Origin of the sequence: Tenacibaculum sp. (assembly GCF_050290165.1) — a bacterium.
Taxonomy (GTDB): Bacteria; Bacteroidota; Bacteroidia; order Flavobacteriales; family Flavobacteriaceae; genus Polaribacter.
The window spans coordinates 403,700-461,370 of sequence record NZ_JBNKHD010000002.1; the positions used below are offsets into that span (position 1 = coordinate 403,700).

Consider the following 57,671-nt stretch of genomic DNA (forward strand, 5'->3'; position numbering starts at 1 on the left):
TCCTGAAACAACTACTCAAACAGAACAAACAACTGATGCTACTACTGAGGTTCAAAACACTTTAACAGAGAACACCGTAGCAAACGATTCTCTTCAACAAATTGCTTTACAAAATAAATTTGGTGCTTTTGCTTATGGAGCTTCAACAAGTAAAGAAGGGAGTACTTCTATTGAAAATGATCTTGTTAAATTAACTATCGATAATAAAGGTGGTCAAATTATTGAGGCATTAGTAAAAAATTATAAAACGTACGATTCGTTACCTTTATACTTAGTAAAAGATAAGAATGCTTCGTTCAACATTAACTTTGGTACAACAGATAACAGAATCTTAAATACTAAAGACTTATTATTTACTCCTTCTTTAACTAAAAATGGAGATACTCAGGTACTTTCTATGAAGTTAAAGGTTTCTGAAACTCAGTTTTTAGAGTACCGTTATGAAATAAAAAAAGGTGATTATCGAGTAGGATTTGCAGTTCGTTCTCAAGGCTTAAATAATGTTATAAACGGTTCTCAAGAAATAAATTTAGACTGGAACTTAAAAGGATTTAGACATGAAAAAAGTTTAAAGACTGAAAACATGTACTCTCATTATTATTATAAAGCTGATGATGAAGTAGATTACTTACAAATGAATGATGATGAAGTTGCTAGCGATGTTAATTGGATTGCTTACAAGCAACACTTTTTCTCTTCAATTTTAATGTCTGACACTCCTTTAAACAATGCTACTTTAAAATCTGTTGATTTTGCTGGTGAGGAAAAAGATAGTGTTTATACAAAAACATATGGATTAAAAGCTCCTTTAGCGTTAACCAATGGTGAGTTAAACTACAATATGCAATGGTTTTATGGACCAACAGACTATAACTTATTAAAAACATACGAAGGAACAAACCTTAATAAAATTTCAGATTTAGGTTGGGGTATTTTTGGTTTCTTAAACCGTACCGTTTTCTACCCTGTATTTAATATGTTAAAAGGATTTATAGGTAACTATGGGTTAATCATTATTTTGATGACAATTGTAGTACGTATTATAATGTCACCTGTATTATATAAATCATACCTGTCAAGTGCTAAAATGAAGGTGATTCGTCCAGAAATGGAAGAAATCAATAAAAAGTACCCTGGTAAAGAAAATGCGATGAAGCGTCAACAAGAAATTATGGCTGTACAGCGAAAAGCTGGAGTTAGCATGATGTCAGGTTGTATCCCAGCATTAATGCAAATGCCTGTATTCTTCGCGCTATTTAAATTCTTCCCTACGAATATTGACTTCCGTCAAAAAAGTTTCTTATGGGCTAATGATTTATCTTCGTATGACACAATTTTTAACCTTCCTTTTAAAATTCCATTTTATGGAGATCACGTAAGTTTATTCCCAATTTTAGCATCAATTGCTATCTTCTTTTACATGAAGATGAACCAAAGTCAACAAGCAAATATGCAAGCACCTACTCAAGAAGGAATGCCAGACATGAGTAAAATGATGAAATGGATGATTTACTTCTCTCCTATCATGATGTTATTCTTCTTTAACAACTATGCTAGTGGATTAAGTTTATACTACTTCATTTCTAACTTACTAACAATCACTATTATGTTTGTTATCAAAAACTATGTGATTGATGAAGCAAAAATTCATGCTAAAATTGAAGAAAACAAAAAGAAACCTGTTAAAAAAAGCAAGTTCCGTGAGCGTTTAGATGCTGCAATGAAGCAAGCTCAAGAGCAACAAGCTGCACAACAACGTGCTAAGAAGAAATAACTGGTTAAAAATTTTTAACTATACAATAAAAGGGTGCTGAAAAGCACCTTTTTTATTTAACATTCTTTTAACTAAACCCCATTAAACCTTTAAGGAAATTTGCTATCTAAAAGTTTTTATAAATCATCATTAATGAAAAAATTAACACTACTTATTCTTCTTCTAATAAGCTTTACCGTCAAGGCTCAAAACAAAATGCCTAAAATTGTATTAACTGGTAAAGTTTTAGAAACAAACTCAAAACAACCTTTAGAGTATGCTACATTAGTACTAACCAATACAAATACGCAACAAGTTGTTGGAGGGGTAACAGATGCTAGTGGAGGTTTTTCTATAAATGCCTCATCAGGTGTTTATAATATAAAAGTTGAGTTTATAGGCTTTAAATCAAAAAACTTAGGAAATCATAATTTAACTGAAAGTAAAAATTTAGGTACAATCTTCCTTTCAGAGGATACAGAAACTTTAGAGGAAGTTGAAGTTATCGCTGAAAAATCGACGGTAGAAATTCGTTTAGACAAAAAAATATACAATGTTGGTAAAGACATGACTATTAAAGGAGGAAATGCTTCTGATGTCTTAGACAACGTACCATCGGTTAATGTAGATGCTGAAGGAGCAGTAAGTTTACGTGGAAATGAAAATGTTCGTATTTTAATTGATGGAAAACCATCTGCTTTAGTTGGATTAAGCGGTACAGATGCCTTGCGAAACTTACCTGCAGATGCTATTGAAAAAGTAGAAGTTATCACCTCTCCTTCTGCTCGTTATGATGCAGAGGGTACTGCTGGGATTTTAAACATTATCCTTAGAAAAGGAAAAATCACTGGGTTTAACGGATCCGTAAATTTATCGGTTGGTAATCCAGATTTGTATCAAGCTAGTAGTAATGTTAATTATCGTACAAAAAAAATCAACCTATTTTCTAATCTAGGATATTCATATAGAAAAGGGCCTGGAAATTCGTTCAGTGATTTCACTTATTTAACAGACGGAAATATTGATAGTTTAAGTATTGAAAATAGAAAATATGACAGAAAAAGCAAAAATTTTAATGGTTCTTTAGGATTAGAATATTACTTAAATGACAAAAGTTCTATCACTGGTACATTTTTTTATAGAAATAATGATGGAAACGATATAGTAACAAACAATACGAATGTTTTCAATCCAGATAACACCCCTAAACGTGATGTTAACAGAGTAGAAAATGAAATAGAAGATGGTATAGACACCCAATACTCTATCAATTATACTAATAACATTGATGATAAAGGGCAAAAACTGACCATTGATTTACAGTATGGAGAAAGTGATGACGATAACAATTCTACAATCACTAACAATGGAATAATTTCTGAAATAAACAGTCAATTAACTAAATCTAAAAACAGATTATTACAAGTAGACTATGTACTTCCTTTAGGGGAAAAAAGTCAATTAGAATTAGGTCATAAAGCTGATTTACAAGATTTAACTTCCGATTTTAGAGTACGTGATGCTAATGGACAACCTTTCGATTTTGATCCTTCTAATGCCATTGATTTTAAACAGTATATCTACGCATACTATGCTCAATACGGAAGTAAAATAGATAAGTTCTCATATCTTTTAGGACTACGTGCAGAATATACAGATGTTGATTTAACAGTATTAAATACAGGTGAGTTTTCTGATAAAAACTATACAAAGTGGTTCCCTACTGTAAACTTAGGCTACGAATTTAGTGAAACAGACAACTTAACTTTAGGATATGCTCGTAGACTACGTAGACCACGTCACTGGTTTTTAAATCCTTTTGAAACAAGAAGTTCTGATACTTATGTGTTTAAAGGTAACCCTGACTTGAATCCAACATATACCAATTCTTTTGATTTAGGCTACACTACAAGAATTAGTAAAGTGACACTTAACTCATCACTGTACTATCAATATTCAACAGATTTAATACGACCAGTATCAAGAATTGAAACTAGAGATAACGGAAACGTTTTTGTTCGTCAATTTTTAAATTTAAATAACGAAAACCGTTATGGATTTGAATTAACAACAAACTACAATCCAGTAAAATGGGCTCGTTTATCAGCAACCTTTAACTATTTTCAGTTTAAAACAGATGCTTTCGATTATACCTATTCATATACTAACCCTGATGATGGAAGTATTGTTACTGAAACCGAATTTTTACCTGAAGTAAATAGTGATAGTTGGTTTGCTCGTTTTAATTCAAGAATTACCTTACCTGCAAAAATTGATTGGCAAACACGTATTATGTATAGAGGACCGCAAGATGATGCCCAAGGAAGCAGAGAAGGTATGTTTGTAACCAATTTAGCTTTTAGTAAAGATTTATTTAAAGACAAAGCTTCCTTGGTTTTAAATGTTAGCGATTTATTTAATGATCGCAAAAGGAAAAGCTATACCAATACTTCTAAAGTAGTTTCTTACCAAGAATTTCAATGGAGAGAGCGTCAAATTACATTGAGCTTTACGTATCGTTTCAATCAAAAGAAGAAAAAAGAGCGTGAACGTAATGGTGATTTTGATGGAGGTGGTGAAGGATTTAATCCATAATCAAAAATATACGTATTTATAAAAGAGGAGGCTTAAAGCCTCCTCTTTTATTTTAACATCATTTTATCAAACAACTGCTAAACCTTTTAAATTTTATACTGTCCTAAAGCAAACTAAATAATCATTTATGAAAAAATCCATCTTAGCTAGTTTGCTTTTCCTTTTGTTAATCGGAAAGTCTTTTGCACAACAACAAAATGCTGACGAAGTAATTAATCAACAGTTAGCAAAAGTGCAAGAAGAGCTTAAACTAGACAATTTACAAATAGCTATTATTAAAGAAATTATCTTAAAGTACAATCAAGAAAAAGAAAACGTAAGAACCAAAGACATCCCTATTGATGAAAAGAGAATTCAATTTCAAGAAATCAATATAAAACAAGAAAAAGAGCTTGGTAAATTTTTAACTGAAGAGCAGATTACTGTATTTAAAAAAATTATGAAGGAGCATAAAAGTAACTTCCGAAAAAATACATCGTCAGATAAAAAGCGAGATGGTTTTGGAAAAGTAAGACACAGATAAGTTTACTCTAAACTAAAAAACCACGCAACATGCGTGGTTTAATTATATATTGTGTAAAAAGCTTACTTACCTTCCTCAGCAGCTCTTTTAGCTTCTCTTTTTAATTTCATGTTTTCCCAGATAGTTCCACCAATCCAATAAGGAACTACAAATGTTAATAAGAAAATTAACAGCCAAAATCCAGCTGTAAAAATAAACATGAATAATACCAATCCTGAGAATTCTGAAAAATCTAACATTTGTTTCTTATTAATAATTGTTATGCGACAAAATTATAACTATTTTTCTTTTCATCCAATAAAATCTAATAAAAATCGTCACTAAAAACTATTAGAATTTGTAATTTTGGACATCATTAATTTTAAGCATTTTAAATCATTTCAAATGACAAAATATAGAATTGAGAAAGACACTATGGGACAGGTAGAAGTGCCTGCTGATAAATATTGGGGAGCACAAACTGAGCGTTCTCGTAACAATTTCAAAATCGGTCCTGCGGCTTCTATGCCTTTAGAAGTAGTACACGGATTTGCTTATTTAAAAAAAGCAGCTGCTTATACCAACTGTGAACTAGGTGTTTTAGCTCAAGAAAAGCGTGATTTAATCGCACAAGTATGTGATGAAATTTTAGCTGGAAAACACGATGATCAATTTCCGTTAGTAATCTGGCAAACAGGTTCTGGTACACAAAGTAACATGAACGTTAATGAAGTAATTGCTAACCGTGCTCATGAAATTGCAGGAAAAGTAATTGGTGAAGGTGAAAAAACCATTCAACCAAACGACGATGTAAACAAATCACAATCATCTAACGATACCTTCCCTACTGGTATGCACATTGCTGCCTACAAAAAGGTGGTAGAAGTAACTATCCCAGGGGTTGAGCAATTACGTGATACGTTACAAGCAAAAGCAGAAGCTTTTAAAGACGTAGTAAAAATTGGTCGTACACACTTAATGGATGCTACTCCTCTAACCTTAGGTCAAGAGTTTTCTGGTTATGTAGCTCAATTAAACTTCGGATTAAAAGCCTTAAAAAATACGTTGGCACATTTAGCTCAATTAGCTTTAGGAGGAACTGCGGTTGGAACTGGGTTAAACACACCAGCTGGTTATGATGTATTGGTTGCTAAGTACATTGCAGAATTTACTGGATTACCATTTGTAACTGCTGAAAATAAATTTGAAGCTTTAGCAGCGCACGATGCTTTAGTGGAAACTCACGGAGCACTAAAACAATTAGCTGTTTCTTTAAATAAAATAGCTAACGATATTCGTTTAATGGCATCAGGACCACGTTCAGGAATTGGAGAAATCATCATTCCTGCTAACGAACCAGGATCTTCTATCATGCCAGGAAAAGTAAACCCAACACAAGCAGAAGCTATGACTATGGTTTGTGCACAAGTAATGGGTAATGATGTTGCGGTAACTGTAGGTGGTACACAGGGGCACTACGAGTTAAACGTTTTCAAACCTATGATGGCTGCTAACGTATTACAATCGGCTGAATTAATTGGAGATGCTTGTGTATCATTTGATGTAAATTGTGCTGCTGGTATTGAGCCTAACCAAACAAGAATTACTGAGTTATTAAACAACTCGTTAATGTTGGTTACAGCATTAAATACTAAAATTGGATACTACAAAGCTGCTGAAATTGCCAATACAGCACACGCTAACGGAACTACTTTAAAAGAAGAAGCAGTACGCTTAGGATATGTAACTCCAGAACAATATGACGAATGGGTAAAACCAGAAGACATGATTGGAAGTTTAAAATAAGCTAAACTTACTTATAGATATTAAAAAAAACCACAACAAAATGTTGTGGTTTTTACATAACGAACTTAAAAAGATTATATATTCTTATAGGTCTCTGCCACTTCTTTAATTCTTTCTAGTGTCACAATACCTTTTTGAACCTCATAATCTTCAGCCATCTTTCTTGGAATACAAATTGCTCCGTTAGATAACTTTACTGTATATGCAAAATATTCGTTTATAAAATGCTCTTTATAAGAACCTATTTTTTTATCTATTAAACTTGCTTCATGAGTAATACCCATTACTCCTTTTATATCCCTATCTGTCTTTGTCATAATTATTTATTTAATTTTTAATAGTTTATTTTTTTGTATAAGACGTGTTAAAAAACATATAAATTACGATAATACACCATTACGCCTATACGTAGTGTATTCTTAGTTCAATCAAAAAAATAAAAGGAATATAGTAAGGATTGCTTTTGCTTTTTCAAAGTTTGAAGATACAAATAACTAATAGCAATACAAAAAGATATGTGTTATTATATAAAAAGATTTTTATTTCATATAACCATACTACTCTATTAGAGCTTTTAATAGTAAGCTACAGCTGTTTTTTATAGTTTTATTATACCTCTTGATTTTTATCAAGAAAAAGAAAAAATATAGTGTGCTCTTTTTTATAAGCTTTCCTATCTAACTTCATCTAAATGACAATAGAACACTCCCTTCGGTAAAACTTCTTGAAAAACAAGAAGAGTAAGAGGTTATTACACATAGTATTACGAGCAATAGGTATACTTTTTCATTTTAGAGATAATATAAACCTTTGAATGAGATTTTATACGACTATTTAAACCTACTCATGTCTATAAAAAGGGTATCGTTTCTTCCATTAATAAAACGATAATTCAATTTTTCACCGCGATTTGAGAATATGGTATGTATGGTATCAAGTACCTTATTTTTTTCTGTGTAAACAACTAAATTACCTCCGAAGCTATTTAATTCTGGTATCTCGAAGTATCCCTTTTCATCTGTTAAACTAAAAGTTTTAAGGTTATCATCTTCTTCTACTTTTAAATTTCTTAAAGGTCTTTTTTCTTTACTATATATATAACCGTGATAATAATCTATCTTTTTCTTACAAGAAAGTAAAGACAACAAGAGAATAAATAAAAATAACTTTTTCATTATAACTTTAATCTTCTAAGGGAGATATTACTTTTTTTTGTAGAGTTACAGTATCTACTTTTTTATTTAGAAATGTGTACCCTACTACTTCACCACTGTGAGTCCAAACTGTTCTTACTATTTTAGTTTTATAGCTCTTTTTAGAAAAGGATAATTTAGATATAAAGTTGATATCTTTTTTAATTTGAAATACCCTTTTGAATCAGATAATGTTGAATTATTAAAGTCTAATTCTTTTACTTTTACATTTGATAAAGGTTTATTATTTTCATCTAAAATGACTCCATGATAAAAAAGTATTTTTTCTTTACAGGATAGTAATAAAGCTATAAAAAATATAAATAGAAGTTTTCTCATTTTAATCTAGTTAACCAAGTTTAACCTTATAATTTACACCATTACTTTTCAATTGGTTTTAGGAAGATTGAATCATACAATATTGTCTCTTCTCCAAAACTCCCTCTTGTTCCTTTCTCTATTTTGATACTCTTATATTTTGGATGTTTTAATTCCATCGAATAAAATAAGGGAACATGTCCACCTTCAAAATTAAATATCATTCTTTTTTTACTCTCTCTATAGTACACTTTCTTTGATTATCGGATATTATTTGTTTACCATCAATATTTATTAATACACCTTTAATTGGTTTGTATGTTAATGAATCATATAGTGTCCCTTTAATTTCAGGTCTTTCTATTCTCGATGAACAAGAGTTTAAAATAAACGTTATTAATAATAAAAAAACAGAATCTCATTTTATTTCTAATTTAGTTAACCAAATAAAACCTAAAAATTTATACCATTACTTTTCAATTGGTTTTAGAAAAATTGAATCTAGTTTAGCAACCGTATCATGTGTTTTCCAGTATTTTTCTATCTGTATAGTGTCTTTTTGACAACCTCTTTTTACTAAGATATTTACTTTAGTTCATTTAAATATACTTTTCTGCTTTTCATTTTAACTACATTTATAGTGTCTGGAATATAACCTCCAGCCTGAAACACTACCAAGTTTTCTCTATACTCATATAGGTTTACAGTACCATCAACATCAGATATAATTGTATCTGCTTGTTTTCTTAAATTAATTACTTGAACATTTTTTATAGGCATCTCTGAGTTATTTAAAACCTGGATATTCCAAGATTCCATAACATGCTTTCTTTGATTATAATCATCACCAGAATTCCATAAATATATAATCGTTATAAAGAATATAAAAACTGATATAATAGTAAAAGAGAGATAAATAAGTACTTTTGAATACAATGTTTGTTTTCTAAATCGAGAACTAAGAATTAATATCAAAGAACAAAGAGCAAATATTATTAAGAAAATTTTTATCATCTTATATTTAATTTAGTTAACCATAATAAACCAAATACATCTTTTACAGAAGCAATAGTTCTTGTTTGCAAAAAACTGTTAAAAGTAATAGTGTTAGTAATAATACATTTTTCATTTTAGCTACATGGCATGCATAGAATACACTTACTTTTCAAGTGGTTTTAGGAAGATTGAGTCTAATCTTATAGTGTCTTTTGTAAAACCGTACTTACCTCTTCTCTCAATACTTCTTTTTTCATATCCTTTTTTTATTAAACTAAATTTAAAAAAGCCCATGGGAGCTTCACCTCCTATAGCCATTTTATCGTAGTAAGTTTTCACCCTTAAAAAGAAACTTCCGTTTACATCGCTACTGGTTTCAGTAGAATAATCTTTTTTTGCTGAATCCCAAGTTACCACATCAACACTATCTATTCTTTGTAATGTTTCAGGGTTATATATACAACCTATAATAGGAGGTCTACTAACTCTTTTAACAAAACAACTTGTTAATGTTACTATTATAAATATGAATACTACTTTTTTCATTTTATTCTTTCCTCTTCATAAATAAAGTATCTGACTTTTTAGTTATAAAGATTATTTTATCACCCCCTCTAAACTCTATATAAGGGCTTATAGTATCTATTTCAAATCCTTCTTTTTTAAAAATTAAATCTGCTATAAAAGAATCTCTATCTAGTTTAAAATATCCTTCTTTATCTGTATATGTAGAGTTCGACTTCGCAGCTTCTTCATAAACTTTTACATTATATATTGGTTTTTTATTTTCATCAAATACATAACCGTGATAACAATCACATAGTTCTTGTTTGCAAGAAACTGTTAAAAATAATAGTGTTATTAGTAATATGTTTTTCATTTTAACTACATAGCATATCTATAATACACTTACTTTTCAAGTGGTTTTAGGAAGATTGAATCCAATTTAACTATTGTGTCATTTCGTTTCCAGTGTTTTTCTATTTGTATAGTGTCTTTTTTACAACCTCTTTTTTCAAGTATTAAAAAACTCGTATACCTCCCATCGAAAAGAGAAGATTCTTCTCTTCCATCTCCTGTATACAATATATGATCTGAGTTTAATGAGAAAAAACCATCGTTGTTAGATAAAGTCTCCCTTCGTGAAACTACTTTTAAAGTAATTTTCTCTAATAAATTTATTGATAGCTTCACACTATATATTGGCTTCTTAGATTTAGCATTATAAATATTTCCTTGAATAAAAGGTGATAAATAATATTTATGTTTAGAACAAGATACAGCGAGTAAAAGGATACATACATAAACTATTCTTCTCATTTTCATACCACATTAATATTATTCTTTTAATTTTAGAAGAACTGTACCTAAATCAATTTCTTTCTCTTTTCTTATATCTACAAACTTATATTCCGTTTCATATCCTTCCTCTTTAAATATAATAGCAAAATTACTGTCTCCTTTCATTTCCTTTCTTTGAATTTCAAATTCAAAATAACCATCCTTTGTTAACTTTAAATCTAGTATTTTTGAATAACTGGAACTCATTGGAGAGTGTACTATTTTTTGACCAACTTCAATTTTTTTTATTTTATAGTCATTACTCGTAGTAACATGTCCTTTAATCTTCACATTTACATGATTAGTACAACTTACTAAAAAAATTAGACTGAAGAGAATAATTAGTTTTTTCATTTTATTTCTAGTTTTGTTAACCAAAGTAATCCTAAAATATCTTTTTCATTTGCCATAATCCTACTGTAATCATACCTATAAGGATCATTATTATAATATTTCATTAAATCAATTTCTTTATTCTTATCGAATGGATAGTTCTCTCCTTTGGACTCCTTCATATAATCTATATTGATATATTTTTCTTTAAAGGATTCTTTCCCTACTGGTTTAGTATCTTGAGGTAAATAATAAGAACTTCCTTTATGTTGCCAAGAATTAATTGTATTAGAAAAAGCTTGAAGTATTTCATGACCTAATTCATGTGCTGATGTATACATAAACTCTTGCTCTTCTTTGTTTTCGTCATAATATTGCCATCCTTTTAATTTATACAATGAATGAGACTCATTCAAATCTTTCCAATCACTATATTGAATATACCCTACATTAAAAGAAATCCTCTGTACAAGACCGTCAGGTAATAACCCCATGAATTCATCATCAAAATTATTATCATCGTAACTACCCCCTGTATTTCCAGAACGAGACCAAGGGTTATTTGTATTATAAATTAAAGGAACATCATCAAGGCTTAACCTTGGGTTAGTCTCATTTATGGAGTTTACATAAAGTTCATAAAATTCTCCATTTATATTTACACCTTTCCCTATGTTATTACTGTGTCTACTCCAATACTTATTAATACCTTCTAAAGCCATTTTTTTTAGTTCTTTAAAGCTAAATCTCTCTGATCTACTCTTAATAGGAGACTTACCATAATATGATAATGCTTCTTCTGGTATTTTATCCCACGGACACACTTCCATAGGAACTCTAAGTTTTGGGTCGGGGTCAATATCCTTTTCATAACACTCTACCCCTTTTGCTCCTCCATCTTTTAGGTTAACACGTAATGTAACATCTATTCTTTTAGAGTTTTTATCAACCTTTACATCTACCCACTTTACCTCATCGTAACGCATACTAAAATCTAACTTTTTTCTGCTGTAGTTATTTGAGTTATCTACTCCAATAGTATATAGGTTTAAATTCTCGTATTGTGTTAGTTTAGCAGTATCTAAAATTCCTCCACTATCAAATCCATCCCATTTCCAAATATGCTCTCCTTGCTTTAACTTATCAGCATCGGTTATTTTTTCTTCGTAAATAACATTACTTCCATCTCGAATTTGCATGGTTAGCTCTTTAGCGTTATTGTCAGCTACTTGGTAAGTAAACTGTACAAAACCTCTTTCTTTATTTCCGCCATAATCAGCAATTCCTAAAGGTACAAAACTTGGCATATTATGATAATTTAGGAGTTACACTAAAGTTTGTACTGCTATTTGAAGTTGTCTTATTATTAGACTTATCCCCAGAAGTATTAGAAGATGTTTTTCTCCAATAAGAGGAGTATTCAAGAGATGAATTAGGCATTTTTACCCCTGCACATTTAATAGTTAACCGATCTAACATAGACTTATTGTCATTGGCTGAAAATATGGTTTCAAATTTTGTTAAATAACAATCAAAGAAAGTCATTGTTTTTGAACCTCCTTTTAAGTACGGATAGTATATTTTTAACTCTATTTGTTTTATTGAGTTCTCCCTACTCGCCCATTCTTCTAAGTCTGTATTTTGTGTAGATTCAATGTCAATATCAAGACCTGTAAACTCAGTGGAATTAGTTGGTTTTCCTGAAGTATCAATATTTTTGTTAAAATCAAAGTCGTAAGCCAATACTTCAATCTCCCTATTATTGATTAATAAAAAAGTTTTCCCTTTTTCTTTCATAGCTTTATAATTTATAATTATTATTAAATTTTTACCTTCTTAATTGTTTTAATATCCTTCTGTAAAAAATAAGAGGAATTAGGTAAAAATTACTTTTTCTTTTTTTTCTGGAGTTGAATATACAAATAACTTACAGATATACAAGAGTTATCATTTTTTAATGATTGGATTCTTCTCTACACCTCATTCAGAATTACAATTCATATACTTTATTTTATACCAAGATAAACAGTATGTACTAACTTATAAATACTTGAATTCTTCACTACTTTGTCTACTGAACATTATTCCGCTTTTATACTCAAAAACAAAACGTTCATGATTTTTTAAAAATCACTTTACTTTTTATTTCATATTTTTAAAGGAATTCAACTACATATTAAACAAAAATTGTCAAACCCTAACTAACCAAACAATGACAAAACCCTTACAAGATCAATCTTCATCATGCTGGAACTGCGATGGAGACATTACCCAAGTTACGCAACGTTTAAAAGAAATGTTTGTAGAAATGGGGCAAAAAACACGCATTGAAAACGGGCAACAGCCTGCAGAAAGAGCGGTATTTAGAAAACAACATGGTATCGCCTACGGTCGTTTAGTTGTAAACAAAGACATAGAAGAAAAATTCAAAATTGGAATTTTTGCTGGTGATACTTACGAATGTGCCGTTCGTTTTTCAAGTGATACCACCCCTGCTTCACCCGATTTACATTCTACCTTAGGAGTAGGCTTAAAACTCTTTGGTGTAAATGGACCTAAATTATTAGGAGATGGTACCAATGCTGATTTTATTTTTCAAAACATCGATCGTTTTTTTGCACGTGATGCACAACAGATGTGTAGTTTTACGACTGCTGGTGTTATTGACCACGATTATGATTCATACATAGCAAAGCACCCAGAATTAGCTAGTATTTTAAAGGCAATGACCAAAGAAGAAGCTAGTGTACTAAGTGCCAGCTACTGGGCAATTCTTCCTTTTAAGTTAGGCAATTCTCAAATTGTAAAATATCGTTTAGTTCCTGAAGACACCTATAAAGGAACTCTTTTTAATGATAACAATTACTTAGGTATCGACTTACAGCAACGTTTGTTAACCAAAGAGGCTACTTTCCGTTTCGAAATACAACTACGTACCAATGATGCTACCATGCCGTTAGATGATGCACAGGTAGTTTGGAGTACGGAAGAAAGTCCGTATATCTGTATTGCTAAATTACATTTACCTCAACAAGACGTAGCTAGCATTGGGCAAGCAGAGTTTGGAAGTAATTTAGCTTTCAATATTTGGAGAACCTTACCTCAACATGAGCCTTTAGGTTCTATTGCGCAAGCTAGAAAAGTGGTATATGCGGCAAGTGCTGAAGCGCGACACCAAGCAAACGGACAGCAGTTACAAGAACCTAAAGAAATCAATCCTCAGTTTGAAGGAAACACCGATGAAAATAGCGACTGTATTGTAAAAGCGGGTATCTACCCTCCTATTGGTGTCATGCGTGTAGGAAATAGTGAATACGAATATTTCATTGGTCCGCTAGTCGACAATCCTGAACCACAAACCGACCCGTATGCATATCGCGATAAAACAGGTGCCTTAAAAAGGCAGGCAGCACAGTTTAGAATTTACGGATTTAATGCTGCAGGAAAAGCAGTAAAGGAATTAACGGCTGAAAATGCAAAAATCACGTGGCATAGTCATTTAGCCAATCAAAAATCGTCTTGGTATCAATTCAACATTGCTTTAGATATTCCTGAAGCTGCTGATATGCCTCCTTCTATGCTACGAAATATTGATGTAAAAGATCGTAACTCTTTATTAATAGACGGTGGTGCAAAATCCATTACTGGAACCAATGTTACCGAAGGCCCTTTCTTTGAAGGAGAGTTTCTTTCAAAAAAAGTGTACTTAGGAGAAATGCGTACCGATGAAAAAGGACGTTTAATCATGTTAGGCGGTCACGGAAAATCGGAAAACATCAATGGTGATATCGCTATTACATTTGCAAATAACGAAGGTTGGTACGATGACATTTCTGACGGTCCTGTAACCGCAGAAGTTGAATACAATGGAACAAAATTAAAAGTAGACCCAGCTTGGGTTATTTGTGCTCCACCAGACTATGCACCGATGCAAAAATCGGTACGTACTATGTGGGATTTAATGCGTGATGTTGCTGTAAAATCTAAAATGTTGGTACGTCCTGTAAGACCATCTTTTACCAAAGATATTTTACCAATCTTCCAACGTATGACTGATTTACAATGGGTAAATGCTGGTTTTGCTGGAGCTTTTGGTTTTGGTGGACAGTTTAATTATACCACCAATGAATGGATTAAACGATTAGGAAATCCATCTCCTGCTTATATGGAAATGCGAAGAACTATTTCAAACAATTTCCGTCGCTTAGAAGTTTCAGGAGCAGAAGCACCTCAATTATGGCCTTGGTTGTATGGGGATGCGATTAGTATTCCTACTACGGGTTCTGTACGTCAACATGCTACTTTATCTGGTTTGCAATTAGAATTTTTAGACCAATGGGTACGAGGAGATTTTGAAACTGATTATGTAGATATGGCTGGATGCCCTCACATTCCAAAACCACCTACAATAGATGAACTTCCTATTGCTGAACAACCTGATATGCTAACTAAAGCTGCCATGGAGTTTTGTTTGGCTGATGCTTTTCACCCTGGTTGTGAAATGACATGGCCTATGCGTTCATCAGGAATGTACATGGCTCCTTTTAGAATTAAACATGCACCTAAAACACCGCCTGTTAATACCACGTATTATGGGCCAATAATGAATAACGATGTATTACCATTGGCAAAGGGTCCTATTTTAGGAGGACAAGTCGCTGGAAGTATCACTCGTTGGATGGCTATTCCTTGGCAAACGGATACAGCAAGTTGTAGAGATGGATATACAAGTGAATACGATCCGTATTTACCAACGTTTTGGCCTGCAAGAGTGCCTAACAATATCTTAAATGAGGAACGTTACAAAGAAACTATGGATCCTAATTTATCAGAGGAAACCCGTATTCAAGCCTTTAATTTCCGTTCTGATTGGTTAGACAATCTTCCCTTGGATGGTGAAGCTGCTACCTATACCAATCAAATTAATAGTATGATTAAGTATTTTGATAAGTTAGCTGTAGTTCAAAAACGTCCTGGAGTTCCCCACGACCCTAATTTCCCTGAAGAAATGCAAGTGGGAATCACTCCAACTCCAGAGCAAGAAGCTACATTATTAAAAGCTACTATACAAGAGTTGCAAGGTGTTTTAACTGCTAAACATACATTGAAGAAAGGAGTTCAAAACACAATAGACATAGCTGTAGAAAAACTATCACACGATAATTTATTAACTGAACAATTTATATTGGAAGATGCTAAACGTAGTTTATTAACCTTAACAGAAGATGAATTAGTAAAAGATTTTAAAGCAACACCAAATGTTATTAAAACTATACATTTAATTGCTTCTAAACTACATGCTATGAAAAAATCCGATTCACATCAAGAAGCAGCTCCTAAAAGAGTGGAAGTTGGTATTCCAGAAAAGGTGACTCGTTTTTCAAGGTACATTCCTAAATAATTCATAAGTATTGAAAGAATATAATAGTACTACTGACATACTAATTTTAGGTGGTGGCATTGCAGGTTGCATTGCCGCCATTTCTTTGGTAAAAGACTACAACGTTACACTCCTAGATAAACAACTAGAGCCTGTTGATAGAATTGGAGAATCGCTAGCGCCTGCTGCGCAACGTATTTTAAAAGAGTTGAACCTATTAGAAAATGAATCGGATGCCGTAAAACAAAGCATATTTCGTAATAATTTAGGAATGCAATCTTACTGGGGAAGCAATCAACTTCAAATTGTTGACCATATGAGGAACCCCGATGGCTTTTCTAAGAACCTAAACAGGAAAAACTTTGAACATTATTTAAGAACTGTTGCCACAGAAAGAGGTGTTAACTGCATTTGGGGAACACGACTTTTTACTAGCTCTTATGAAGATAATTACTGGAAAATAATTACAAAATCCGATAATGTAAAAAACAGAATTACACATACTATTTATACAAAGTTTGTAATTGATGCAACTGGTAAACAGTCTCATTTTGCAAAAAGCTTAGGCATTAAACGGTTACAGTACGACAACCTTATATCTTGCTGGATGAGTTTACCAAATACACAAGAAAATACTATGAGTACTATTATTTCTGATGAATTAGGTTGGTGGTATAGTTCAGTTACACCTAACAATCAAAGAATTGTTGCTTTTCAAACAGATACCGATTTAGTGAATAGAAATACATTTAAACATTTAGATACTTTTTTACCCTTTGCCAAAGAATACAAACTTATTCAGCCTTTAATTGAAAGTAACAAAGCAAATATCAAATTCCACGGAACCACAAGTGCAAATTCAACTCGTTTAGAGCAAGTAGCTGGTAAACAGTGGATCGCTTTAGGTGATGCTGCGCTTAGCTTCGATCCTCTTTCTTCACAAGGAATGTTCAATGCCATGGCAAATGCTATGCAAGTTCAAAAGTTACTTCGCAATTTTAATTTTATCGAAGATTTAGACTCTGAAAAATTAGAGCAATTCAATGCAGTATATAATCATCAAATAAACCAGGTTTGGAATCACTACATCCAACATAAAAACTTTTTTTATACCACAGAAACCAGATGGAAAGATGCTCCTTTTTGGAAAAGACGACAAAACAATATTTAATACTTCAAAAAGGCTTTCAAAAGAAAGAAATCTCTTAATTTTGCCTTCCCGTTTTATTTAAAAGTACGAAAATGAAGAAACACGAAGAATATATGAGTGAAGCTGTTAAAGCAGCTTTAAGAGGAATGCAAAACAACGAAGGTGGTCCTTTTGGTTGTATTATTGTTAAAGATGGAGAGATTATTGGTAGAGGTAATAATAAAGTAACTTCAACTAATGACCCAACGGCACATGCAGAAGTAACAGCTATTCGTGATGCCTGTAAAAATCTAGAATCGTTTCAATTAGAAGGATGTATCATATATACTTCTTGCGAACCGTGTCCTATGTGCTTGGGAGCTATTTATTGGGCTCGTCCAGACAAAGTATTTTATGGAAGCAACCAACAAGATGCCGCAGATATAGGTTTTGATGATGAGTTTATTTACAAGGAAATACCATTGCCTTACGAGGAAAGAAGTATTCCGTTTGAACAAATTGGAAGAGATATTGCTTTAGAGCCTTTTCAAAAATGGTCTGATAAAGAAGATAAAATTGAATATTAAAAAAATCCCTTGTAATAATTACAAGGGATTTTTTATTCAATAGATGATTGTTTTTATTGAAGCTGTTTTTTCATAAACTGTTCTACTTCTTGTTTCGCTTTCATCAATTCAACTTCGTTTTTCGTTCTTCCTTTTGACACATTCACAAACGCATCAAAAATATGACTTATGTAAATAGGCGATTTGTCTCCACTATAACTAATTGCATTGTGGCAACTAAAACAATTTGCCAAATTGTTTACATTTATTTCTGATATATCACTCTGAAACGTCTGTGTAAAAGTTTCCATAGTAACATTGGCATTATTTAAAGATCCTCTTGCCACAGAACCTGGAGTAGCCTTATCTATATTTCCTCCTTCATCTACAAGTAATGTTGCTTGCTCTTCTGGTGTTAAACCATCTGTATCAATCCAGAGAGAACCGTTATAAAAATAATGTCTAAAAACATCTTTTAAATTCTCTTTTACACAAGCATTAATATCTCTCACATTATCATAATTAAGAGGTTCTTGCTGGCAGGTAGCCATAAACCCTCCAATACTGTCTCTAGGTACTCCATATTGAAATAAATCAAAAGCTTTGTTAGGTAGTTTAGCACTGTTGGTACTTGTATTCCAAACAATCCCGTCAATTCCTGTAGTACTTCCTTCAGCAAATACTAATTTATTTGCAGTAGACGAAGCTTCGTTCTTTTTCCAATCATAGTTTGGTGCTAAATCTTCGTGTTCAAAAGTAGCCCAAATAAATTCTGGATGATTTTCAACAACACCTACCACATGCATTCCAAGTAAAGCTACTTCAGTATTCGTATAATTTTTCCCATCTCTACTCACAGCAGCTGTAGTGGTAAAATAATTCGCTACCTTATCACTTGCTATAGCACTTGTAGCTACCCAAGAGACTTTTAACTCTAACGAACCTACTGGGAAAGACGATAAATTGTTTTTATCTAACATTCCTGCAAGAATTGAATCTTTAAACTTATCGGCTGCTTTTTTCATAATATCACTCGTGTGTATCGAATAAAACACCGTTTCAGAAGTATTGTTAGCATTGTATGCTGGATTGGTTGTTAATACCGCCGAATCACGTCCTGCTTGTGCGGTATCGATTAATACCACAGCAGCTCCTTCTTGTTGTTTAACCAATTCCATTTCTGAAGTAACCTGGTGGATTGATCTGTTGCTCAAAAACAACGGTAACTTGGTTTCCTTAATAGGCTTAGTTACCCATAAAAATTTTTGCCATGACCATTGATGAAAAATCGCATTGGTTGTACTTGTGGTATCAAACGGACTCCCTACTCCTTCTTTAGGAGGTGGAGTTTGACTATGCGGAAACCAGGAACTAGAACATAAAGTATCGTTAACAGCAATATTATATTCTGCTACTTTTCCTTTTTCTTCATTTGATTTTTCTTTGTTTTTACACGAGTAAAAAACACTTATACTAAGTACAATTAGTACGAGGGGCTTAAGTGTTAGTTTCATTATTTTAAAGTTTTTAAGTTGGTACTACCAATTTATTGTTTTTTTGGCACTTATCCTTAAAAAAGTTATAAGTGTCCTTTTTTTGAGAATAAAAAAAGAAATATGAGGATTAAAAGATTCTCTTATTTTCTTTGATTTTATTGGATATTCTTTAACTAAAAATCTCTATAAATAAATTTCCTCTTAGATTAAAAAGCACATAAAAACCAAGAGTTTTAGCCCAAACATCTTATAGATTATTTACCTCCTCTTTATTCAGACAAAATAAAACACTACAAAACAACACTTTACAACCTAAACATGTACTTGTGTGTTTAATTTTTTTGTACCTTGTTGTGTCTAAATCCCTTCAATTAATTTTTGGGGAAGCCGAAAACCAGCTAGAGTAGGCATTAATTAATTATCTCACCATGAAAAAGCTAGCTAACTTTTCAATAAAACTTACTTTAACCTTATTCCTTGTTCTTTTTATTACAAGCTGTAACAATAAACCAGCAAAAGACACAGAAAGCACAAATGACAAACCTGCCTTTGATTTGAATACAGCCAAAACTGAAATAGAAGCTGCTAACAAAGCTTATTCTGATTTTTTTGCTGCTAAAGATTCTGTAGGACTAGCCAACTTATATTCAGAAGAAGGTAAATTTATGATGAATGGCGCTCCAGCTATAATTGGACGACCAAGTATACAATCAACTTTTTATGGATTCATGAATTCAGATTTTACTAACCTTGACCTTACCACTATTGATGTTTGGGGAGTCAAAAATCTAGTTACTGAAGAAGGCACATATACCTTATACTCAGGCGATAAAGTGGCTGATGAAGGAAAATATCTTGTACTATGGGTGAAAGAAAATGGTAAGTGGCTTTTGCACAGAGATATATTCAATTCAGATATGCCTATTGAATAGCTAAACATCTTTAAAAGACTTTTAACATTTATACAACGCACTACTACCAATAAAAGAAAGGTAGTAGTCGTTGTTTTTTAATTATTAACTACAAAGCTTATTCTTTAATTGTGTTATTTAGATTTGAGTACTTTTTTTGCTTCTTCATATTCTTCTTTAGTTATTTCTCCCTCAGCAAAACGTCTTTTAAGAATATCCATCGGAGATTCTTTTTTGGTTACCTGAAAAAATGAACTATAAAAAATAAAGAAACAGACTCCTACAACTATCCAAATACCCCACCATACAAAGTGCATACCCCAAAAATGACCGTCATGATAATGCATGCTTATTGAATTTTATATATAAAAGTAAACTCCCTTTTATAATTTTTTTACTTATCTCTTTTTGCATACCAAAGTGCTAAAAGGATAATTAAGACTGAAATAATCCATAAATACATCATAACTTTTAAATTTTATAACATTTTTTAGCACTCTTATAACTCATTCAATCAATCATTAGTTTAATACTCGATTGATTGTTACATAACTAAGCTCTTACTAAGATACAAATTTATACCTTTTATTTTCAACACTTTATAAACAATAATATTTAATTTAGTTCAAAATGAAAATCAATTTCTATTAAAATAATTCCCCTTAACTAGCTACACAGCTAAAAATTAATCAATAGTTTTTATACTTCTAAAATGTTCGGTAATTACTATTTACTCTTTGAATTCATTTAAAATATTAATAGGTTTGATTACCTTATTTATAAAGTAAAAAATAACACATAACATTTATACAAATGCCCAATGATCAGCTTTGAAAACTACACCCTCAGACCTTTAGAAATCAACGACCTACATGCGTATTTTAATTTAGTAGAACGCAATCGAAAAAGGCTTGAAGATTTTTTTACAGGCACTGTTTCTCGTACTCAAGATATCAATGCTACTGAATTATTTTTAAAAGAAATCATTGAAAAGAGAGATCAAAAAAGTTATTATCCTTTTGTTCTGGAAGCACATAACACCAATGAACTTGTTGCTTTTATAGACCTTAAAAACATAGATTGGTCTATTCCTAAAGCAGAAATAGGATGCTATACAGATCAAAAATTAGCTGGTACAGGTCTCACCTCCAAAACCATGAAATTATTTCTTAAATATTGCTTTGAGTATTTTGAATTCAAAAAGATTTTTCTGCGTACCCATTATTCAAACAAAGCTGCTTTAGCACTTGCAAAAAACTGCGGTTTTGAAAAAGAAGGTGTTATTCGAATGGACTATAGAACAACATCGGGTGAGATTGTTGACTTGCAATATTATGGGCTTCTAAATAAAGAAATTCCTGTAGCAACAATATAACAATGATAATTACATACCAATCACTATAGTTATAAAAACTGCTTGTAACAAAAGGAAAGCCAGTCAGTCTTATGGTAAAACATAATACATGAGAAAAATTAAACTATTTGCTAAAATCATAGGCATATTAATTATAATAGGAAGCCTCTATGTCGGATTTTTAATATCAAAAAAGTACTACAACTCATACACTGCTATGGAATCTCTAAATAGTACTGTTTTAGGAATTGAAATAAAACCAACAGATATTCAAGAAGCAAAAAGATTAAAACAAGGTCAAATCCTATCTAAAAAGTTAATCAATCTATCAGAAATAAAACCACTTTGGAATAAAGTTGCTAAAAATGATACGCTAATAGATAATTTTAAACATTTAAATGATATAAATTTTTTCTCTATAACTTATAAAAGTGATTCTTTATTGGTTAATGGTATAATTGCCGAGCCAAAAAAGGAAGGTAAGTTCCCTGTCATAATATTTAATCGTGGAGGAAATAAGGAAATTGGAAAAGTTGCTAAAGCTAAGACACTATACAGTTTGGTTTATGGCACATCGAAATTAGTAAAGGAAGGTTATATATTAATTGCAAGTTGTTATAGAGAAAATGATGAGTTTGGTGGAGAAGATATTAATGATGTTTTGAATTTAACCGAGACTACAAAAGATGTTGAAAAAGCGGACCCAAACCGTATTGGTATGTTTGGCTGGTCTAGAGGAGGAATGATGACCTATTTAGCGCTAAAAAAATCAAATCTAATTACTACTGCCGTTGTAGGAAATGGTCCATCAGATTTATCTGAATTAATTATAGATAGACCTGAGATGGAAACAGAGGTTTGCGCTGAGCTCATTCCTAATTATAAAGAAAACAAAACAGAAGAATTAAAAAAACGTTCAGTTATATATTGGGCAGATAAATTAGATAAAAATGCTAGTTTACTTATTCTTTGTGGAACTGAAGACGAAAGAGTTAAACCGAATCATGCTGATAGAATAGCCCAAAAATTAACCAGTATAAATTATGATTTTACTCTAAAAAAATTTAAGACAGATCATGCATTTTCTAATAAAAAAGACGAACTGAATGCGTTACTTATCACTTGGTTTAAAGAAAAATTATAAAATAACGCTAAACACAACAATAGCTATAAGTAATTGCTAATTCTCGCCTACCTCAAAAACTCTATCAACGACCCAACCACACCTAAAAATAAACATAATGGAGAAAAATACGTAGTATCATTTTTAGCAAACATGGTATTCTTTATTTTTTTGTTTGGTGTTGCTTAGGGTTTCCTCTCTTAGGATGCGTTAAAACATATAGGCTATTTGCCATTAAAATGGCACATAGCCTATATTATTGTTTCTATTAAAGTACCTTAAAGAGAAAGTGTCTTTTCGTTCAATTTCTGAGTTGCAAAAGGCTCCGCAAAGACAGCACTTAAACTCGCAATAATTTCTGTATGGCTACCACCTGCCAACGGAACTGTTACGGTAGATCCTTTAAATGCTACTAAACTTTGTCCTGCCTCAGCAGACTGTTTAAAAGGTGTTTGCATAACTGAACCATTCATCGTTCCGTATGGTCCATAAGTAACTCCACTTTTGCCTGTTAAAGTTATTTGTAATACACATTGCCAACCATACCACATACCTGTATAACCAGAAACAGCTACAATTGGATCGGTTTGAGGAATATTTATCGTTTGAGATGTTCCACTATTTCCACCATGTTGTGGCAAAGTAAACACTCCTGTATTTCTATTCTGAGTACCTGTATTATAAGGTCCAGTTCCCGTATTCACGGTCTGAATAGCATCAAGTACATTCCCCGAACGAATTGTCATTTGGGTGATACTTGGATTACCCGCAGCTCCTGCTATTGGAGTATCATCAAATGTATTAGTTGTTAATGGATTCGCTAGCTGATTAAGAATCATAAACTGAGCTTGCTCAAACTGAAAGTTTCCAGAATTCAAACGCCACATAAAAATATCTTGATAATCGTAAGAAGTACCGTTATTAGTAAATCCTTCAGAAACTCGATTCCAAACTTGTTGAGCACTAGAGTTAGGTGCTGAATTTCCTGGTTCAAATTGTGCTCCATAACCAATTTTTTCTGGCGATATTCCAGCATTTATAAAGCTAGATAATGGCATACCATCGTAAAACTGTGGTGATACAAAATCGAATGCGCTATTTACCGTTGGATAATCTATCGAACTCGTTGGCCATGCAGGAGTGAACGACAAATAATATTTTACTGGTTGCTGATCAAACACTGAACGAATCGTAGAAAACAAGATTTTAAATTGAGATTGAGTCATGCTCGTAGATACATTCCCTTCCCAGTCAACATCCAATCCGTTCATTCCATTATCTTTTAAATAGACTACCAAATTATTTGCAAAATTAGTAGCCTCTTCTTGTTCGTTTCCACCTGGAGAAAAAATTGATGCTAGCGTGTTTTCTCCCGAATAAACCATGGTTGCTAAAAACTTAATATTTGGATTCACTTGACGTGCATCTCTCAATACAGAGTTCAAATAATCTTGATTCGTAAGTCCACCTTGGTGAGATGCATTACCAATTTGGATGGTGGAACCTTTGGCAGCTGGAACCACTTCAAAAAAGGCGATACCAAGAGATGTTACGCTGTTGTACACTTTGTATTTAATAAGCGATTGGAAGCAACTGTCTGGGCTATTATAGTTCGTTTTTGGCGGTTCATCTTCATTTAAAAATATCCAAGCATTAATTCCATAAGGTAGTTGAGAAGTTTTCATAATATTTATATTTAATTATTTGCTATTATAAAGTTGAGGAATTAATAAACCAGATTGCGGAAAAAGACCACAAGCACCTGATAATCAATCACAAAAACACAAATCACATACCTAAAAGAAAAAAAACTACACCCAACTAACTGTTGTACAACTCTATAAAAAATATAAAACTATTCTTTTTATAGCTTTTTTGTTTTTACAATGTTGACTTATCTTCTTGTGTTATTTTTTATATTTGGGAGGATAAAAATTATTATAATGTTTATAGAAATAGAAGTGAAATTAGGCATCGTTGTTCATGGGTACGATAATAAAAATAAAGAAATTGAAGAGGTTTTCAATGAAACTGATTATATGAAAAAAATTATCTCTATAGATCGTATACAATCAATTAGCGAAAAATATATTTTAGTAAAATCTTCTCATGATAGAGTAATGTATTGGGAATATAAAGGAACTATGAAAGAGTTAAAGCAAAAACTATTGGATATTGATATAAAGATTGCGTAATAAATATCAACCAAAAGCTGATACTTTTGAATTGTTTAAACTGATAAAGGAATAAAGGCTAGCTACAATAATGTATAAAATAATTGCTAGTACAAAACTATTTACGAAAACGCTATCAACAACCCAACTACTCCTAAAAACAAACATAATGGAGAAAAATACTTGGTATCGTTTATGGCAAACTCTGTCGCTTTAACTTTCTTAAAAAAGCCTACATACTTAAAGTCTCCTATAGCTCTAATGAGAAAAATACTGGCTACAACATAAAGGCCATACTCTTGTAACCATGTAGGCATTGAACCTAACGTAAATAACTGTATTTTTTCTGCATACACAACAGCAAAACCACTGATAACCATCGCCACTACAAAAGTTAGTAGTTTAGGCGGATTCATTGCTTTTTCATTTGCTGTTTTAGTTGGTATTACAGCATCTACCCATAAAGTTCCACCAAAAGCCCAATAAACGTGAATTAACGAGATAAAAAAGAGTATTAAAACGCACATCACTCCTAAAAAATGTATCATAATTTGTAGTTTTTACCGTAAGTTTGTCTAACAAATTTAAGCATTCAACATGACAACTTTATTCATAAACATCAAAGAATTAATTCAAGTAAGAGAGACCACAACTAAAAAAGTATCGGGAGCTGAAATGAACATTTTACCTACCATTAAAAATGCTTTTTTATTAGTTGAAAATGATGTTATTATTGATTATGGAAGCATGAAGAAAGCGCCAAATTCGGCCGATAAAACAATCGATTGTACAGGTAAAATGATCTTACCTACTTGGTGCGATTCACACACGCATATTGTGTATGCAGGCAATCGTGAACAAGAGTTTGTGGATAGAATTAACGGATTAAGTTATGAAGAAATAGCCAACCGTGGTGGAGGTATTGTAAACTCCGCAAAAAAACTACAAGAAACCTCTGAAGAAGAGTTGTATCAACAATCGGCAAAACGATTAGAAGAAGTCATTGCTTTAGGTACAGGTGCAGTTGAAATAAAATCTGGCTATGGTTTAACCGTTGCCGCAGAATTGAAAATGTTACGTGTTATTAAAAAACTACGTGAGAACTATAACATTCCTATCAAAGCTACTTTTTTAGGAGCACATGCTTTCCCTACTGAATATAAAAACAACAAAGAAGGATATATCAATTTAATTATTGAAGAAATGTTGCCTAAGGTTGCTGAAGATAATTTAGCTGATTTTGTAGATGCTTTCTGTGAAACTGGGTATTTCTCGGTAGAAGATACCGATAGAATTTTAACCGCTGCGCAACAATACGGATTAACTCCAAAAGTACACGTAAATCAGTTTACTACCATTGGTGGAGTTCAGGTAAGTATAAAGCACAATGCGCTGTCGGTAGATCATTTAGAAGTAATGAATCCTGAGGATATTGAAGCGTTGAAAGGAACACAAACTATGCCTGTGGCATTACCATCGTGTTCGTACTTTTTAAGTATTCCGTACACACCTGCTCGTGATATTATCAAAGCTGGATTACCTCTTGCTTTAGCTACTGATTACAACCCAGGATCAACTCCTTCTGGAAATATGAATTTTGTCGTAGCAACGGCTTGTATTAAAATGAAAATGACGCCAGAAGAAGCGATTAATGCAGCAACGATTAACGGAGCTTATGCTATGAATTTATCTGATGAAGTTGGAAGTATTACTAAAGGAAAGAAAGCGAATTTAATTCTTACAAAAGAAATTCCTTCTTACGGATTTTTACCTTATTCCTTTGGAAGTAATTTAATCGATTCAGTATTTATTAATGGGAAAGAAATGTAATAAACCAAACTAAGGATAAACGCTTGTCATTCCTGCGTAGGTAGGAATCTCTTAGAGGGTATTAAAATGCATAAAACTAATCATCAATATTATATTTATATCATCACTAATAAAAAAGATGGTGTTTTATATATTGGTGTTACTAACAACCTTGAAAGAAGAATCTTTGAGCATAAAAACAAACTTATAAAAGGTTTTTCTTCAAAATATAACCTAGATAAATTGATTTACTTTGAAGAACACCAATTTATTGAGGAAGCTATAAAAAGAGAGAAAAACATGAAAAAGTGGAAAAGAGCATGGAAAATAAACTTAGTCGTTAAAGAGAATCCTAATTGGGACGATTTAGCTAAAAACTGGTATAACTAACAAAAGATTCCTGCCTACGCAGGAATGACAATATAACAATATGCTAACAATATTCAACGAAAAAGATATACAAGGGTTTGTAGCTCCTCGTGAAGGAGAAACAAAATTAGGAGAATGCGTTGCGGTTATCGACTCGAAAAAAAAATTAGAAAAGGAGCTTGAAAACTCAACTGCTACTTTTGTTATTCTAGGAGTTCCAGAAGATATTGGCGTTCGTATGAACGGTGGAAACGGTGGTGCACACACTGCTTTTATTCCTGCCTTAAAGTCTTTTTTAAATACCCAACAAAATCAATTCATCGACGGAAATGATATCTTAGTTTTAGGTTATTTAGACTGTTTAGATGATGTCTATAATTTTGATGTTTCTGATAGAGAAAGAGGCGATTTATTGGTAAAATCGATAGATAAAGAACTCTCAAACCTTATCAAACTCATTGTAGAAAGCGGCAAAACTCCAATTATTATTGGTGGAGGGCACAACAATGCTTATGGAAACATTAAAGGACTTTCGCTAGCAAAAAAACAACCTGTAAATGTGATTAATCTAGATGCCCATACCGATTTACGTCGTTTAGAAGAACGACATAGTGGTAATGGATTTTCGTATGCTTTACATGAAGGTTTTATTGATAAGTACTTTATGTTTGGATTGCATGAAAATTATACACCTCAGTATATTTTTGAGATGATTCACGACAACCTCAACCTAGAATACAATACGTTTGAAGAATTAGAGGTATATCAATCTACTTCTTTTGAAGGAGAATTACAACGTGCTGAAAATTTTATAAAAAATACAGCTTTCGGAATTGAAATCGATTTGGATTGTATTCAACATTTCCCAAGTAGTGCCATGACTCCAAGTGGATTTACCCCACAACAAGCGCGTCGATTTACACATTCTTTTGGAAAATTACCAAACGCTTCCTATTTACATATTTGCGAAGGCGCACCTGCTGTGATTAAAGATGAAATTGCTAACGGACAAGTTGGAAAATATATCAGTTACTTAATCTCTGATTTTATAAAGGCGAAAAGTAATTAAGTATCCGTCATTGCGAACATAGTGAAGCAATCTTTATATTTTGAGTTCTAAATAAACAGATTACTTCGTCGTGACCTCCTCGTAATGACGTAAGAAATACTAGAAACAAATATGTCATTTCGATCGAAGGGAGAAATCTCATTGAAGTAAGTTACTCATTTTCTTAAGTTTTCTCACACCTCGTTTCACTCGGTTCGAAATGGCATTAATTCTTACGATTTTATTATAAGTCTTGATTTTTGGTTCTTTTCATCAAGGAAAAGAATATTAAACTCCTTTTAAAAAGATAACCGCGTCGTTATGACGATAAAAACATGCTTATATAAAACTCTCCTTCATAAGATTCCTCCCCATACCTCTTTCGGAATGACAATTTATATTAAAGTTTTGACTATTGCTCTGCGATTAAAACAACTGCTTTTTTTTCACTTCTTGATACTCTTCAATAATAGAGTCTAACACTTCTTTCGCTGGTTTAATTTCATGAATTAATCCTGCAACCTGACCAATTTCTAACTCTCCATCCTCTAAATTTCCTTCAAACATACCACGTTTAGCACGAGCACGCCCTAACAATTCCTTTAACTGTTCTATTGTTGGCCCTTGTTTTTGATATAACTCTTGCACTTCTTCATAAAATTTATTTTTTACCAAACGTACAGGTGCTATTTCTTTTAGTGTTAAATGCGTATCTCCTTCTTTTACATCTACAATTGTTTGTTTAAAATTCTCATGTGCCGAAGATTCTTCGGTAGCTGCAAAACGACTTCCTATTTGTACTCCATCTGCACCTAATACCATTGCCGCTAGCATCCCTCTACCCGATCCGATACCTCCTGCTGCTATTACAGGAATCTTCACTTGTTCTTTAACCATAGGAATTAACGTAAACGTCGTAGTTTCTTCACGTCCGTTATGACCTCCTGCTTCAAAACCTTCACACACAACAGCATCTACACCAGCAGCTTCTGCTTTTAATGCAAATTTTACCGAACTTACTACATGCACCACTGTAATTCCTTTTTCTTTTAGAAAAGAAGTCCATGTTTTTGGATTCCCTGCAGAAGTGAACACTATTTTCACCCCTTCTTCTACAATGATATCCATGATTTTTTCAATCTCAGGATATAACATAGGTACATTGACTCCAAAAGGTTTATTGGTTGCTTTTTTACATTTTTGAATATGTTCACGCAATACTTCTGGGTACATAGACCCCGAACCTATTAAACCTAATCCACCTGCATTTGATACTGCTGAAGCCAACCTCCAGCCACTAACCCAAATCATTCCTCCTTGAATAATTGGATACTGTATATTAAATAGTTTGGTAATTTTATTTTGCATTGCGTAAATGTACAATCATTAAATAGCAAGCACAAAAAAACCTCGAAAAAATCGAGGTTTTTTTGTGCTTTTTTGTGTTGATTATTTACGAAATCACTCCCGAACCTAACAACTCCTCATTTATATACCAAGCTACAAATTGTCCTTCTTGAATAGCTGATTGTGGGTTTTCAAACTCCACATATAAGCCATTTTCCACTTTATATAAAATTGCTTTTTCTAAAGATTGACGGTAACGAATACGTGCTTTTACTTCCATGGAATCACCTGTTTGTAAAGCTAAATCTTCGCGTACCCAATGCAATTCTTCGTTTGATACAAATAACACATTACGATACAATCCTTGATGATTCTTCCCTTCACCTGTATAAATAACATTCGTATCAACGTCTGTTTCTATAACAAATAGAGGTTCTTTGGTTCCTCCAACTGCTAGCCCTTTACGCTGTCCTTTGGTAAAATAATGTGCTCCTTGATGTTTTCCTACTACTTTACCATCTTCTTTTGTGTATGAAAACTTTGTCGAAAAATAAGCTAACTCAGCTTCTTTATTCTCAAATTTTGGAACAGAACGATTGTATTGCTCAAAATTTGTAGGAATCTGAACAATTGCTCCTTCTTTTGGTTGTAGTTTCTGTTGTAAAAAATCAGGAAGTCTTACTTTTCCTATAAAACATAATCCCTGACTATCTTTTTTATCGGCCGTAATTAAATCCGCTTCTTTTGCTATTTCTCTAACCTCAGGTTTTGTCAACTCACCTATTGGAAACAATGCTTTTGACAATTGTTCTTGTGATAACTGACATAAGAAATACGACTGGTCTTTATTGGTATCCTTTCCTGCTAGTAATTTATATACAGGTTTTCCATCAATAATTTCTTCAGCTTTTCTACAATAATGACCTGTAGCTACGTAATCTGCTCCTAAGCTTAATGCGATGTCCATAAACACATCAAATTTAATTTCACGATTACATAATACATCAGGATTTGGAGTACGTCCTTTTTCATATTCGTTGAACATGTAGTCAACAATACGTTCTTTGTATTGTTCACTTAAGTCTACTGTTTGAAAAGGAATTCCTAATTTTTCTGCAACAATCATTGCATCATTGCTATCTTCTAACCACGGACATTCATTAGATATAGTTACCGAATCATCATGCCAGTTTTTCATAAACAGCCCAATAACTTCATATCCTTGTTCTTTTAGTAAATAAGCTGTTACACTACTATCTACACCTCCTGAAAGTCCTACTACTACTCTTTTCATTTTCTACTTTTGAAGCTGCAAATTTACGAAATAATAAACGTTTTTATTATGGAAATAATTGATGACGTCATTGTAAAAATTGATGGACTCTAATATATCTTAGTTCACCATCTCTTAATATCTAGCAGTTAATTTTTAGGAATTGAATGTACATTTCTTTTTCTCTTACCGGTAACGATTTCTCCATCCATATAAAACTCCCATTTACCATCTCGTTTACCATTTTTGTACATTCCTTTTTCTTTTAAATCTCCTTTTAAATCATAGTACTTTCCTTCTCCTTCTAATTTACCATCCACATAGTAAACCTCTTCTATTAGAATACCTGATTCTGTAAAAATTTTAGACAATCCGTTTTTCTGTCCTCCTTTATAGTTGGTTTCTTCGGTTAAATTTCCGTTTCTATAATAGTTTTTTAAAACTCCATCTAACTTTCCATCTACATACTCTTCCTCTGAAAATAATTTTCCATCAGCAAAATAGTATGTCCATTTACCTACTCTATTTTTACCTATAGTCCAACCTTTTGTTTTTACTTTTCCTTTTGGGGTGAAAAATTGCACAAAAGCACTGTCAGACTTTGCAGAGAAATCTTTGGTCATAGATGGAACTCCGTAAGAATTTCGTTCATAAAACTTAAAAGTCCCTACTTCTTTTCCATTTTTAAATTGCCCTGAATATCTTATTTTATTTACATTATCATCGTAATATTTCTTCCAAACTCCGTCTCTTTTTCCTTCAGCATCAAACTGATTAATTTTTTGAGCCTGTGCAGTAGTCATAAAAAATACTGACAATAGAAGTGTTGTTGAAAATATCCTCTTTATATTTATCATGCTATTATTTCTTTTATCATTCAAATTTACATAAACCATACCAAAATGAGTGTTGATTTTTTAACTTCTGTTTTAGAAAATGTAGACAACCCTGCTAGAATAAACAGAGATAATGCTTCAAATATTGTATTAGCGCAACCTGAATTGATAAAATATTTAGTGGATATTACTTTTGAGGTTGATAACAAGCTCTCTATTAAAGCTGCTTGGGTTTTAGAATGGATGTGTACACATCATGGAATAGAAAATATTCTTCCTTATCTTGATATATTTTCTAAACATATTTCCGAAGTACATTTTGATAGTGCTATTAGACCCTGTGCTAAGATTTGTGAACACTTGGCTACAGCTTATACTTCAAAAAAAGAAAATAATACTAAAAAGCTCTTAACCCAAAATCATATTGATTTACTAGTTGAAACGGGATTTGACTGGTTAATTACCGACCAAAAAATAGCTGTGAAAGCTTATACAATGAACACACTATACCTCTTTGGACTTCAAAAAGACTGGATTCATTCTGAACTAGAACATATTATCCGTACAAAAGTGATTCATGAAAGCAAAGGTTGTGAAGCGAGAGGTAAGAAAATTCTAGGATTGATTGAAAAAAGGTCTACTTTTTGATGATATTTAAAAAAGTGCTATGAAAAAATTAATTTACTTTTTAATTCTGCTAGGAACAGTTTCTTGTAAAAAAGAATTCAATCCTGAAAATTTTAAGGGGGTTTGGATGAACATTGATAAAGATGGTTCTTTTTCAAGTTTACCTACAATAATGTTTAAAAATGATTCTGTCTATCTTGAAGACATCTACACCTATGTTTCAAAAGGAAAATTCAAAATATCAAAAAATAGAATAAGTTATTATTTAAAAAATGACACTTTAAACTATAATTTTTCATTCAATTCTAATGATTCAACAATTGTTATAAATAATTATAAATATAGTTTTTGGGAAGATTATTCTTATAACGAAAGCTTAATTACTTATGACTTAATTGGAATAAAAAATTTGGGTATGATTACAACTGACTCATTAGTAAGATTTGATGGAGGTATTCATTTGTTTAAAAATAATTCTGGAATTACAATATTAAAGCTGAACGAAGAAATTACTTCTAATTTTAATGAAATACATCGTTTTCAATTTGACATACATTTTGACATTCCTGTTTCTGTTATTTATTTAGGCTCTAATCTTGAAACTATTGATGTCATTAATTCTTATTTTGAATTAGGTAGTATTAATAGAAGAGCTGCTTTATTATTAACAAGCTACGACCCAAAAACAAATTTATACAATGGTTTTTTAGACAAATTCCAACTTTGGGATTCACAAATTGAAAAATATTATGATTATAAAATACCTAAACAAATACCAAAATCATTAAGTAGAGAAGAGTACTTTAAAAAATATTCTCCTAGTTTAATAAAAATTAACAATAAAAAAGACATCAATAAATTAAATACTTTAAAACCTGAATCTAGTTATGTAATCTCAATAAATCCGAAAATTCAAATTGAAAATTATTTATCATTAAAAAAACAACTTTTAGACATTGGTAATAAAAATGACATTAATATAAGAACGGAATTTAACCTATACTTCAAATAATTCAAGTTTAGATTTTTTACAACTAGAGTTTTATTTAATTCCAAAAAACAATTATAAAACCTCAAAAGAAAAATCTTCTGAGGTTCATTTATTATTTTACAAGCAACTAAATAGTTATAGTTTATTTTATTACCATGCCCATCCTTTAGTAGATGAAACCTGATCATTCCAAGATTTTCTCCAGAACCACCAACCTGACATGGTATACCATTTAAGGTTAGCTATTCCAAAACCTGAAGGACCTGTTGATTGATAAAAGCCTATAACTTTTCCTCCATAACAAGAATGTTGGTATAAGTACACCAAAGCTCTTCTATTCCATGGTTTTTTTACAATTAAAGAAGATAGTTGATCGTTATAGCCACTACCTACCCAATAATCTCGGTAATAATATCTGTTTGTTCTACTCATACCACTCATATATGTATTGTAATATATATGCTTATAGAAGTAAAAGTTACCTGAGCCATAAATGTCATAATCACTACATCCTTTAGATGCTTTTCCTTCTGTAGCTACTTGATCTCCTGGAAATTCTTCTGCTACTTTTGAAGCATACTCTTGTAAGTCTTCTCCATTATCAAAAACTTTAACTTGAATATCAGTACTTCCTTCTTTTTGATTATCAAAGAATAATGATTTTGGAGCTCTTTCTTCATCTCCAAAAATTTCTTGTGCCATATCAACATCTCCATCTGCTTTTAGTACTTCACCTGTTTCTTCATCATACACATACGACACCTTAAATTCTTTTCCATAATAATCGTACGTGTGATTAATAACTACGGCACTTTCTCTAGCTAATTCTGTTTCTTTTCCTTTAGCTTCATTTTCTACAACTTCTTCATTTTGACAACTGATAAATATTGTTAGAAACATAACAGCCATCCATAATATATTTTGTTTTTTCATTTTTTCTTAATTTTTTAAAACTCTTAATCTTTATTAAGAATTTGTTTGATTAGTTAGTTTTTTAATTTTTTACAGGTATTAAAACCTCTCCGTTTTTAAAACGAGAATAATCTACAACGTATTTACCTGCTCGTAAAGTAATATTAGTTTTCTCTAATTCCTTTACTATATCATCTCTTAGATACACATCTTCTGAAATAATCAAATCTTCTTCTTCTAAACTTCTTGAAAATACCAAACGTAACGATTCACCTTCATTTCTGAACGCTATCACACCGTTATCTTCATCGTTATTTCCTTCTAAAAGTTTTGAGAAAGTTTCTTTTACTTCTTCAGATGAACCTGAACTCGCGTTTCCATACACAAGTATGTCTCCATCATCATTTTTAAAACACACTCCAGGACCTGTAGTACAAGTTCCTCTACTAAAACGCCAATCCATAACATATACCCAGGGTGCGTAATATGCTCGAGCTTGTTTTACTTCTAAGTTTTTGTGGTTTAACAGTTCGCTTGTAATGTCTTCTTTTTGACATGCTTGCAGCATCATAAAAGCGACTCCTACAAGTACAATTTTTTGTAGTTGTTTCATAAAATAATAGTTTTCGGGGTTAATTACTGTTATCAAAACTATGTAATCAACATCGCTAAAACTTCAGGGGAAAAGTTATTTGTTTTAGAGGAAAAACCTCCTTTCCAAAACAAGAAAACAACTAATTATCAACAATTTAAAATTAAAAACTTTCTAAACACTTTTCCTTATTATTCATACAAAAATGTGCTTTTCTCACAAAAAAAGGGATGAACCTAAGTGCATCCCTTTTAAAATTTTATTTTACATCTTTTATATTTGTAGGTTTCCGATACCCTTGAAAAGGTTGCTTTAATAGCTCTATTAAGTCAGAATTCTTTTTCTCATCAGGAAACGTATCGACACCATATACTATCTTTTCTCTATCCAACTCCATATAAGTTCCTAATATTCGATCCCAAATAGAAAATATATTTCCGTAGTTAGAATCGGTATATGGCAATAAATTATGATGATGTACTTTATGCATATCTGGTGAAACAATTACATAACTCAAAACCTTATCTAACTTTTTAGGCATTTTTATATTAGCATGGGTTAATTGTGTAAATACCAATGACATCGATTGATACAACATTACTATAGCAATAGGAGTTCCTACCAAAAATACTCCCGTCAATGTAAATATAAAACGAATGACACTTTCTATTGGATGATGCCTATTTGCAGTGGTAGTATCTACCTTATGATCTGAATGATGAACCAAATGTACCATCCATAAAGGCTTTACCTTATGCTCTACTAAATGTGCTAAATACGCGCCAAAAAAATCTAAAAACAACACTCCTAACAACACATACAACCATAAGGGCATTTTTGGCAACCAATTAATCAATCCAAAGTTATTTGTTTGTACCCAATCAGCAGTTTTTAACAACAAAAATGCTAATACAAAATTGATGATTATAGTAGTGGCTGTGAAAAATAAATTAGGAAAAGCATGTTTCCATTTATTGTATTTAAAATTGAATAAAGGCACAGCACCTTCCAGTAACCAAAAAAAGGTTATTCCACTCACTAAAATGATACTTCTGTGACTAGAAGGTATAGTTTCAAAATAATGTATAAGGGTTTCCAAGGTATTATATTTTTCCTAAAAATAGGAAAAATATATGATTTGTTATTTCCTATTGAGGTAACCTTTTTTTAAGCTCTTCTATTATTCTATAGGTAGCTGGACAAACCTCCGTGTTTTTAATTGTTAAGTCTGCTAACTGAATAAATTTCTTGCGATTGGTATGTGGATATTCCGAACAAGCTTTGGGACGCACATCATAAATAAAACAGGTATTATCAGACTCATCTAAAAAAGTACATGGTGCAGATTGCAATACCATAAAATTATCCTCATCTCTTCTCAAATACTGTTGTGTAAAGTCAATCACTTTCATTTTTAAATGTTTTGCAATACGCTCAATATCTTTCTCAGTAAATATTGGAGAAGTTGTTTTACAACAATTAGCACATGTTAAACAATCGGTACGTTCAAATTCTTCATCATGCAATTCTTGCATTAATAAATCCAAACGTTTAGGTGTACGTTTTTTTAATTTTTGAAAATACTTCTTGTTTTCCTGTAAAGCGTCTTTCGCTAATTTCGATAAGTTTTCAAGGTCTTTGTCCATGGTGCAAAGGTACAAAAGGAGTGTTGAAGTATCTCATATATATGCTTCAAAAAATCATAAGTAAAATCGTGGGAATAAAAAATTAAAAACACTAATTTTGTCCGATAATCAAAAAGAACCAATGAATATTCAATCGTTAATTGAAGCGAAAGTAAAAGAAGGATTTTTAGCCTTATATGATGTAGAAATTCCAACTGTAGAATTTCAAGCAACCCGTAAAGATTTTGAAGGAGACATTACTGTTGTTGTTTTTCCTTTATTACGGTACAAAAAAGGAAATCCGGTTCAAATTGGTGAAGATTTAGGAAAATATGTAGTCGAAAACATCTACGAAGTTACTAGCTACAATGTAGTAAAGGGCTTTTTAAATTTGGTGGTTGACGATTCTTTTTATGTAAACTTTTTTAATCAAATAGCTACCGATACTACTTATGGTTTCGTAAAAGAAAACGAAACGGATGCACGTATGGTGGAATATTCATCTCCAAACACCAACAAACCACTACACTTAGGACATGTTCGTAATGTATTGTTAGGATATTCGGTTGCTGAGATTTTAAAAGCTGCAGGACATAAAGTTTACAAAACACAAATTATCAACGATCGTGGTATCCATATTTGTAAGTCGATGTTGGCTTGGGCTAAATTTGGAAATAACGAAACGCCTGAATCTACAGGATTGAAAGGAGATAAATTAGTCGGTAATTACTACGTAAAATTCGATCAAGAATATAAAAAAGAAATTTCGGAATTAGTTGCCAAAGGAATTTCTGAAGACGATGCTAAAAAACAAGCTCCTTTATTTGTTGAAGCACAAGAAATGCTTCGTAAGTGGGAAGCTGGAGATAAGGAAGTTGTTGCTCTTTGGGAAATGATGAATGGATGGGTATACAAAGGTTTCGACGTTACTTATGAAAACATCGGAGTTAACTTTGACAAATTATACTACGAAAGCAATACCTATTTATTAGGAAAAGATGTTATTGAAGAAGGACTTAAAAATGGTGTTTTCTTCAGAAAAGAAGACGGTTCTGTTTGGTGTGACTTAACTGACGAAGGACTAGACGAAAAACTAGTGTTACGTTCTGACGGAACAGCAGTGTATATGACCCAAGATATTGGGACTGCTATTCAACGTTCAAAAGATTTTCCTGATGTAAACGGAATGGTATATACCGTAGGTAACGAACAAGATTACCACTTTAAAGTATTGTTCTTAATCTTACAAAAATTAGGGTACTCTTGGGCTAAACAATTATTCCACTTAAGTTACGGAATGGTTGATTTACCTTCAGGAAAAATGAAATCTCGTGAAGGAACTGTTGTTGATGCCGATGATTTAATGGATGAAATGACCGATACAGCTCGTCAAATCTCTCAAGAATTAGGAAAGCTAGAAGGATATTCAACTGAAGAAAAAGAGGAGTTATATAGAATTATCGGATTAGGTGCTTTAAAATACTTTATTTTAAAGGTAGATCCTAAAAAGAGAATTTTGTTTGATCCGCAAGCATCGGTAGATTTCCAAGGAAATACAGGTCCGTTTGTTCAATATACCTATGCGAGAATTCAATCTATCATACGTAAAGCTGATTTTGACTATTCAACGCCTGTATCAGTAGAATTACACGAAAAAGAAAAAGAACTCATCAAGCAATTAGAATTGTATCCTGAAGTAATTCAACAAGCAGCGAGCAATTATTCACCTGCTGTGATTGCGAATTATACCTACGACTTGGTAAAAGAGTTCAACTCATTCTATCAAAACGTATCTATTTTAGGAGAAGAAAATCAAGATAAAAAAGTATTTAGAGTTCAGTTATCTAAAAAAGTAGCTGATACCATAAAATCTGCATTCAAATTATTAGGAATTCAAGTTCCTGAAAGAATGTAAAATAGGCTAACATGAAAAGAAATCTTACATTTTTACTTATCCTTATTTCTTTAAGTTTAAATTCTCAATCATTATTTAATAATTATGAAGAAGGAAAAATTACTTATAGAGATGGAAATGAAGAAACTGGTTTTATCAAAATTTCTATAAATGATAAAATTAAATTTAAGAAAACGAAAGAAGACAAAAAAACAATTTTAAATTACAAGAAAGTAAAAAAAGTAAAGTTTTTAAATGGTGATGAGTACCTTTATAAAATTACTATAAAGAACAAGAGAATTTTATTAATTAAAAGGAGAATTGTTGGTAAATTAGAATTGTACTCTTATACAAGAAGTAGTCCTGGTCTTATGACTCCAAATGGAATGATGATGGGAGGTAGCACTACTACTGCTTACTTAATAGGAAAAAGAGATTCAGATCTTATTGAACATTTACCAATAAATCCCAAAAAAAATAAATTCAGAAAGATTATCATGAAATACACATCTGATTGTCCTAAATTCCTTAAATTAATAAAGGATAAAAAAAGTGTTAAAGAAAATTTCGCAAAGGATTATAGTGGCTTTTTTCAAAACCAAGGAACAGCAGTAGAAGATATGATTAATTTTTATAATGGGAATTGTAACTAAATATCAAAAATAAACAAACAACAAGTAAAATAAACGACATGAAATACGACGTACTAATAATCGGAAGTGGTCCTGGAGGTTATGTGACTGCCATTAGAGCCTCTCAATTAGGATTTAAAACCGCTGTAGTAGAGAAAGAAAACTTAGGTGGAATTTGCTTAAACTGGGGATGTATTCCTACCAAAGCATTATTAAAATCTGCACAAGTATATGATTATTTAAAACATGTTGATGAGTATGGTTTAAAAGCAGAAGCTATCGATAAAGATTTTGAAGCGGTGATTAAACGTAGTCGTGGTGTTGCTGAAGGAATGAGCAAAGGTGTTCAGTTCTTAATGAAGAAAAATAAAATTGATATCATCGACGGATTCGGTAAAGTAAAAGCTGGAAAAAAAGTAGATGTTACTGATAAAGATGGTAAAGTAACAGAGTATTCAGCTGATCATATTATCATTGCAACTGGAGCTCGTTCTCGTGAATTACCAAGTTTACCACAAGATGGTAAAAAAGTAATCGGTTACCGTGAAGCAATGAGCTTACCAACGCAACCAAAATCGATGATTGTTGTAGGTTCTGGAGCTATTGGAGTGGAATTTGCACACTTCTATAACTCAATGGGAACGGATGTAACCGTTGTTGAATTTATGCCAACAATTGTTCCTGTAGAAGATAAAGATGTTTCTAAACAAATGGAACGTTCTTTCAAAAAAGCAGGAATTAAAGTAATGACAAGTTCTTCTGTAGAGTCTGTTGATACTTCTGGTGATGGAGTAAAAGCTACCGTAAAAACTAAAAAAGGAGAAGAAATTTTAGAAGCAGACATCGTATTATCAGCTGTTGGAATTAAAACTAATATTGAAAACATCGGTTTAGAAGATGTTGGAATTATTACTGATAGAGATAAAATTTTAGTAAACGACTGGTATCAAACGAACATTCCAGGATACTATGCCATAGGTGATGTAACTCCTGGTCCTGCTTTAGCACACGTTGCTTCTGCCGAAGGAATTACTTGTGTTGAAAAAATCGCTGGATTGCATACTGAAACTATTGACTACGGTAACATTCCTGGTTGTACTTATGCTACTCCTGAGATTGCTTCTGTAGGTTTAACAGAAGATCAAGCTAAAGAAGCAGGTTACGAGTTAAAGATTGGAAAATTCCCATTCTCTGCATCTGGTAAAGCAAAAGCTGCGGGTACTCCTGACGGATTTGTAAAAGTTATTTTCGATGCTAAGTATGGTGAATGGTTAGGATGCCACATGATTGGTGCTGGTGTAACTGATATGATTGCTGAAGCTGTATTAGGTCGTAAATTAGAAACTACTGGTCACGAAGTATTAAAAGCTATCCACCCACACCCAACTATGAGTGAAGCGGTTATGGAAGCAGTTGCTGATGCTTATGATGAAGTAATTCACTTATAATTATTTAGAATCACTAGATTTTTAGAAAACATAAAGATTGACAAACCTCACCATTTTGGTGAGGTTTTTTGTTTAGAAAAAGTATGCCATTTCCTTACTTCTATTATGTCTTTTTTAAGCCTCTTCCAATACATATTATATAAATTTATGCTACTTAAAAATTTATAATCATGCTAAAAAGTATTTCAAACATCGGTTCAGTTTTAAATAAATCTGAACAAAAATCTATTACAGGAGGTTTTACTAGTATATGCCCAAGAGAGGGATTAAGTTGCAATAGTCAATATCCATCTCCTGTGCATTGCATTACCGATGTTGCATATTGCTGTGTTAATGGCTATTTTGAAAAATGTTAGTCTATTAAAAAATAGAAACAAAAACCTCACCTACATAGGTGAGGTTTTTATTTTTAAACTTAATTTTACATAAAAAACAACTTAATATGAAGGATACAATCATTGCTAAAAAAACTGAAAGCGTATCTATTAACAATGTTGAAATTTATTACGAAGTATATGGTAAGGGAGAGCCTCTTATTTTACTTCATGGATATACACAATCTTCTATTGCATGGTTAGAATATGTAAAAGAATACTCTAATAATTTTGAAGTGTATTTAATAGACCTTAGAGGGCATGGAAAATCAAGTAAATTTGAAGAACAATTTTCTGTAAGAGCTGCTTCAGAAGATGTGCTAACTCTTATGAAACATCTTAATATTAAAAAAGTTAAAGGAATTGGTTTGAGTTTTGGTGGAGACGTGCTTCTTGAATTAAGTAGTATGAGTCCTGAACTTGTAGAAGCTATGATTATTATAGGAGCAAATGGAAACTGGGATAGCCAAGACTTTCCATCAATGCTTAACACTTTTAACTATGATAATATTGAAAAATTTCAATGGATTAGAGAATATCATGCCTATGGAGAAGAACAAATTAAAGGCATTTTAGATCAGTTAGCTAATTATAAAATAAAACTAACAGACGAAGAACTAAAAAGAATTAAGGCTAAAACATTGCTTATTTTAGGCGATAAAGCAGAACAAATACCTATCGATTCTGTAGTAAAACTCCATCAAACACTAGATGACTCTCAACTCTGGATAGTTCCTAACACAGGCCACTATGCACATGATGGTGATAATAGAAAAGAGTTTTTAAGGTTGTCAAAAGCCTTTCTCAATAGCTCTATAGAAAAATAATTATTTTCAATAAAAAACTTCTGCAGATAACAACTTAACACAAAAAAGCGCTTTTTTTTAGTTTTTCGGCACAATAATTGTATTTAAGAAAACATTAACATAATACCGTTACTATGAAAAACTATCTACTAAACAGTTTAACATTGAGGGGATAATTGTTATTGAAAAAGAAAAAACTCGAAGCTGCTAACTTCGAGTTTTGTTTTATAATATGATAACTAATTATTATCGAATTAACTTCTTGTATTTGATACGTTTTGGCATTAAATCACCTCCTAAACGTTTCTTTTTATTCTCTTCATAATCAGAGAAAGAACCTTCAAAGAAATACACTTGACTATCTCCTTCAAAAGCCAATATGTGTGTACAAATACGATCTAAAAACCAACGGTCGTGACTAATTACTACAGCACATCCTGCGAAATTTTCTAAACCTTCCTCTAACGCTCGTAAGGTATTTACATCTAAATCGTTTGTTGGCTCATCTAATAAAAGTACGTTTCCTTCTTCCTTTAACGTCATTGCTAAATGTAAGCGGTTACGCTCTCCACCTGATAAAGTTGCAACTTTTTTGTTTTGTTCATTTCCTGAGAAATTAAAACGACTTAAGTATGCTCTAGAGTTTACCTGTTTTCCTCCCATCATCACTAAATCCTGACCTTCTGAGAAGTTTTCCCAAATAGTCTTTTCTGGATCGATATTTGAATGCGACTGGTCTACATACGCAATTTTAGCAGTTTCACCTACTGTAAAACTTCCCGCATCAGGAGTTTCTTCTCCCATAATCATTCTGAAAATAGTAGTTTTACCAGCTCCGTTTGGACCAATAATTCCTACGATTCCAGCTTGCGGAAGGTTAAACTCTAAGTTTTCGTATAATAATTTATCTCCATATGCTTTAGAAACACCTGTAGCTTCTATTACATTGGTTCCTAAACGTGGACCATTTGGAATGTAAATCTCTAATTTTTCTTCCGTCTGCTTTTGGTCTTGACTCATTAACTTTTCATAGTTCTTCAAACGTGCTTTTTGCTTTGTTTGACGACCTTTTGCTCCTTGACGAACCCATTCTAACTCTCGTTCTAAGGTCTTTTGACGCTTAGAAGCAGTTTTACTTTCTTGTGCCAAACGTTGAGATTTTTGATCTAACCAAGAAGAATAGTTTCCTTTCCATGGAATACCTTCACCTCTATCCAATTCTAAAATCCAACCTGCTACGTTATCTAAGAAATAACGGTCGTGCGTTACCGCAATTACCGTTCCTTTATACTGTGCTAAATGATGTTCTAACCAATGTACAGACTCTGCATCTAAGTGGTTGGTAGGCTCATCTAGTAATAAAATTTCTGGTTCTTGTAATAATAAACGGCATAATGCAACACGACGACGCTCTCCACCAGATAATACTCCGATTTTTTTATCTCCTTCCGGCGTACGTAACGCATCCATAGCTATTTCTAACTTGGTATCCAATTCCCAAGCGTTAGAAGCGTCAATTTTATCTTGTAATTCAGCTTGACGCGCCATTAATTTATCCATTTTATCTGGGTCAGAATACACTTCTTCTAATCCAAACATATCGTTTATTTTATTGTATTCATCTAAAATAGCAACTGTATCTGCTACTCCTTCTTTAACAATTTCTAAAACGGTTTTGTCTTCATCTAATTGAGGTTCTTGCTCTAAGTATCCTACCTTATATCCTGGAGAAAACGTTACATCTCCTTGATAGTTTTTTTCTACTCCTGCAATAATCTTTAACAAGGTAGATTTACCTGAACCATTTAAACCTAAAATACCAATTTTAGCCCCATAAAAGAAGCTTAAATAAATATCTTTTAAAACTTGTTTTCCTGTACTTTGATAGGTCTTAGAGACCTTATTCATTGAAAAAATGACTTTTTTATCGTCGCTCATTTCTATGTAATTTCTTTAATTAAACTCTTCCTTTTAAGGCATTAAACACCCATGCATTAGCGAAAAATCCTAAACCAACAGCTCCAAAACCATATCCTGCTATTTCATCATACTTAAAAACTGCTAATCCAATAAGTAAAATTCCCATTAAAATCATTACAAGTGTTGCCCAACCTAGGACAGTGTTTTTGTTCATTGCCATAATTTACTTTTTTCAAAAAATGTGAGCTACAAATATCGGTAATTATTTAGACTTATTCACTCTCTTAGTACGCATAAAAAAAGTCTCACGCAAGTAAGACTTCTTTAGTGATTTTAAATTTATATAAAACTAGAGTTCAGCAGCTAATCTGCTTCCTTGATTTATCGCTCTCTTTGCATCTAATTCAGCAGCAACATCGGCACCTCCTATCACATGAACTTTCATCCCTTTAGCTTCTAATGGCTCTAATAATTCTTTGAAAGGTACTTGACCTGCACAAATAATTACATTATCAACTGGTAACATTTTTTGTTCTTCATTTTGAATATAGTGCAATCCTTCATCATCAATTTTTGTGTACTGTACTTCTCCTATAAATTGTACCTTTTTCTTCTTTAGTACTGCACGATGTATCCAACCTGTAGTTTTTCCTAAGTTACCTCCGAACTTTCCTTTACTACGCTTGAACATAAAAATTTCTCTAGGTGAAGGATGAATTTTCGGTGTAACACCTTCTATTCCTGCACGGGCTTCCAAAGTTTTATCAATTCCCCATTCTTCTAACCATGCATCTATATTTTGAGAAGTACTCTCTCCTTCATGTGCTAAATATTCTGATACATCAAAACCAATTCCTCCAGCTCCAATAACCGCTACTCGTTTTCCTACTGGCTTTTTTAACTTGATTACATCAATATAACTCAATACCTTTTCGTGATCAACTCCTTCAATTCTTGGAGTTCTAGGTGTTATCCCTGTTGCTAAGATAACCTCATCAAAATTTCCATTGTACAAATCTTCAGCAGAAACTCTTGTGTTTAGCTTAACATCTACTTTGTGTAAATCTAATTGCTTCCTAAAATAACGGATGGTTTCATAAAATTCTTCTTTCCCTGGAATTTGCTTTGCTATATTGAACTGTCCTCCTACCTCTTTATCAGCATCAAATAAAGTTACTTGGTGTCCTCTTTGTGCGGCTACAGTAGCAGCAGATAAACCTGCTGGTCCTGCACCTACTACCGCTATTTTTTTCTTTTTTGAAGTTGGATTATAATTAAGTTCCGTTTCATGACATGCACGAGGGTTTACCAAACAACTAGCTACTTTCTTTTGAAAAGCATGATCTAAACAAGCTTGGTTGCAGGCAATACAGGTATTAATTTCATCTTCCCTTTCTTCTTGAGCTTTGTTTACCCATTCTGGGTCAGCTAAAAATGGACGAGCCATAGAAATCATATCCGCATGTCCTTCAGCAAGTACTCTTTCAGCTGTTTCGGGCATATTAATTCGATTAGAAGTAACTAACGGAATAGACAACTCTTCTTTCATTTTTTGAGTCACCCAAGTAAATGCTGCTCTAGGAACCGATGTCGCTATAGTAGGTATTCTTGCTTCATGCCAACCTATTCCTGTATTGATAATGGTTGCCCCCGCTTTTTCTATTTCTTTACCAAGCGCCACTACTTCTTCCCACGTACTACCTTGTTCTACCAAGTCTAACATTGATAAACGGTAGATTATGATAAAGTTCTCACCAACAGCTTCTCTAGTTTTTTGAACTAACTCAACTGCTAAACGTATTCTATTTTCATAAGCACCACCATAATTATCAGTTCTTTCATTGGTTCTTTTAACAATAAATTCGTTAATCAAATACCCTTCAGATCCCATAATTTCAACTCCATCATACCCTGCTTCTTGCGATAACTTAGCACAGTTTACAAAATCCTTTATCGTTCTTCGTATTCCTGATTGCTTCAAAGCAAAAGGTTTAAACGGAGTAATAGGTGATTGAATTTTTGATGGAGCTACATTAAATGGATGGTACCCGTAACGTCCAGAGTGTAAAATTTGCATACATATTTTACCTCCTTCTTTGTGTACTGCTTCCGTAATTATTTTATGCTCACGTGCATGTTTTCTTGTACTCATTCTAGCTGAAAAAGGAGCTGTCCATCCTTGTATATTAGGTGATATTCCTCCTGTAACTATCAAGCCTACTCCACCTCTAGCACGTTCTGCATAGTATGCAGCTATACGTTCTATACCATTTTTTTCTTCTTCTAATCCAGTATGCATAGAGCCCATTAAAATTCTATTTTTTAAGGTAGTAAACCCTAAATCTAAAGGCTCAAAAATATGTTTGTACTTCATTGTTTTAATTTTAAATTATTATGCACGCATAATAAATGGCAAGATACAATTTTTTAGAAAATAAAAAACTCGAAGAAATGATCTTCGAGTTTTTATATGATAAATTTCACAATTATTTAAAACGTAACTTTTGAATCATTTCTGGAGAAAGAGAGTCTGCATAAACTCCATAAGCATCTACCAAAACTCCTTTAGTACCTTTTACCATCTCTATAGCATATACCACTGAATTATCATCTGCACTACTCATTCCTTCAAAACGGTATACCTCAACAACTTCAAAAACTTCAGGTGGGTAAACTTCTTTTGTACGCCTACACTCAATACCATTTTCTGTCAGATTAAAATCAAGGGTGTATCCTCTTTTATCTAGATCGTCTATGGCTTCTGAAAGTGTGTCATAAATGTGCATAATTTCTATCTTTAGCTTTTTCATTAAAGATACAACTTTTAAGTCAAAACCTCAATCTTAGATATAAAAACGGAGTAAAAAACCAAAAACTATTGTCTTACTTTATCTAGTAAAGCACTTAGCGTATTTGCTTCTTCTTCCGTTAAGTTATTTATAAAGTCAAACTGTAAAGTATCGTCTATTGTATTTAATAATATCAATCCTTTTTGGGCTATACTTATAAAAACTACCCTTCTATCATCTTTACAACGAACACGTTCTATCAACTCCTTCTCACACAATTTATCCATTAAACGTGTGGCATTGGGTGCTCGTTCAACCATTCTATCCTTAATTGTTTGAACTTTTATTGGTTTTTTAGCACCTCTTAAAATTCGAAGTATATTATACTGTTGTGGAGATATTCCGTAAGGCTTAAAAAAATCATTTTCCTTACTTGTAATCCAATTAGCTGTATACTTGATGTTAATAAATGCTTTAACTTTATTATTTGGAAATTTTGAGTTGATCGCTTTTGAAATATCTTCCATACCAATTACCCTCTTAATTTTATGTCTTGCATTAATTTGTTAAATGTATCTGATGTTGGTGTTAAATACACTTCATCATCAATAAACAACGTAGGGTACTTCACCTCTCCCTCGTACAATTTTTTACTGTGCTCTCTTGCTTCTTCATCTACTGAAACATCTTTATATTCAAAAGGTACTTCAGCTGATTTTAAAAAGTTTTTATATGCTACCGTATGTGCATGTCCTTTCCTCCCGTATAAAACTATCTTCATTTTACTCCCCTTTTAACTACAAAAATACGAAACCTCTATTTACTTCCCAAGGAAAATAAGTTCCTAGAAAGCTAAACTAATACATCTTTATAACTCGAAGTCCTATCGAATACCGCTTTAGCAAACGGACATAGCGGAAGTATTTTTACTCCATTTTTTCTAGCAAAATCAACCGAAGCTTCCACCAATTTATATCCAACTCGTTTCCCTCTTAAAAGATCTCCTACTTCTGTATGATCAATAATTATTTTATTTTCTCCTGCCCAAGTATAGGTCATTAAAGCTTCCCTTTTCCCATCAACTTCAACATAAAACACTCCTTTTTTACCATTATCTTCTTGTTGTACTTGCATGATTATCCTTTAAATTCAACTTCTACATGAGTTCCGTCACAGTAAGGTTTGTTTTGTGAAGCTCCACACCTACAAAATGCAGTTGTTTTACTCTTCTTTTCTTTTCTACCATCAGAAGTTGTTACATGTAGGGTTCCATAAATTAATAAAGGACCATTCTCTAGAGCTTCAACCTTTGTTTCTGTGTGTGCAGCCGCTTGATTACCTGCTTCTTTTGAGAGATAAGACAATGCTCCTGAAGGGCATTCTTCAACCTGTTTTTTTATTCTTTCAGTAGTTGCTCCGCTCATATTAATCCATGGTTTATTTTGAGGATTGAATACTTGTATTAATCCTTTCCAGCACTTTTTTGAATGAATACACTTGTGAGGTTGCCAAACCACCGTAATATCATCATTACTGTATTTCTTTGTGATTTCTTTATCGCCTGACATAACTTTTGTTTTATAGTGAAACTGCATTTTCGAAAGCTTCTACTGCTTTTTGATGAGCTTCTTTAAGTTCTTCATTAACAAGGCTTCCGCCTTTAAAGTTATCATAAAATTTTGGTAAAGAAAAATCAGATATTAAATTTGCTCCCATATGTGGGAAACCGTTTTTAGCAATTGCCATAGAAGATGCTCCTCCTCTACCCCCTGGAGAGGCAGAAAGCAATAACATTGGTTTATTACTCCATAATTTTTGCTCGATACGTGACATCCAATCTACTATATTTTTAAAAGCTGCAGTAAAGTTCCCATTATGTTCTGCCAGTGATAAAACAATACCGTCAGATTCTTGAATTTCTTTTAAAAATTTCTTTGCATTTTCTGGAATACCTTTTTCTGTTTCTTCATCAATTCCATAAATAGGCAATGGATAATCGTTTAAATCTAATATGGCAACTTCTACATTGTTTAATAATCCTGAAGTATAAATCGCTAATTCTTTATTGATTGATCTTTTACTATTACTACCTGCAAAGGCAATTATTTTTTTCATTTAAGATGTTATTTTTGAATCAATCTCTGTTGCTTCTTTCACCATTTTAGCTACCGGACATTTAGCTGCTATTTCTAACAATTTAGCTCGCTGTTCTTCTGTAACTTCCTTTTCGAAAGAGATTTCTTCTATTAATGATTTTTTTATTCCATTTGGAGTTAACTCTTGTTTCTGAGTTACATTTACTGCAATTTTTCCTAAGTTCCAACCCTTACGCTCAGCATACATTCGTAAGGTGATAGACACACAACCTCCTATTGCTGTTAATAAATATTCTACTGGTGTGGGACCGTTATCGTCTCCTCCTTTATCAAGAGGTTCATCAATTACAGCAAAATGATTTCTCATTTTAGCTTCTGCTAAGTAATTACGGTTTGTTAACTCTACTTTTGAAGATGGATTATTGCTCATTATATTTTTTTCTTATAAATATAAGAAAGTATCAATAAAACCATTGCTATTACTGCACCTACTTGTTCTCCGTCACTTATCATAACATGCGCAAAAAATGCTAGTATAAAAGCAAAGAAAAAGCCTGCATATGCCCATTCGTTTAAAAATTTACCTCTAAGAAACCAAAGTGCTACTAAACCTAAAATCTTAGCCATCGCATACGGATAAATAATATAAGTCGGATACCCAAATGCCGTAAACATACCTGCTATTGCTTCATGATTAAATAAGTACATTCCTGCCGACATTAACATCATTAGCGTTAACAATCCTGTTGATACATAAAAAATAATTTTGTCTCGTTTCATCTGTTTTTAATTATAATTCTGGCACAAAGATATAAAAAACAATCAAATATATTCCAAGGAATATATTATCAAGGGATATAAATTATTTTGTAGACATATTATTTAATTTTATAGATTTGCATAAGCACTTATATAAATACTTAATCATAAAAGAAAAAATGGACGCTTTACAAGGTATAGGAGAAATAGGAATGGGCTCAAGATTAAAAAGAGTAAGTGAATATATGATGAGGGAAACACAAATTGTATACGACACCTTTCATATAGATTTTGACCCTTACCTATTCCCTACTTTTAAAATCATTAAAAATAAAGACGGTGTTACCAATACCGAAATCAATGCTAGTTTGAGGACGACACAACCTGCCACTACTCAAGCTATAAACAAACTGATAAAAAAAGGTTTAATTGAATTAAAAGAAGATAAAGATGATAAACGAAAGAAGATTATATATCTCTCTGAAAAAGGAAAAAAGCTAGTTCAAAAAATAACCCCCATTTGGAATAGCATTGAGGAAACTATTAAAGAATACACCTGTGCCAATTCAAACTCTTTAATTGAACACTTGAACATTCTAGAAGAAAAGTTTCAAAAGAAATCATTTAGCACAGCAATTATAGAACATATAAAAATGAATCCAGAACAACAACAATCAGTTGAAATTATTGATTATAAAAATGAGTATGCTTCTCATTTTTACGATTTAAATATTGAATGGTTACAAACCTTTTTTTACGTTGAACCTTATGATAAGGAGGTACTAAGTAATCCTGACAAATATATTATTAACAAAGGAGGTCGTATTTTCTTTGCTAAAATGAATGATGAAATTGTAGGTACTGTAGCCTTAATGCCAATGGGAGAATCAAACGAATCAAACACTTATGAATTGACAAAAATGGCTGTTTCCCCTAGTCATAGAGGTCATAAAATTGGTCAACACCTTATGCAGCATTGTATTAATTATGCACGAGAACATAATTTTGATAAACTTATTTTATACTCAAACACTAAACTAGAAAACGCTATCTATATTTATAGAAAGTATGGTTTTATAGAAATTCCGGTTGAAGAAAACTGTCCGTACATCAGATGTAATATAAAGATGGAACTAAAATCCTTATAATACTAAAGCCATGGACAAAACTAAAATACTTAACCTACACAAAGAATCGCTTAAGTTAGATAACTATTTTTCTCCTAGAATAGTTTCAGAGGTTAACGATCAATATGTAAAAATAGCGAAGATTAAAGGAGAAAACATTCCTTGGCATAATCATGAAAACGAAGATGAGTTATTTTATATTATTGATGGGAATCTTTTAATGGAAATTGAAAACCAACCTAGTTTTATAATGAATACTGGAGATCTATTTGTTGTCCCAAAAGGTGTAAATCATAGAGTTAGCGCTACTGAAGATTGTTTAATTATGTTGATTGAAACTAAATCAACAAAACACACGGGAGATGTAATAGCCTCCATCACTAAGTCTATTGATAATCAAAAGTATTAAAGTATCAATATAAAAACATACCTTAATATTCATTAAAATTATAATAATTTTAAAAAAGGTAGTTGTTTTAAACAACTACCCTTCCTTTAAAAAATATTACTTATTCCAATAAACCGAAGCTTGTCCGTATTGAAAATGAATTGGCACATGCGAAGGGTCTGTTTGGAACATATATAATTCATGAGGTGGTTTTTCAAATAACATAATAATATCTGAACCTCCAAATCTAAATTTACCAAACTCTTGACCTTTTACTACGGTTTGTCCTTCTAACTCAGTATACATATCTACACCAGAAACTTGACACATTCCTATTGGTAAAATAGCTACTTTTCCTACTTCAGGTCCTGCATCCATAATTACTAATCCTCTAGCTTGTGAAAACTCATATCCATTTTCACCACCATCAGGAGCATCAAATTGTCCATCGGATGCTGTTTCAACATTCAAATACACTTTTCCTTGCACTGGAAGAATCTCTAAAATTTTTCCACTCACTGGTGTATGAAAACGATGATAATCAAAAGGACTTAAAAAATAATGAATAAATGTACCGCCGTAAAAATTTTCTCCATACTTACTATATTCTAACAACTCATCTACACTACCAATAGTATGTGTTCCTTTCAACGTAATTTTATCTACATTCCCTTTTTTATCAATTGGATAATATGCTTTAAAAGTACAATCCGCAGGAGAAACAATAATAGTATTATCATCTGGAGCCGCTATAGGACGTAAAGGAGAAATTCCCGTTTTAGGATCAGCTTGATTAAATTCTCTATAAAAAAATTGATTGAACGTTTTCCAACTGCTTTCATTTTTTGAATACAAAGGAAAATTATAAACACTTTCTCCTTGAGCATTTTTATCATCTTTAAACGATTGTAGCGTTTCCTTTGTTAAAGAAGCTTCAGTATCTAAGAAAGTTCCCCAAGCATTTGCAAAACTTACTAACCAATCAGCAAACTCAGGATAACTCTGCATCGTATTTCCTTCTGAATCTGCTTGATCTATCAACCAATAGGATTGACAAAGTAAATCGTACACTTTTTGATTGTATCCATTTTTAGTTCCATCACTTGTCCAAGCATTAGGATATTCTGGATCTCTACTTTCATTTGGAATCATTTGTACATAAAGATCTAAATAATCATAATATGCAGCTACGGTTTCTGGCCATCCTTTTCCTTTAAATTCTTTATCAATTGCTTTGTAAAGATCTTTATTTAAAGGTGGTATAGTTTTATCAGGACTTCCATTTTTTGATAATTCAACCGCTTTTTTTAACGAATCTCCAAGACTTTTTGCCATTGCTGGATTACCATCTAAAATACTTTTCAGTTGTTCAACAACTGCTTTATGGGTTTCAATAGTTGTTGTTTCCATAATTAGTTTAGTTATTAAATAATTCCTACTCTTTTTATTAGAGGTTTTTCGGATACCACCCATACAAATAAAAATTGATTATAGCTCTTTAACTATGTTATCAGATTACTCTAATTTGAAAAATTAATTCATTAATCTCAGAAAAAAAGCCATAAGCATTTGATTTTTAAACACAAGAGCAATAATTCAAGTAATAAAAAGTAGGTCAACTGTATCCTATAGTAGTATTAAAAACAATACAGATAGTAGTTGAAGTTAATTAGTTCTATTAAAAAACTCCACTTCTACAAGTGGAGTTCAACTTCAAAATAAAATTTACAATATGTAAATTCATAAGTAAAATTCCCGCTATGCAACAAACAATTGAAACAAACCAAACATAAACGGGAAATTTACAAACTAATAATATTAAATCACCTCAGCTACTTCTTCTACAATCTCATTATTTTTTGAAGAAGCTTCAAATTGATTGGATGTATTTTTAGATCCTCCTGCTTTTAAAGCATTCTCTCCAGCAAAAAATGTTTTGTGATCATCTCCTAAATCAGAACCAGCCATTCGTTGGTGTTTTACACACGAAACTCCTTTTCTAATTTCCTGTCGCTGCACTCCTTTTACATACGCCAACATTCCTTCTTCTCCAAAATATCCTTCTGTTAAGTCATTCATATGCAACGCTGTTGTATGATATGTTGGTAAGGTAATTAAGTGGTGAAAAATGCCTGCTTCTCTTGCTCCATCAAGCTGGAAAGTACGGATTTTATCATCTGCTCGTTGGCAAAGTTCAGAACCGTCATAGGCAGCATCCATTAAGTTATCTCTATTATACATAGACACATCGTATCCTTGTATAACCATTTCATCATATACCTGATTACGGAAGTTCAATGTCCAATTAAACGATGGTGAATTATTGTATACTAACTTTGCATTAGGAACTACCGCTCTTACTCTATTTACCATATGAGCGATTTGTCCCACATGAGGTGTTGGAGTTTCAATCCATAATAAATCAGCTCCATTTTGCAGACTGGTAATACAATCTAGCACTACTCTATCAATATTAGTTCCATCTCTAAACTTATACAGTCCATTAGCCAAACGCACAGGACGTACTAATTTCCCATCACGTTTCAACAACACATCATCTTCTTTAGCCTTATCAATCGTGATTTCTTCTGCCTCTACAAATGCTAAATACTGTGATGCTAAATCACCTGATTCTTGGCTCACAGGCAATTTCTGAGTTAAACCAGCTCCTTCTGAATCTGTTCTTGCGACAATAATTCCATCTTCTACTCCCAATTCTAAAAAGGCATATCGAATCGCGTTTAACTTCGCTATAAAATCCTCATGAGGTACGGTTACTTTACCATCTTGATGCCCACATTGTTTAGCATCTGATACTTGGTTTTCTATCTGAATAGCACAAGCCCCTGCTTGAATCATTTTTTTAGCCAGTAAATAAGTCGCTTCTTCATTTCCAAAACCAGCATCAATATCTGCTATGATAGGTACAATGTGCGTCTCAAAATTATCTATTTGATCTTGTACATCTTCTCCATTTTCTAACCTTCTAAACAAATCATTCAATTCAACCGCATCTGCTTGACGTAAAAAATCATAAATTTCTTCTATTAAAGCTGGAACTGCTGTTTTTTCATGCATCGATTGGTCTGGTAACGGTCCAAATTCTGAACGCAACGCTGCAACCATCCAACCTGAAAGGTATAAGTATCTTTTACTTGTTGTTTTGTGATGTTTTTTAACAGCAATCATTTTTTGCTGTGCTACAAACCCATGCCAGCATCCCAATGATTGCGTATAATTGGTAGCATCAGCATCATAATCTGCCATATCTTTTCGCATAATTACAGCAGTATATCTAGCAATATCCAAACCTGTTTTAAAACGATTTTGTGCTACCATTCTAGCAGCGTTTCCAGGAGCTATTGCTCCCCAAGTAGATCCGAACTTTTTCTTTAATTCTTGTACAGTTTGTAAAGCAGAACTATAATTAGCGTGTGCTAAATTTTTCATAATTTTGTAATTGATAAGGTTATTAATTTTTATTGATAGCTCGCCCTTTTAAATGTTGCCGCATTTTTAAGGGCTTTTTATTGATAATCGAGATTTAAATATTTCGAGTTCAGTCTTTAATTTAAAATGTTTTTCTCTACAAATATCTTCTAGGATTACACCTAGATGACTTCTAAAAATATTGATAAGCTGATAGGGTTAAAAACTCTTCAAATTCAGATGATAACACCAAGTTATCAAACAATTGTATTGCTTCTTCAAACTTTCCGTTCTCGTATCTATCTACTCCTAAAAGATTTTTAATTTTTTGAATTTCTTCTTTCTTAAACTGATTATACATACCTGTGGTAAATGTGCGTCCATCTTCTAACAATTCATTTTTTTGCAACCACAACCATACTTGCGTTCTAGAAATTTCGGCGGTTGCTGCATCTTCCATTAAATTATACAATGCTGCTGCTCCTTGTCCCATCAACCATGACTCTATGTATAAAATACCCACATTGATATTTTCTCTAATTCCCTCTTCTGTTATAGTTCCAGTAGGTTGTTGCACCAAAGCCTCTTCTTTTATATGAATATCTTCTCTTAGTTTATCTATCTGATTTGGGGTTTTCATATGTGTATTGAACATCTCCATCGCCAATGATACCAATCCTGGATGTGCTACCCAAGTTCCATCGTGTCCATTCAACACTTCTCTTTCTTTTCCTTTTCTCACCTTATCAAAAGCCAACTTATTTGCTATCTCATCATCTTTTACAGGAATCTGAGCTGCCATCCCCCCTATTGCATGCACTTTACGTTTATGACACGTTTGTATAACACGCAAGGAATATGCCTCCATAAATGGCGTTTCCATAGTAATCTGTGCTCTATTTGGCACAAAAAAGTTAGTATGGTTTCTAAACTTCTTGATGTATGAAAAAATATAATCCCAACGTCCGCAGTTTAAACCTGCCATGTGATTCCTTAACTCATAAATAATTTCATCTAACTGAAAACTTGCTGTAATCGTTTCAATCAATACAGTAACTTTGATTGTTTTCTGAGGTATCTTTAAATAATCTTGTGCAAACACAAAAACATCATTCCACCAACGAGCTTCTTTGTAATGCTCTAATTTTGGCAAATAAAAATAAGTAGCACTTCCTTGTGCAAATAAGTTTTTAATATTATGAAAAAAGTACAAACCAAAATCTACTAATGAACCCGACATTTCCACACCGTCAATCAACAAATGTTTTTCGTTCAAATGCAATCCTCTTGGACGTACTAATAAAGTAGCTACCTTCTCATTTAACTGATACGTTTTATCTTTTGATGCATTGTAAAATGAAATTGTTTTGTTAACCGCATCTCTCAAATTTACTTGTCCATCCAATATATTCTGAATCGTAGGCGCATTACTATCTTCAAAATCTGCCATAAACATTTTTGCTCCTGAATTCAATGCATTGATTACCATTTTTCGTTCAACAGGTCCCGTAATTTCTACTCTTCTGTCTAATAAATCACTAGGTAATTCTGCACAAACCCAATCACTTTCTCTTATTTCTTTTGTTTCTTGAGGAAAAGAAGGAAGATTGCCTGCATCAAAATAAGCTTGTTCTATTTCTCTTTCTTCTAATAATTGAAGCCTTTGATTGTTGAATTTTTCATGTAGCTGTATCAAAAATGTTTTGGCCTCTTCTGTCAAAACACTTTTATACTTAATTACATCAAAACCGATACATTGAATTTCTTTAACTAAAACATCTTGATTCATACTATTTTATTTTTTTGATTGACATTTCAATATTAAAAAAAAGAACTCAAACAAAAAAGCGAACGTTCGCTAAAAATATAAAATTTACTTATTTTTATTAATTCGCTAATTTTTATACCTTTGAATTACGAATCTTTTAATAAAACATCTTGGAAGAAGAATACATTAGACTTGTTTTTGGTTTAAAACTAAAACAAATACGCACCGATAAAAACCTATCACTCTTTGGATTAGCCAAATTAACTGGTTTATCTAAATCGTATTTAAACGAAATTGAAAAAGGTAAAAAGTATCCAAAAACTGATAAAATTGTCATCCTTTCTGAGAAGCTAGAAGTACCTTATGACCATTTAGTATCCTTAAAACTTGATAAAAATTTAGCTCCTATTGGTGAAATTTTACAATCGAAAATTTTAAAAGAAATCCCTTTAGACTTATTTGGTATTCAAGAAAATAACTTAATTGATATTATTGCCAATGCTCCAGCTAAAGTAAATGCGTTTATCAGTACTATTATTAAAATAGCTCAAAATTACAACCTAACAAGAGAAAGCTTTTTTTTGGCTGCTTTACGTTCTTATCAAGAAGCACATAATAATTATTTTGAAGATATAGAGAGTAAAGTAATCGAATTTGCGAAAGCCTACCATATAAAGTTAGACGAACCAATCAATTCAAAAGATTTGGAAGATATTTTAGTGGAAGAATATGGTTACACTATTAATACTGAAGAATTATCTCAACATCAAAAGCTATCTGAACTAAGAAACATTTTTATTCCAAAAACAAAGACTCTTTTATTATATAACGATATAAATGAAGCTCAAAAAACATTCATTTATGCAAAAGAACTAGCATATAACTACCTTGAAATTGAAAATCGCCTGTATACTTTTCCTTGGATAAAATTTGAAAGCTTCGATCAGGTACTGAACAACTTTATAGCCTCTTATTTTGCAGGTGCATTGATTATCCCTAAAGATGATTTAGTTAAAAAGTTAACACAGCTGTTTTCTTTACAGACTTGGCAACCATTACAGCTACATAAAATTATCAGAAGTTATAATTGTTCAGACGAAACTTTCTATCAGCGATTAACCAACATTTTACCCAAACATTTCAACATTAAAAATTTGTTCTTTTTGCGTTTCACACATAAAGAGAACTCGCCTTTATTCAGACTTTCAAAAGAATTACATATAACACAACAGCAATCTCCGCATGCAAATCGTAACAACGAACATTATTGTAGAAGGTGGATTGCAATAAAAACAATCCAAGATTTAGAAGCTTCAAAAGAAAAGAAATCTGCTTACGGAATTCAAATATCGTCATATGAAAATTCAGACAATGAATATTTGGTATTATCTGCTGCTACAGCAGATCCTTTTAAAGAAAACATCAACCGAAGTGTTAGTATAGGTATGTTGCTTTCTCCTCACTTAAAACGAAAACTAGAGTTTTTTAACGAAGATACTTTTACTAAAAAAACAGTAGGTGTTACGTGCGAAACTTGTGCTGTTCAAAACTGCAAGGAACGAGTAGCAGAGCCTTATGTTCTACTAAAACAATCAAGAAACAACGAAATAGAAAAAATCGTAGAAAACATCATTCAATCACATACTTAAACACCTTGTTTTATACATTGATTTTCTTATTTTAGCACTCGCAAACAAATAACTTACCATGGATCTTAACTTCAATAAAAACGAAGACCACAATAAACTTTTAGCATCAGATTTACGTCAACGCCTAGCCAAAGTAAAATTAGGAGGCGGACAAAAACGCATCGAAAAACACCACGAAAAAGGAAAAATGACT

62 protein-coding genes (2 of these 62 running past the window's edge) are annotated in these 57,671 nt (G+C 32.1%); 25 read left to right on the forward strand and 37 right to left on the reverse strand.

Annotated features, from left to right (window positions below):
- The 3 genes from yidC to ACQY6M_RS03940 form a co-directional block, all read left to right on the forward strand.
- Window positions 1–1,774: the 3' portion of a membrane protein insertase YidC gene (gene yidC, locus ACQY6M_RS03930; protein WP_428740503.1), read on the forward strand. The gene continues 98 nt to the left of window position 1, outside the view; the window shows 1,774 of its 1,872 coding nt (coding positions 99–1,872); the start codon falls outside the window, past its left edge; the stop codon is at window positions 1,772–1,774.
- A 132-nt stretch (window positions 1,775–1,906) separates the two neighbouring features.
- Window positions 1,907–4,348 carry a TonB-dependent receptor domain-containing protein gene (locus tag ACQY6M_RS03935; protein WP_428740504.1) on the forward strand — a complete coding sequence of 814 codons (2,442 nt, stop codon included), beginning with the start codon at window positions 1,907–1,909 and terminating at the stop codon, window positions 4,346–4,348.
- 127 nt (window positions 4,349–4,475) lie between these two features.
- Complete coding sequence (locus ACQY6M_RS03940; RefSeq protein ID WP_428740505.1) at window positions 4,476–4,871, forward strand: hypothetical protein; 396 nt, start codon at window positions 4,476–4,478, stop codon at window positions 4,869–4,871.
- Between the two features lie 62 nt (window positions 4,872–4,933).
- Here ACQY6M_RS03940 and ACQY6M_RS03945 read toward each other — a convergent pair whose 3' ends face one another.
- Window positions 4,934–5,110, reverse strand: coding sequence for a hypothetical protein (locus ACQY6M_RS03945; protein ID WP_028891109.1), 177 nt, complete (start codon window positions 5,108–5,110; stop codon window positions 4,934–4,936).
- Window positions 5,111–5,255: 145 nt separating this feature from the next.
- Here ACQY6M_RS03945 and fumC point away from each other — a divergent pair, with 145 nt between their 5' ends.
- Window positions 5,256–6,656 carry a class II fumarate hydratase gene (fumC, locus tag ACQY6M_RS03950; protein WP_428740506.1) on the forward strand — a complete coding sequence of 467 codons (1,401 nt, stop codon included), beginning with the start codon at window positions 5,256–5,258 and terminating at the stop codon, window positions 6,654–6,656.
- A gap of 74 nt (window positions 6,657–6,730) precedes the next feature.
- Here the strand turns inward: fumC and ACQY6M_RS03955 are convergent, their stop codons facing one another.
- From ACQY6M_RS03955 to tssD, 11 genes are all read right to left on the reverse strand, one after another.
- Window positions 6,731–6,973 carry a hypothetical protein gene (locus tag ACQY6M_RS03955; protein WP_428740507.1) on the reverse strand — a complete coding sequence of 81 codons (243 nt, stop codon included), beginning with the start codon at window positions 6,971–6,973 and terminating at the stop codon, window positions 6,731–6,733.
- A gap of 513 nt (window positions 6,974–7,486) precedes the next feature.
- Window positions 7,487–7,831, reverse strand: a complete 345-nt coding sequence (locus tag ACQY6M_RS03960) for a hypothetical protein (RefSeq protein WP_428740508.1) — start codon at window positions 7,829–7,831, stop codon at window positions 7,487–7,489.
- 117 nt (window positions 7,832–7,948) lie between these two features.
- The gene (locus ACQY6M_RS03965; RefSeq protein WP_428740509.1) at window positions 7,949–8,188 is read right to left on the reverse strand and encodes a hypothetical protein; all 240 of its coding nucleotides are present in this window, start codon (window positions 8,186–8,188) and stop codon (window positions 7,949–7,951) included.
- 41 nt (window positions 8,189–8,229) lie between these two features.
- Window positions 8,230–8,391 (reverse strand): hypothetical protein, encoded by a 162-nt coding sequence (locus ACQY6M_RS03970; protein ID WP_428744915.1) that lies wholly within the window; start codon window positions 8,389–8,391, stop codon window positions 8,230–8,232.
- 361 nt (window positions 8,392–8,752) lie between these two features.
- Window positions 8,753–8,986 (reverse strand): hypothetical protein, encoded by a 234-nt coding sequence (locus ACQY6M_RS03975; RefSeq protein ID WP_428744916.1) that lies wholly within the window; start codon window positions 8,984–8,986, stop codon window positions 8,753–8,755.
- 339 nt (window positions 8,987–9,325) lie between these two features.
- Complete coding sequence (locus ACQY6M_RS03980) at window positions 9,326–9,709, reverse strand: hypothetical protein (RefSeq protein ID WP_428740511.1); 384 nt, start codon at window positions 9,707–9,709, stop codon at window positions 9,326–9,328.
- Between the two features lies 1 nt (window position 9,710).
- Window positions 9,711–10,043, reverse strand: coding sequence for a hypothetical protein (locus tag ACQY6M_RS03985; protein ID WP_428740512.1), 333 nt, complete (start codon window positions 10,041–10,043; stop codon window positions 9,711–9,713).
- A 29-nt stretch (window positions 10,044–10,072) separates the two neighbouring features.
- Window positions 10,073–10,483, reverse strand: coding sequence for a hypothetical protein (locus ACQY6M_RS03990; protein ID WP_428740513.1), 411 nt, complete (start codon window positions 10,481–10,483; stop codon window positions 10,073–10,075).
- An 18-nt stretch (window positions 10,484–10,501) separates the two neighbouring features.
- On the reverse strand, window positions 10,502–10,858 hold the full coding sequence (locus ACQY6M_RS03995; RefSeq protein WP_428740514.1) for a hypothetical protein: 357 nt from the start codon (window positions 10,856–10,858) through the stop codon (window positions 10,502–10,504).
- Entirely contained in the window at window positions 10,855–12,144 is a 1,290-nt protein-coding gene (locus ACQY6M_RS04000) for a hypothetical protein (RefSeq protein ID WP_428740515.1), read from the reverse strand. The genes ACQY6M_RS03995 and ACQY6M_RS04000 overlap by 4 nt, the downstream gene beginning before the upstream one ends.
- Before the next feature lies 1 nt (window position 12,145).
- Window positions 12,146–12,634, reverse strand: coding sequence for a type VI secretion system tube protein TssD (tssD, locus tag ACQY6M_RS04005; RefSeq protein WP_428740516.1), 489 nt, complete (start codon window positions 12,632–12,634; stop codon window positions 12,146–12,148).
- A gap of 415 nt (window positions 12,635–13,049) precedes the next feature.
- Here tssD and ACQY6M_RS04010 point away from each other — a divergent pair, with 415 nt between their 5' ends.
- From ACQY6M_RS04010 to ACQY6M_RS04020, 3 genes are all read left to right on the forward strand, one after another.
- Window positions 13,050–16,238: a LodA/GoxA family CTQ-dependent oxidase gene (locus tag ACQY6M_RS04010; protein WP_428740517.1), complete on the forward strand. Its 3,189-nt coding sequence runs from the start codon at window positions 13,050–13,052 to the stop codon at window positions 16,236–16,238.
- A gap of 10 nt (window positions 16,239–16,248) precedes the next feature.
- The gene (locus ACQY6M_RS04015) at window positions 16,249–17,388 is read left to right on the forward strand and encodes an NAD(P)/FAD-dependent oxidoreductase (RefSeq protein ID WP_428740518.1); all 1,140 of its coding nucleotides are present in this window, start codon (window positions 16,249–16,251) and stop codon (window positions 17,386–17,388) included.
- 71 nt (window positions 17,389–17,459) lie between these two features.
- Window positions 17,460–17,933: a nucleoside deaminase gene (locus ACQY6M_RS04020; protein ID WP_428740519.1), complete on the forward strand. Its 474-nt coding sequence runs from the start codon at window positions 17,460–17,462 to the stop codon at window positions 17,931–17,933.
- Between the two features lie 53 nt (window positions 17,934–17,986).
- Here the strand turns inward: ACQY6M_RS04020 and ACQY6M_RS04025 are convergent, their stop codons facing one another.
- Complete coding sequence (locus ACQY6M_RS04025; RefSeq protein ID WP_428740520.1) at window positions 17,987–19,426, reverse strand: hypothetical protein; 1,440 nt, start codon at window positions 19,424–19,426, stop codon at window positions 17,987–17,989.
- A 410-nt stretch (window positions 19,427–19,836) separates the two neighbouring features.
- Here ACQY6M_RS04025 and ACQY6M_RS04030 point away from each other — a divergent pair, with 410 nt between their 5' ends.
- Window positions 19,837–20,340: a YybH family protein gene (locus ACQY6M_RS04030; RefSeq protein ID WP_428740521.1), complete on the forward strand. Its 504-nt coding sequence runs from the start codon at window positions 19,837–19,839 to the stop codon at window positions 20,338–20,340.
- Window positions 20,341–20,453: 113 nt separating this feature from the next.
- On the opposite strand, the gene ACQY6M_RS04035 is transcribed toward ACQY6M_RS04030, so the two are convergent.
- The gene (locus ACQY6M_RS04035) at window positions 20,454–20,666 is read right to left on the reverse strand and encodes an SHOCT domain-containing protein (protein WP_428740522.1); all 213 of its coding nucleotides are present in this window, start codon (window positions 20,664–20,666) and stop codon (window positions 20,454–20,456) included.
- A 473-nt stretch (window positions 20,667–21,139) separates the two neighbouring features.
- Between ACQY6M_RS04035 and ACQY6M_RS04040 the strand changes: the two genes are divergently transcribed.
- A complete protein-coding gene (locus ACQY6M_RS04040; protein ID WP_428740523.1) occupies window positions 21,140–21,694 on the forward strand; it encodes a GNAT family N-acetyltransferase in 555 nt (184 codons plus the stop codon).
- An 88-nt stretch (window positions 21,695–21,782) separates the two neighbouring features.
- Window positions 21,783–22,817 carry an alpha/beta hydrolase family protein gene (locus ACQY6M_RS04045; protein ID WP_428740524.1) on the forward strand — a complete coding sequence of 345 codons (1,035 nt, stop codon included), beginning with the start codon at window positions 21,783–21,785 and terminating at the stop codon, window positions 22,815–22,817.
- A 257-nt stretch (window positions 22,818–23,074) separates the two neighbouring features.
- Here the strand turns inward: ACQY6M_RS04045 and ACQY6M_RS04050 are convergent, their stop codons facing one another.
- Complete coding sequence (locus ACQY6M_RS04050; protein ID WP_428740525.1) at window positions 23,075–24,481, reverse strand: glycosyl hydrolase family 18 protein; 1,407 nt, start codon at window positions 24,479–24,481, stop codon at window positions 23,075–23,077.
- A gap of 258 nt (window positions 24,482–24,739) precedes the next feature.
- Between ACQY6M_RS04050 and ACQY6M_RS04055 the strand changes: the two genes are divergently transcribed.
- Entirely contained in the window at window positions 24,740–24,991 is a 252-nt protein-coding gene (locus ACQY6M_RS04055) for a hypothetical protein (protein WP_428744917.1), read from the forward strand.
- Between the two features lie 101 nt (window positions 24,992–25,092).
- Here ACQY6M_RS04055 and ACQY6M_RS04060 read toward each other — a convergent pair whose 3' ends face one another.
- Window positions 25,093–25,518 (reverse strand): DUF3995 domain-containing protein, encoded by a 426-nt coding sequence (locus ACQY6M_RS04060; protein ID WP_428740526.1) that lies wholly within the window; start codon window positions 25,516–25,518, stop codon window positions 25,093–25,095.
- A gap of 49 nt (window positions 25,519–25,567) precedes the next feature.
- Between ACQY6M_RS04060 and hutI the strand changes: the two genes are divergently transcribed.
- The 3 genes from hutI (at window position 25,568) to ACQY6M_RS04075 (ending at window position 28,217) form a co-directional block, all read left to right on the forward strand.
- On the forward strand, window positions 25,568–26,800 hold the full coding sequence (gene hutI, locus ACQY6M_RS04065) for an imidazolonepropionase (protein ID WP_428740527.1): 1,233 nt from the start codon (window positions 25,568–25,570) through the stop codon (window positions 26,798–26,800).
- 66 nt (window positions 26,801–26,866) lie between these two features.
- On the forward strand, window positions 26,867–27,169 hold the full coding sequence (locus ACQY6M_RS04070) for a GIY-YIG nuclease family protein (protein WP_133535570.1): 303 nt from the start codon (window positions 26,867–26,869) through the stop codon (window positions 27,167–27,169).
- 40 nt (window positions 27,170–27,209) lie between these two features.
- Window positions 27,210–28,217 carry a formimidoylglutamase gene (locus ACQY6M_RS04075; protein WP_428740528.1) on the forward strand — a complete coding sequence of 336 codons (1,008 nt, stop codon included), beginning with the start codon at window positions 27,210–27,212 and terminating at the stop codon, window positions 28,215–28,217.
- A gap of 405 nt (window positions 28,218–28,622) precedes the next feature.
- Here the strand turns inward: ACQY6M_RS04075 and ACQY6M_RS04080 are convergent, their stop codons facing one another.
- From ACQY6M_RS04080 to ACQY6M_RS04090, 3 genes are all read right to left on the reverse strand, one after another.
- Window positions 28,623–29,564, reverse strand: coding sequence for an NAD(P)H-dependent flavin oxidoreductase (locus ACQY6M_RS04080; RefSeq protein ID WP_428740529.1), 942 nt, complete (start codon window positions 29,562–29,564; stop codon window positions 28,623–28,625).
- Window positions 29,565–29,649: 85 nt separating this feature from the next.
- Window positions 29,650–30,837 (reverse strand): tRNA 2-thiouridine(34) synthase MnmA, encoded by a 1,188-nt coding sequence (mnmA, locus tag ACQY6M_RS04085; protein ID WP_428740530.1) that lies wholly within the window; start codon window positions 30,835–30,837, stop codon window positions 29,650–29,652.
- A 128-nt stretch (window positions 30,838–30,965) separates the two neighbouring features.
- On the reverse strand, window positions 30,966–31,634 hold the full coding sequence (locus ACQY6M_RS04090) for a toxin-antitoxin system YwqK family antitoxin (protein ID WP_428744918.1): 669 nt from the start codon (window positions 31,632–31,634) through the stop codon (window positions 30,966–30,968).
- 84 nt (window positions 31,635–31,718) lie between these two features.
- Here ACQY6M_RS04090 and ACQY6M_RS04095 point away from each other — a divergent pair, with 84 nt between their 5' ends.
- Together ACQY6M_RS04095 and ACQY6M_RS04100 are read left to right on the forward strand one after the other, a co-directional pair.
- Window positions 31,719–32,300: an adenylosuccinate lyase gene (locus tag ACQY6M_RS04095; RefSeq protein ID WP_428740532.1), complete on the forward strand. Its 582-nt coding sequence runs from the start codon at window positions 31,719–31,721 to the stop codon at window positions 32,298–32,300.
- 19 nt (window positions 32,301–32,319) lie between these two features.
- The gene (locus tag ACQY6M_RS04100) at window positions 32,320–33,291 is read left to right on the forward strand and encodes a hypothetical protein (RefSeq protein WP_428740533.1); all 972 of its coding nucleotides are present in this window, start codon (window positions 32,320–32,322) and stop codon (window positions 33,289–33,291) included.
- 129 nt (window positions 33,292–33,420) lie between these two features.
- On the opposite strand, the gene ACQY6M_RS04105 is transcribed toward ACQY6M_RS04100, so the two are convergent.
- The 4 genes from ACQY6M_RS04105 to ACQY6M_RS04120 form a co-directional block, all read right to left on the reverse strand.
- Window positions 33,421–34,203 (reverse strand): hypothetical protein, encoded by a 783-nt coding sequence (locus tag ACQY6M_RS04105; RefSeq protein ID WP_428740534.1) that lies wholly within the window; start codon window positions 34,201–34,203, stop codon window positions 33,421–33,423.
- A gap of 61 nt (window positions 34,204–34,264) precedes the next feature.
- On the reverse strand, window positions 34,265–34,795 hold the full coding sequence (locus tag ACQY6M_RS04110; RefSeq protein WP_428740535.1) for a hypothetical protein: 531 nt from the start codon (window positions 34,793–34,795) through the stop codon (window positions 34,265–34,267).
- A gap of 238 nt (window positions 34,796–35,033) precedes the next feature.
- A complete protein-coding gene (locus tag ACQY6M_RS04115) occupies window positions 35,034–35,873 on the reverse strand; it encodes a sterol desaturase family protein (RefSeq protein ID WP_428740536.1) in 840 nt (279 codons plus the stop codon).
- 49 nt (window positions 35,874–35,922) lie between these two features.
- On the reverse strand, window positions 35,923–36,420 hold the full coding sequence (locus ACQY6M_RS04120; RefSeq protein ID WP_428740537.1) for a YkgJ family cysteine cluster protein: 498 nt from the start codon (window positions 36,418–36,420) through the stop codon (window positions 35,923–35,925).
- A gap of 121 nt (window positions 36,421–36,541) precedes the next feature.
- Between ACQY6M_RS04120 and argS the strand changes: the two genes are divergently transcribed.
- The 5 genes from argS to ACQY6M_RS04145 all read left to right on the forward strand — a co-directional run bounded on the left by argS (window position 36,542) and on the right by ACQY6M_RS04145 (window position 41,574).
- The gene (argS, locus tag ACQY6M_RS04125; protein ID WP_428740618.1) at window positions 36,542–38,314 is read left to right on the forward strand and encodes an arginine--tRNA ligase; all 1,773 of its coding nucleotides are present in this window, start codon (window positions 36,542–36,544) and stop codon (window positions 38,312–38,314) included.
- Window positions 38,315–38,325: 11 nt separating this feature from the next.
- Window positions 38,326–38,946, forward strand: coding sequence for a hypothetical protein (locus ACQY6M_RS04130; RefSeq protein ID WP_428740538.1), 621 nt, complete (start codon window positions 38,326–38,328; stop codon window positions 38,944–38,946).
- A 38-nt stretch (window positions 38,947–38,984) separates the two neighbouring features.
- On the forward strand, window positions 38,985–40,373 hold the full coding sequence (gene lpdA / locus ACQY6M_RS04135) for a dihydrolipoyl dehydrogenase (RefSeq protein ID WP_428740539.1): 1,389 nt from the start codon (window positions 38,985–38,987) through the stop codon (window positions 40,371–40,373).
- Window positions 40,374–40,543: 170 nt separating this feature from the next.
- Entirely contained in the window at window positions 40,544–40,729 is a 186-nt protein-coding gene (locus ACQY6M_RS04140; RefSeq protein WP_428740540.1) for a hypothetical protein, read from the forward strand.
- 86 nt (window positions 40,730–40,815) lie between these two features.
- A complete protein-coding gene (locus tag ACQY6M_RS04145) occupies window positions 40,816–41,574 on the forward strand; it encodes an alpha/beta fold hydrolase (protein WP_428740541.1) in 759 nt (252 codons plus the stop codon).
- 225 nt (window positions 41,575–41,799) lie between these two features.
- Here ACQY6M_RS04145 and ettA read toward each other — a convergent pair whose 3' ends face one another.
- The 11 genes from ettA to ACQY6M_RS04200 all read right to left on the reverse strand — a co-directional run bounded on the left by ettA (window position 41,800) and on the right by ACQY6M_RS04200 (window position 49,138).
- On the reverse strand, window positions 41,800–43,491 hold the full coding sequence (gene ettA, locus ACQY6M_RS04150) for an energy-dependent translational throttle protein EttA (RefSeq protein WP_428740542.1): 1,692 nt from the start codon (window positions 43,489–43,491) through the stop codon (window positions 41,800–41,802).
- Between the two features lie 19 nt (window positions 43,492–43,510).
- Window positions 43,511–43,687 carry a CAL67264 family membrane protein gene (locus tag ACQY6M_RS04155; protein WP_243743952.1) on the reverse strand — a complete coding sequence of 59 codons (177 nt, stop codon included), beginning with the start codon at window positions 43,685–43,687 and terminating at the stop codon, window positions 43,511–43,513.
- 135 nt (window positions 43,688–43,822) lie between these two features.
- A complete protein-coding gene (locus ACQY6M_RS04160; protein WP_428740543.1) occupies window positions 43,823–45,847 on the reverse strand; it encodes an FAD-dependent oxidoreductase in 2,025 nt (674 codons plus the stop codon).
- Between the two features lie 112 nt (window positions 45,848–45,959).
- Window positions 45,960–46,283 (reverse strand): phosphoribosylpyrophosphate synthetase, encoded by a 324-nt coding sequence (locus ACQY6M_RS04165; protein WP_428740544.1) that lies wholly within the window; start codon window positions 46,281–46,283, stop codon window positions 45,960–45,962.
- Window positions 46,284–46,348: 65 nt separating this feature from the next.
- On the reverse strand, window positions 46,349–46,789 hold the full coding sequence (locus ACQY6M_RS04170; RefSeq protein WP_428740545.1) for a MarR family winged helix-turn-helix transcriptional regulator: 441 nt from the start codon (window positions 46,787–46,789) through the stop codon (window positions 46,349–46,351).
- Window positions 46,790–46,794: 5 nt separating this feature from the next.
- On the reverse strand, window positions 46,795–47,043 hold the full coding sequence (locus ACQY6M_RS04175) for a glutaredoxin family protein (RefSeq protein ID WP_428740546.1): 249 nt from the start codon (window positions 47,041–47,043) through the stop codon (window positions 46,795–46,797).
- Window positions 47,044–47,114: 71 nt separating this feature from the next.
- The gene (locus ACQY6M_RS04180) at window positions 47,115–47,396 is read right to left on the reverse strand and encodes a GNAT family N-acetyltransferase (protein WP_428740547.1); all 282 of its coding nucleotides are present in this window, start codon (window positions 47,394–47,396) and stop codon (window positions 47,115–47,117) included.
- 2 nt (window positions 47,397–47,398) lie between these two features.
- The gene (locus ACQY6M_RS04185) at window positions 47,399–47,830 is read right to left on the reverse strand and encodes a (4Fe-4S)-binding protein (protein ID WP_428740548.1); all 432 of its coding nucleotides are present in this window, start codon (window positions 47,828–47,830) and stop codon (window positions 47,399–47,401) included.
- Window positions 47,831–47,840: 10 nt separating this feature from the next.
- Window positions 47,841–48,377, reverse strand: a complete 537-nt coding sequence (locus ACQY6M_RS04190) for an NADPH-dependent FMN reductase (protein ID WP_428740549.1) — start codon at window positions 48,375–48,377, stop codon at window positions 47,841–47,843.
- Complete coding sequence (locus ACQY6M_RS04195) at window positions 48,378–48,788, reverse strand: OsmC family protein (protein WP_428740550.1); 411 nt, start codon at window positions 48,786–48,788, stop codon at window positions 48,378–48,380.
- The gene (locus ACQY6M_RS04200; RefSeq protein ID WP_428740551.1) at window positions 48,788–49,138 is read right to left on the reverse strand and encodes a DoxX family protein; all 351 of its coding nucleotides are present in this window, start codon (window positions 49,136–49,138) and stop codon (window positions 48,788–48,790) included. Before ACQY6M_RS04200 ends, ACQY6M_RS04195 begins: the two co-directional genes overlap by 1 nt.
- Before the next feature lie 158 nt (window positions 49,139–49,296).
- Here ACQY6M_RS04200 and ACQY6M_RS04205 point away from each other — a divergent pair, with 158 nt between their 5' ends.
- Together ACQY6M_RS04205 and ACQY6M_RS04210 are read left to right on the forward strand one after the other, a co-directional pair.
- Window positions 49,297–50,265 carry a bifunctional helix-turn-helix transcriptional regulator/GNAT family N-acetyltransferase gene (locus tag ACQY6M_RS04205; RefSeq protein ID WP_428740552.1) on the forward strand — a complete coding sequence of 323 codons (969 nt, stop codon included), beginning with the start codon at window positions 49,297–49,299 and terminating at the stop codon, window positions 50,263–50,265.
- Window positions 50,266–50,275: 10 nt separating this feature from the next.
- Window positions 50,276–50,653: a cupin domain-containing protein gene (locus ACQY6M_RS04210; RefSeq protein ID WP_428740553.1), complete on the forward strand. Its 378-nt coding sequence runs from the start codon at window positions 50,276–50,278 to the stop codon at window positions 50,651–50,653.
- 96 nt (window positions 50,654–50,749) lie between these two features.
- Here ACQY6M_RS04210 and ACQY6M_RS04215 read toward each other — a convergent pair whose 3' ends face one another.
- The 3 genes from ACQY6M_RS04215 to aceB form a co-directional block, all read right to left on the reverse strand.
- Window positions 50,750–52,042 (reverse strand): phosphatidylserine decarboxylase, encoded by a 1,293-nt coding sequence (locus ACQY6M_RS04215; RefSeq protein WP_428740554.1) that lies wholly within the window; start codon window positions 52,040–52,042, stop codon window positions 50,750–50,752.
- A 408-nt stretch (window positions 52,043–52,450) separates the two neighbouring features.
- Window positions 52,451–54,082 (reverse strand): isocitrate lyase, encoded by a 1,632-nt coding sequence (locus ACQY6M_RS04220; RefSeq protein WP_428740555.1) that lies wholly within the window; start codon window positions 54,080–54,082, stop codon window positions 52,451–52,453.
- 172 nt (window positions 54,083–54,254) lie between these two features.
- Window positions 54,255–55,850 carry a malate synthase A gene (aceB, locus tag ACQY6M_RS04225; RefSeq protein ID WP_428740556.1) on the reverse strand — a complete coding sequence of 532 codons (1,596 nt, stop codon included), beginning with the start codon at window positions 55,848–55,850 and terminating at the stop codon, window positions 54,255–54,257.
- Between the two features lie 149 nt (window positions 55,851–55,999).
- Between aceB and ACQY6M_RS04230 the strand changes: the two genes are divergently transcribed.
- Window positions 56,000–57,478 carry a helix-turn-helix domain-containing protein gene (locus tag ACQY6M_RS04230; RefSeq protein ID WP_428740557.1) on the forward strand — a complete coding sequence of 493 codons (1,479 nt, stop codon included), beginning with the start codon at window positions 56,000–56,002 and terminating at the stop codon, window positions 57,476–57,478.
- Window positions 57,479–57,536: 58 nt separating this feature from the next.
- Window positions 57,537–57,671, forward strand: partial view of an acyl-CoA carboxylase subunit beta gene (locus tag ACQY6M_RS04235; protein WP_428740558.1) — the start only. 1,509 nt of this gene lie beyond the right edge of the window; 135 of the gene's 1,644 nt are visible here — the first part of the coding sequence; it begins with the start codon at window positions 57,537–57,539; the stop codon falls past the right edge of the window.

Bases quoted from the DNA above. Each gene is read 5' to 3' on its own strand.
- ACQY6M_RS03935 (WP_428740504.1), top strand. From the start codon at position 1,907: ATGAAAAAATTAACACTACTTATTCTTCTTCTAATAAGCTTTACCGTC.
- ACQY6M_RS03940 (WP_428740505.1), top strand. From the start codon at position 4,476: ATGAAAAAATCCATCTTAGCTAGTTTGCTTTTCCTTTTGTTAATCGGA.
- ACQY6M_RS03945 (WP_028891109.1), bottom strand. From the start codon at position 5,110: ATGTTAGATTTTTCAGAATTCTCAGGATTGGTATTATTCATGTTTATT.
- fumC (WP_428740506.1), top strand. From the start codon at position 5,256: ATGACAAAATATAGAATTGAGAAAGACACTATGGGACAGGTAGAAGTG.
- ACQY6M_RS03955 (WP_428740507.1), bottom strand. From the start codon at position 6,973: ATGACAAAGACAGATAGGGATATAAAAGGAGTAATGGGTATTACTCAT.
- ACQY6M_RS03960 (WP_428740508.1), bottom strand. From the start codon at position 7,831: ATGAAAAAGTTATTTTTATTTATTCTCTTGTTGTCTTTACTTTCTTGT.
- ACQY6M_RS03965 (WP_428740509.1), bottom strand. From the start codon at position 8,188: ATGAGAAAACTTCTATTTATATTTTTTATAGCTTTATTACTATCCTGT.
- ACQY6M_RS03970 (WP_428744915.1), bottom strand. From the start codon at position 8,391: ATGATATTTAATTTTGAAGGTGGACATGTTCCCTTATTTTATTCGATG.
- ACQY6M_RS03975 (WP_428744916.1), bottom strand. From the start codon at position 8,986: ATGGAATCTTGGAATATCCAGGTTTTAAATAACTCAGAGATGCCTATA.
- ACQY6M_RS03980 (WP_428740511.1), bottom strand. From the start codon at position 9,709: ATGAAAAAAGTAGTATTCATATTTATAATAGTAACATTAACAAGTTGT.
- ACQY6M_RS03985 (WP_428740512.1), bottom strand. From the start codon at position 10,043: ATGAAAAACATATTACTAATAACACTATTATTTTTAACAGTTTCTTGC.
- ACQY6M_RS03990 (WP_428740513.1), bottom strand. From the start codon at position 10,483: ATGAGAAGAATAGTTTATGTATGTATCCTTTTACTCGCTGTATCTTGT.
- ACQY6M_RS03995 (WP_428740514.1), bottom strand. From the start codon at position 10,858: ATGAAAAAACTAATTATTCTCTTCAGTCTAATTTTTTTAGTAAGTTGT.
- ACQY6M_RS04000 (WP_428740515.1), bottom strand. From the start codon at position 12,144: ATGCCAAGTTTTGTACCTTTAGGAATTGCTGATTATGGCGGAAATAAA.
- tssD (WP_428740516.1), bottom strand. From the start codon at position 12,634: ATGAAAGAAAAAGGGAAAACTTTTTTATTAATCAATAATAGGGAGATT.
- ACQY6M_RS04010 (WP_428740517.1), top strand. From the start codon at position 13,050: ATGACAAAACCCTTACAAGATCAATCTTCATCATGCTGGAACTGCGAT.
- ACQY6M_RS04020 (WP_428740519.1), top strand. From the start codon at position 17,460: ATGAAGAAACACGAAGAATATATGAGTGAAGCTGTTAAAGCAGCTTTA.
- ACQY6M_RS04025 (WP_428740520.1), bottom strand. From the start codon at position 19,426: ATGAAACTAACACTTAAGCCCCTCGTACTAATTGTACTTAGTATAAGT.
- ACQY6M_RS04030 (WP_428740521.1), top strand. From the start codon at position 19,837: ATGAAAAAGCTAGCTAACTTTTCAATAAAACTTACTTTAACCTTATTC.
- ACQY6M_RS04035 (WP_428740522.1), bottom strand. From the start codon at position 20,666: ATGCATTATCATGACGGTCATTTTTGGGGTATGCACTTTGTATGGTGG.
- ACQY6M_RS04040 (WP_428740523.1), top strand. From the start codon at position 21,140: ATGATCAGCTTTGAAAACTACACCCTCAGACCTTTAGAAATCAACGAC.
- ACQY6M_RS04045 (WP_428740524.1), top strand. From the start codon at position 21,783: ATGAGAAAAATTAAACTATTTGCTAAAATCATAGGCATATTAATTATA.
- ACQY6M_RS04050 (WP_428740525.1), bottom strand. From the start codon at position 24,481: ATGAAAACTTCTCAACTACCTTATGGAATTAATGCTTGGATATTTTTA.
- ACQY6M_RS04055 (WP_428744917.1), top strand. From the start codon at position 24,740: ATGTTTATAGAAATAGAAGTGAAATTAGGCATCGTTGTTCATGGGTAC.
- ACQY6M_RS04060 (WP_428740526.1), bottom strand. From the start codon at position 25,518: ATGATACATTTTTTAGGAGTGATGTGCGTTTTAATACTCTTTTTTATC.
- hutI (WP_428740527.1), top strand. From the start codon at position 25,568: ATGACAACTTTATTCATAAACATCAAAGAATTAATTCAAGTAAGAGAG.
- ACQY6M_RS04070 (WP_133535570.1), top strand. From the start codon at position 26,867: ATGCATAAAACTAATCATCAATATTATATTTATATCATCACTAATAAA.
- ACQY6M_RS04075 (WP_428740528.1), top strand. From the start codon at position 27,210: ATGCTAACAATATTCAACGAAAAAGATATACAAGGGTTTGTAGCTCCT.
- ACQY6M_RS04080 (WP_428740529.1), bottom strand. From the start codon at position 29,564: ATGCAAAATAAAATTACCAAACTATTTAATATACAGTATCCAATTATT.
- mnmA (WP_428740530.1), bottom strand. From the start codon at position 30,837: ATGAAAAGAGTAGTAGTAGGACTTTCAGGAGGTGTAGATAGTAGTGTA.
- ACQY6M_RS04095 (WP_428740532.1), top strand. From the start codon at position 31,719: ATGAGTGTTGATTTTTTAACTTCTGTTTTAGAAAATGTAGACAACCCT.
- ACQY6M_RS04100 (WP_428740533.1), top strand. From the start codon at position 32,320: ATGAAAAAATTAATTTACTTTTTAATTCTGCTAGGAACAGTTTCTTGT.
- ACQY6M_RS04105 (WP_428740534.1), bottom strand. From the start codon at position 34,203: ATGAAAAAACAAAATATATTATGGATGGCTGTTATGTTTCTAACAATA.
- ACQY6M_RS04110 (WP_428740535.1), bottom strand. From the start codon at position 34,795: ATGAAACAACTACAAAAAATTGTACTTGTAGGAGTCGCTTTTATGATG.
- ACQY6M_RS04120 (WP_428740537.1), bottom strand. From the start codon at position 36,420: ATGGACAAAGACCTTGAAAACTTATCGAAATTAGCGAAAGACGCTTTA.
- argS (WP_428740618.1), top strand. From the start codon at position 36,542: ATGAATATTCAATCGTTAATTGAAGCGAAAGTAAAAGAAGGATTTTTA.
- ACQY6M_RS04130 (WP_428740538.1), top strand. From the start codon at position 38,326: ATGAAAAGAAATCTTACATTTTTACTTATCCTTATTTCTTTAAGTTTA.
- lpdA (WP_428740539.1), top strand. From the start codon at position 38,985: ATGAAATACGACGTACTAATAATCGGAAGTGGTCCTGGAGGTTATGTG.
- ACQY6M_RS04140 (WP_428740540.1), top strand. From the start codon at position 40,544: ATGCTAAAAAGTATTTCAAACATCGGTTCAGTTTTAAATAAATCTGAA.
- ACQY6M_RS04145 (WP_428740541.1), top strand. From the start codon at position 40,816: ATGAAGGATACAATCATTGCTAAAAAAACTGAAAGCGTATCTATTAAC.
- ettA (WP_428740542.1), bottom strand. From the start codon at position 43,491: ATGAGCGACGATAAAAAAGTCATTTTTTCAATGAATAAGGTCTCTAAG.
- ACQY6M_RS04155 (WP_243743952.1), bottom strand. From the start codon at position 43,687: ATGAACAAAAACACTGTCCTAGGTTGGGCAACACTTGTAATGATTTTA.
- ACQY6M_RS04160 (WP_428740543.1), bottom strand. From the start codon at position 45,847: ATGAAGTACAAACATATTTTTGAGCCTTTAGATTTAGGGTTTACTACC.
- ACQY6M_RS04165 (WP_428740544.1), bottom strand. From the start codon at position 46,283: ATGAAAAAGCTAAAGATAGAAATTATGCACATTTATGACACACTTTCA.
- ACQY6M_RS04170 (WP_428740545.1), bottom strand. From the start codon at position 46,789: ATGGAAGATATTTCAAAAGCGATCAACTCAAAATTTCCAAATAATAAA.
- ACQY6M_RS04175 (WP_428740546.1), bottom strand. From the start codon at position 47,043: ATGAAGATAGTTTTATACGGGAGGAAAGGACATGCACATACGGTAGCA.
- ACQY6M_RS04180 (WP_428740547.1), bottom strand. From the start codon at position 47,396: ATGCAAGTACAACAAGAAGATAATGGTAAAAAAGGAGTGTTTTATGTT.
- ACQY6M_RS04185 (WP_428740548.1), bottom strand. From the start codon at position 47,830: ATGTCAGGCGATAAAGAAATCACAAAGAAATACAGTAATGATGATATT.
- ACQY6M_RS04190 (WP_428740549.1), bottom strand. From the start codon at position 48,377: ATGAAAAAAATAATTGCCTTTGCAGGTAGTAATAGTAAAAGATCAATC.
- ACQY6M_RS04195 (WP_428740550.1), bottom strand. From the start codon at position 48,788: ATGAGCAATAATCCATCTTCAAAAGTAGAGTTAACAAACCGTAATTAC.
- ACQY6M_RS04200 (WP_428740551.1), bottom strand. From the start codon at position 49,138: ATGAAACGAGACAAAATTATTTTTTATGTATCAACAGGATTGTTAACG.
- ACQY6M_RS04205 (WP_428740552.1), top strand. From the start codon at position 49,297: ATGGACGCTTTACAAGGTATAGGAGAAATAGGAATGGGCTCAAGATTA.
- ACQY6M_RS04210 (WP_428740553.1), top strand. From the start codon at position 50,276: ATGGACAAAACTAAAATACTTAACCTACACAAAGAATCGCTTAAGTTA.
- ACQY6M_RS04215 (WP_428740554.1), bottom strand. From the start codon at position 52,042: ATGGAAACAACAACTATTGAAACCCATAAAGCAGTTGTTGAACAACTG.
- ACQY6M_RS04220 (WP_428740555.1), bottom strand. From the start codon at position 54,082: ATGAAAAATTTAGCACACGCTAATTATAGTTCTGCTTTACAAACTGTA.
- aceB (WP_428740556.1), bottom strand. From the start codon at position 55,850: ATGAATCAAGATGTTTTAGTTAAAGAAATTCAATGTATCGGTTTTGAT.